46 protein-coding genes, 3 pseudogenes and 1 riboswitch (1 of these 50 running past the window's edge) are annotated in these 57,671 nt (G+C 43.3%); of the genes and pseudogenes, 30 read left to right on the forward strand and 19 right to left on the reverse strand.

The genetic code is table 11. The features are described from left to right. Positions 1 to 176: 176 nt before the first annotated feature. From ACWA2B_RS00005 to ACWA2B_RS00015, 3 genes are all read right to left on the reverse strand, one after another. Positions 177 to 671, reverse strand: coding sequence for a hypothetical protein (locus ACWA2B_RS00005; RefSeq protein WP_029516121.1), 495 nt, complete (start codon positions 669 to 671; stop codon positions 177 to 179). Between the two features lie 92 nt (positions 672 to 763). Beyond that, on the reverse strand, positions 764 to 1,270 hold the full coding sequence (locus tag ACWA2B_RS00010) for a DJ-1/PfpI family protein (protein WP_069010368.1): 507 nt from the start codon (positions 1,268 to 1,270) through the stop codon (positions 764 to 766). Positions 1,271 to 1,440: 170 nt separating this feature from the next. Beyond that, positions 1,441 to 1,890 (reverse strand): AbrB/MazE/SpoVT family DNA-binding domain-containing protein, encoded by a 450-nt coding sequence (locus tag ACWA2B_RS00015; RefSeq protein ID WP_341038934.1) that lies wholly within the window; start codon positions 1,888 to 1,890, stop codon positions 1,441 to 1,443. A 204-nt stretch (positions 1,891 to 2,094) separates the two neighbouring features. Between ACWA2B_RS00015 and ACWA2B_RS00020 the strand changes: the two genes are divergently transcribed. Both ACWA2B_RS00020 and ACWA2B_RS00025 read left to right on the forward strand, forming a co-directional pair. Further along, positions 2,095 to 3,492, forward strand: a complete 1,398-nt coding sequence (locus tag ACWA2B_RS00020) for a helix-turn-helix domain-containing protein (protein ID WP_318627019.1) — start codon at positions 2,095 to 2,097, stop codon at positions 3,490 to 3,492. A gap of 226 nt (positions 3,493 to 3,718) precedes the next feature. Next, the gene (locus tag ACWA2B_RS00025; protein WP_141695431.1) at positions 3,719 to 3,988 is read left to right on the forward strand and encodes an aspartyl-phosphate phosphatase Spo0E family protein; all 270 of its coding nucleotides are present in this window, start codon (positions 3,719 to 3,721) and stop codon (positions 3,986 to 3,988) included. Between the two features lie 180 nt (positions 3,989 to 4,168). Here the strand turns inward: ACWA2B_RS00025 and ACWA2B_RS00030 are convergent, their stop codons facing one another. Continuing rightward, a complete protein-coding gene (locus ACWA2B_RS00030) occupies positions 4,169 to 5,395 on the reverse strand; it encodes an acyltransferase (protein WP_449291537.1) in 1,227 nt (408 codons plus the stop codon). 217 nt (positions 5,396 to 5,612) lie between these two features. Between ACWA2B_RS00030 and ACWA2B_RS00035 the strand changes: the two genes are divergently transcribed. From ACWA2B_RS00035 to hcp, 4 genes and pseudogenes are all read left to right on the forward strand, one after another. Further along, positions 5,613 to 6,620 (forward strand): substrate-binding domain-containing protein, encoded by a 1,008-nt coding sequence (locus ACWA2B_RS00035; protein ID WP_029516126.1) that lies wholly within the window; start codon positions 5,613 to 5,615, stop codon positions 6,618 to 6,620. Between the two features lie 34 nt (positions 6,621 to 6,654). Beyond that, positions 6,655 to 8,650: pseudogene (locus ACWA2B_RS00040) on the forward strand (cache domain-containing sensor histidine kinase). Positions 8,651 to 8,666: 16 nt separating this feature from the next. Beyond that, entirely contained in the window at positions 8,667 to 9,956 is a 1,290-nt protein-coding gene (locus ACWA2B_RS00045) for a response regulator (protein WP_449291716.1), read from the forward strand. A 91-nt stretch (positions 9,957 to 10,047) separates the two neighbouring features. Then, positions 10,048 to 11,340, forward strand: a complete 1,293-nt coding sequence (gene hcp, locus ACWA2B_RS00050) for a hydroxylamine reductase (RefSeq protein ID WP_340931532.1) — start codon at positions 10,048 to 10,050, stop codon at positions 11,338 to 11,340. Between the two features lie 42 nt (positions 11,341 to 11,382). Here the strand turns inward: hcp and ACWA2B_RS00055 are convergent, their stop codons facing one another. Then, positions 11,383 to 11,730 carry a helix-turn-helix domain-containing protein gene (locus ACWA2B_RS00055; protein WP_029516129.1) on the reverse strand — a complete coding sequence of 116 codons (348 nt, stop codon included), beginning with the start codon at positions 11,728 to 11,730 and terminating at the stop codon, positions 11,383 to 11,385. Between the two features lie 353 nt (positions 11,731 to 12,083). Between ACWA2B_RS00055 and ACWA2B_RS00060 the strand changes: the two genes are divergently transcribed. From ACWA2B_RS00060 to mmsB, 13 genes and pseudogenes are all read left to right on the forward strand, one after another. Beyond that, the gene (locus tag ACWA2B_RS00060) at positions 12,084 to 12,623 is read left to right on the forward strand and encodes a hypothetical protein (RefSeq protein ID WP_318627016.1); all 540 of its coding nucleotides are present in this window, start codon (positions 12,084 to 12,086) and stop codon (positions 12,621 to 12,623) included. Positions 12,624 to 12,699: 76 nt separating this feature from the next. Beyond that, positions 12,700 to 12,891, forward strand: a pseudogene (locus ACWA2B_RS00065) (nucleoside triphosphate pyrophosphohydrolase); the annotation flags it as partial. Between the two features lie 406 nt (positions 12,892 to 13,297). Continuing rightward, positions 13,298 to 14,821 carry a TIGR02677 family protein gene (locus ACWA2B_RS00070; protein WP_449291538.1) on the forward strand — a complete coding sequence of 508 codons (1,524 nt, stop codon included), beginning with the start codon at positions 13,298 to 13,300 and terminating at the stop codon, positions 14,819 to 14,821. Beyond that, the gene (locus ACWA2B_RS00075; RefSeq protein WP_449291539.1) at positions 14,814 to 16,007 is read left to right on the forward strand and encodes a TIGR02678 family protein; all 1,194 of its coding nucleotides are present in this window, start codon (positions 14,814 to 14,816) and stop codon (positions 16,005 to 16,007) included. The genes ACWA2B_RS00070 and ACWA2B_RS00075 overlap by 8 nt, the downstream gene beginning before the upstream one ends. Before the next feature lie 2 nt (positions 16,008 to 16,009). Then, positions 16,010 to 20,197, forward strand: a complete 4,188-nt coding sequence (locus ACWA2B_RS00080; protein ID WP_449291540.1) for a TIGR02680 family protein — start codon at positions 16,010 to 16,012, stop codon at positions 20,195 to 20,197. Positions 20,198 to 20,401: 204 nt separating this feature from the next. Then, complete coding sequence (locus ACWA2B_RS00085; RefSeq protein WP_449291541.1) at positions 20,402 to 20,731, forward strand: hypothetical protein; 330 nt, start codon at positions 20,402 to 20,404, stop codon at positions 20,729 to 20,731. 28 nt (positions 20,732 to 20,759) lie between these two features. Further along, positions 20,760 to 20,999, forward strand: a pseudogene (locus ACWA2B_RS00090) (hypothetical protein); the annotation flags it as partial. 24 nt (positions 21,000 to 21,023) lie between these two features. Then, positions 21,024 to 22,529, forward strand: coding sequence for a serine/threonine-protein kinase (locus ACWA2B_RS00095; protein WP_449291717.1), 1,506 nt, complete (start codon positions 21,024 to 21,026; stop codon positions 22,527 to 22,529). Positions 22,530 to 23,137: 608 nt separating this feature from the next. Further along, positions 23,138 to 25,768 carry a tetratricopeptide repeat protein gene (locus tag ACWA2B_RS00100; RefSeq protein ID WP_342425764.1) on the forward strand — a complete coding sequence of 877 codons (2,631 nt, stop codon included), beginning with the start codon at positions 23,138 to 23,140 and terminating at the stop codon, positions 25,766 to 25,768. A 408-nt stretch (positions 25,769 to 26,176) separates the two neighbouring features. Beyond that, complete coding sequence (locus tag ACWA2B_RS00105; RefSeq protein ID WP_342425765.1) at positions 26,177 to 26,380, forward strand: helix-turn-helix domain-containing protein; 204 nt, start codon at positions 26,177 to 26,179, stop codon at positions 26,378 to 26,380. Positions 26,381 to 26,933: 553 nt separating this feature from the next. Beyond that, positions 26,934 to 28,019, forward strand: a complete 1,086-nt coding sequence (gene chvE, locus ACWA2B_RS00110) for a multiple monosaccharide ABC transporter substrate-binding protein (protein WP_449291542.1) — start codon at positions 26,934 to 26,936, stop codon at positions 28,017 to 28,019. A gap of 32 nt (positions 28,020 to 28,051) precedes the next feature. Beyond that, positions 28,052 to 29,602 carry a multiple monosaccharide ABC transporter ATP-binding protein gene (mmsA, locus tag ACWA2B_RS00115; RefSeq protein WP_209949679.1) on the forward strand — a complete coding sequence of 517 codons (1,551 nt, stop codon included), beginning with the start codon at positions 28,052 to 28,054 and terminating at the stop codon, positions 29,600 to 29,602. Further along, entirely contained in the window at positions 29,586 to 30,749 is a 1,164-nt protein-coding gene (gene mmsB, locus ACWA2B_RS00120) for a multiple monosaccharide ABC transporter permease (RefSeq protein WP_039269462.1), read from the forward strand. Before mmsA ends, mmsB begins: the two co-directional genes overlap by 17 nt. Before the next feature lie 105 nt (positions 30,750 to 30,854). Here mmsB and ACWA2B_RS00125 read toward each other — a convergent pair whose 3' ends face one another. Next, on the reverse strand, positions 30,855 to 31,754 hold the full coding sequence (locus tag ACWA2B_RS00125; RefSeq protein WP_069011529.1) for an SDR family oxidoreductase: 900 nt from the start codon (positions 31,752 to 31,754) through the stop codon (positions 30,855 to 30,857). 76 nt (positions 31,755 to 31,830) lie between these two features. Next, entirely contained in the window at positions 31,831 to 32,583 is a 753-nt protein-coding gene (locus tag ACWA2B_RS00130) for an MBL fold metallo-hydrolase (protein ID WP_165144548.1), read from the reverse strand. Positions 32,584 to 32,742: 159 nt separating this feature from the next. Here ACWA2B_RS00130 and ACWA2B_RS00135 point away from each other — a divergent pair, with 159 nt between their 5' ends. Beyond that, complete coding sequence (locus ACWA2B_RS00135) at positions 32,743 to 33,168, forward strand: Lrp/AsnC family transcriptional regulator (protein WP_165144551.1); 426 nt, start codon at positions 32,743 to 32,745, stop codon at positions 33,166 to 33,168. Positions 33,169 to 33,417: 249 nt separating this feature from the next. Here the strand turns inward: ACWA2B_RS00135 and ACWA2B_RS00140 are convergent, their stop codons facing one another. Continuing rightward, a complete protein-coding gene (locus ACWA2B_RS00140) occupies positions 33,418 to 33,894 on the reverse strand; it encodes a GNAT family N-acetyltransferase (protein ID WP_209949678.1) in 477 nt (158 codons plus the stop codon). A gap of 133 nt (positions 33,895 to 34,027) precedes the next feature. Here ACWA2B_RS00140 and ACWA2B_RS00145 point away from each other — a divergent pair, with 133 nt between their 5' ends. Further along, positions 34,028 to 34,942, forward strand: a complete 915-nt coding sequence (locus ACWA2B_RS00145; RefSeq protein WP_209949677.1) for an EcsC family protein — start codon at positions 34,028 to 34,030, stop codon at positions 34,940 to 34,942. Positions 34,943 to 35,043: 101 nt separating this feature from the next. Here ACWA2B_RS00145 and ACWA2B_RS00150 read toward each other — a convergent pair whose 3' ends face one another. Continuing rightward, positions 35,044 to 36,312, reverse strand: a complete 1,269-nt coding sequence (locus ACWA2B_RS00150; RefSeq protein ID WP_029516140.1) for an MFS transporter — start codon at positions 36,310 to 36,312, stop codon at positions 35,044 to 35,046. A 356-nt stretch (positions 36,313 to 36,668) separates the two neighbouring features. On the opposite strand from ACWA2B_RS00150, the gene ACWA2B_RS00155 reads away from it, so the two are divergent. The 6 genes from ACWA2B_RS00155 to ACWA2B_RS00180 all read left to right on the forward strand — a co-directional run bounded on the left by ACWA2B_RS00155 (position 36,669) and on the right by ACWA2B_RS00180 (position 47,032). Beyond that, positions 36,669 to 38,660, forward strand: a complete 1,992-nt coding sequence (locus ACWA2B_RS00155; RefSeq protein WP_342434929.1) for a copper amine oxidase N-terminal domain-containing protein — start codon at positions 36,669 to 36,671, stop codon at positions 38,658 to 38,660. Positions 38,661 to 38,869: 209 nt separating this feature from the next. Next, positions 38,870 to 40,639 carry an acid phosphatase gene (locus tag ACWA2B_RS00160; protein ID WP_342434930.1) on the forward strand — a complete coding sequence of 590 codons (1,770 nt, stop codon included), beginning with the start codon at positions 38,870 to 38,872 and terminating at the stop codon, positions 40,637 to 40,639. Positions 40,640 to 40,929: 290 nt separating this feature from the next. Then, positions 40,930 to 42,336 (forward strand): sucrose-specific PTS transporter subunit IIBC, encoded by a 1,407-nt coding sequence (locus ACWA2B_RS00165; RefSeq protein WP_322251256.1) that lies wholly within the window; start codon positions 40,930 to 40,932, stop codon positions 42,334 to 42,336. Positions 42,337 to 42,354: 18 nt separating this feature from the next. Then, positions 42,355 to 44,610, forward strand: a complete 2,256-nt coding sequence (gene bglX, locus ACWA2B_RS00170) for a beta-glucosidase BglX (protein ID WP_342434931.1) — start codon at positions 42,355 to 42,357, stop codon at positions 44,608 to 44,610. After that, complete coding sequence (locus ACWA2B_RS00175; protein ID WP_029516145.1) at positions 44,603 to 45,982, forward strand: glycoside hydrolase family 32 protein; 1,380 nt, start codon at positions 44,603 to 44,605, stop codon at positions 45,980 to 45,982. Before bglX ends, ACWA2B_RS00175 begins: the two co-directional genes overlap by 8 nt. Before the next feature lie 216 nt (positions 45,983 to 46,198). After that, the gene (locus ACWA2B_RS00180) at positions 46,199 to 47,032 is read left to right on the forward strand and encodes an AraC family transcriptional regulator (protein ID WP_318627005.1); all 834 of its coding nucleotides are present in this window, start codon (positions 46,199 to 46,201) and stop codon (positions 47,030 to 47,032) included. 113 nt (positions 47,033 to 47,145) lie between these two features. On the opposite strand, the gene queF is transcribed toward ACWA2B_RS00180, so the two are convergent. The 6 genes from queF to ACWA2B_RS00210 form a co-directional block, all read right to left on the reverse strand. After that, entirely contained in the window at positions 47,146 to 47,643 is a 498-nt protein-coding gene (gene queF, locus ACWA2B_RS00185) for a preQ(1) synthase (RefSeq protein ID WP_029516147.1), read from the reverse strand. A gap of 329 nt (positions 47,644 to 47,972) precedes the next feature. Continuing rightward, positions 47,973 to 48,836, reverse strand: a complete 864-nt coding sequence (gene queE / locus ACWA2B_RS00190) for a 7-carboxy-7-deazaguanine synthase QueE (protein ID WP_449291543.1) — start codon at positions 48,834 to 48,836, stop codon at positions 47,973 to 47,975. Continuing rightward, positions 48,829 to 49,320: a 6-carboxytetrahydropterin synthase QueD gene (queD, locus tag ACWA2B_RS00195; protein WP_449291544.1), complete on the reverse strand. Its 492-nt coding sequence runs from the start codon at positions 49,318 to 49,320 to the stop codon at positions 48,829 to 48,831. The genes queE and queD overlap by 8 nt, the downstream gene beginning before the upstream one ends. Next, entirely contained in the window at positions 49,313 to 49,996 is a 684-nt protein-coding gene (gene queC, locus ACWA2B_RS00200) for a 7-cyano-7-deazaguanine synthase QueC (protein WP_025720578.1), read from the reverse strand. The genes queD and queC overlap by 8 nt, the downstream gene beginning before the upstream one ends. Positions 49,997 to 50,129: 133 nt before the next feature. Next, positions 50,130 to 50,173, reverse strand: a riboswitch (PreQ1 riboswitch). Between the two features lie 79 nt (positions 50,174 to 50,252). Then, on the reverse strand, positions 50,253 to 50,957 hold the full coding sequence (locus tag ACWA2B_RS00205; protein WP_069011542.1) for an AIM24 family protein: 705 nt from the start codon (positions 50,955 to 50,957) through the stop codon (positions 50,253 to 50,255). A gap of 25 nt (positions 50,958 to 50,982) precedes the next feature. Next, entirely contained in the window at positions 50,983 to 51,423 is a 441-nt protein-coding gene (locus ACWA2B_RS00210) for a hypothetical protein (protein ID WP_342445850.1), read from the reverse strand. A 314-nt stretch (positions 51,424 to 51,737) separates the two neighbouring features. On the opposite strand from ACWA2B_RS00210, the gene ACWA2B_RS00215 reads away from it, so the two are divergent. The 3 genes from ACWA2B_RS00215 to ACWA2B_RS00225 all read left to right on the forward strand — a co-directional run bounded on the left by ACWA2B_RS00215 (position 51,738) and on the right by ACWA2B_RS00225 (position 53,933). Next, complete coding sequence (locus ACWA2B_RS00215; protein WP_165144572.1) at positions 51,738 to 51,893, forward strand: hypothetical protein; 156 nt, start codon at positions 51,738 to 51,740, stop codon at positions 51,891 to 51,893. Positions 51,894 to 52,116: 223 nt separating this feature from the next. Beyond that, positions 52,117 to 52,884, forward strand: a complete 768-nt coding sequence (locus tag ACWA2B_RS00220; RefSeq protein WP_029516151.1) for a hypothetical protein — start codon at positions 52,117 to 52,119, stop codon at positions 52,882 to 52,884. A gap of 71 nt (positions 52,885 to 52,955) precedes the next feature. After that, positions 52,956 to 53,933 (forward strand): helix-turn-helix transcriptional regulator, encoded by a 978-nt coding sequence (locus tag ACWA2B_RS00225; protein WP_029516152.1) that lies wholly within the window; start codon positions 52,956 to 52,958, stop codon positions 53,931 to 53,933. 46 nt (positions 53,934 to 53,979) lie between these two features. On the opposite strand, the gene ACWA2B_RS00230 is transcribed toward ACWA2B_RS00225, so the two are convergent. The 4 genes from ACWA2B_RS00230 to ACWA2B_RS00245 form a co-directional block, all read right to left on the reverse strand. Continuing rightward, a complete protein-coding gene (locus ACWA2B_RS00230; protein ID WP_029516153.1) occupies positions 53,980 to 54,651 on the reverse strand; it encodes a 3'-5' exonuclease in 672 nt (223 codons plus the stop codon). Positions 54,652 to 54,886: 235 nt separating this feature from the next. Beyond that, the gene (locus ACWA2B_RS00235; protein ID WP_342434933.1) at positions 54,887 to 56,788 is read right to left on the reverse strand and encodes a 5'-nucleotidase C-terminal domain-containing protein; all 1,902 of its coding nucleotides are present in this window, start codon (positions 56,786 to 56,788) and stop codon (positions 54,887 to 54,889) included. Positions 56,789 to 56,982: 194 nt separating this feature from the next. Further along, positions 56,983 to 57,408: an ImmA/IrrE family metallo-endopeptidase gene (locus ACWA2B_RS00240; protein WP_029516155.1), complete on the reverse strand. Its 426-nt coding sequence runs from the start codon at positions 57,406 to 57,408 to the stop codon at positions 56,983 to 56,985. A gap of 11 nt (positions 57,409 to 57,419) precedes the next feature. Then, positions 57,420 to 57,671 carry the 3' portion of a helix-turn-helix domain-containing protein gene (locus ACWA2B_RS00245; protein WP_029516156.1) on the reverse strand. It continues 222 nt past the right edge of the window, so the window shows 252 of its 474 coding nt (coding positions 223-474); the start codon falls outside the window, past its right edge; the stop codon is at positions 57,420 to 57,422.

A 57,671-nucleotide genomic window follows, 5' to 3' on the forward strand; every position in this document is an offset into this window, starting at 1 on the left:
GAAACAAATTCGTAGGATTGTTGTTTTTCGCGGTTGGAGCGTAGCATATCAACACCATCCGTTCTACAATAGTTACCTATATTATACAACATTAACGCGGTGTCGTCTTAAACAAAATTAACATAAATAGGCTGTCGAGACTTTCTCGACAGCCTGAGGATGGGGGAAACCCATCCTTAAATTTCCACTTCCTTATCTTGTGCTATGTCATATTTAGTTACTTTACTGGTGTATTTATCTACATAATAGAATCCATAAGTTGCAATGTGATCAGGGAAATCTTCGTAAACTCTTATACAATATTTAGTTCCTTCCAAACCTTCAACCATTAAGTTTAAATTATATTTAACAGCATCCTTTTTTATTTTATCAGAAAGAATATGGAGTGCTTGATTTTCTGTAATCATCTTTTGCTGTTTACCTAAATACAGTTTATTATCAATGAGGCTGATTTGTCTGCTTTCTGCAATCCCAATATCTTTAACAGAGATATACGTGTTTCCGTTGTAAATCAAGCCATCGGCAGTGTTCTTTTTTGTCCCCTCTAAAAATACATCAAACTTTTTCACAACAGCATTTACGCTTGTTCCAGATGCAGCCATTGCGGTTGCACCAGTAATCATCATACCAATGGTTAAGCCCACTAATAGCCCCTTTAATTTGTCATTCATTTTAATTACCCCTCTTATGTATGCTAATTCCCTCACTATAGTATCCTAAATATCACCATACATAAAGTGATTGTTGTGGGAGAGCAGAAGAGTCAATTATCTTTAAAGAGCTTAAAAAAATCAATGGTTTCTTTTAAATCTTCATCATCAGTATAAATGTTCATCACCTTGCCTATTTCAATTGCAAAGTCCACATACTGATTTGGTTTAGCCGTAATGATATTCTTGTGTATCTCCAGACCCGTTGGATGATTCACAGGATTTTTATAGGAGACACCTGCTATCTCCAGTAGTTCAGTGGCAGAACAAATGGTCGCTATCACTTTATGATCATTATTTAGTGTACTGATTAGAGCTAGAAGTTGCTTGTTCGTCTTTAATAGAGTGTTATCTCCACCAGGTATAATTAGGAGTTGAATATCCTCAGCAGACACTTCATCAAGGGCTACCGAAGGCGTAACTTTAAAATCCTCATAGGAAATTACAGGGTCTTTGGTTACTCCAATCGTAACAATGTCCCCTTTGGTTTTCATAAAATAGGTTGCTAGCATAATCTCAAAACTCACATAACCATCATAAATTAAAACGTGTGATTTCATTTATACACCTACTTCAACATTAGTTTTTAGCTTTGAGTCAATATACCACTTTGATAGGTTTAATTCCATAATTTACAGCAAATATAGGCTTAGAAGTTTAAATAACCAGTCGCACGAAATCAACCAGCGACTGGTTATTTAGCTTTGCTAGAATATGAGTTGAGCGATACCTATAATAGCTTTTTAAGCTGGGAAATACGGCCTTGGGATACGCCGAGCCGTTCAGCGTATTCGCCTTGCTTGGCGTTTGGATGCTCGTGCATGAGTCTTCTTAGCTTCTCAACCAAATGTTGTGAAGACAACCGATGTACACTTTTTTCTTTGCACGCAGGTTCCTTAATAACAGGTACAGGTATTTGACTCACACCTATGTTTCCCTTCAGATCGTTTATGCATTTTTTACATAAAAATGAACCCCTGAAATAGCTTAAATCCCGAACCGAATAGCATAAATGACAGCAGACTCCTATATACTTTCGCATGCTCAATAATCCTGTTTCAACATCCAAATAAAATTCTAAAGACTCACCAGCTTGAATCCCCATAGAGGTTCGCATCTCCTTAGGAATAACAATCCGGCCTAACGTATCCAAGGGACGTGTCATACCTGTATTTTTCAAGTGATCTTCTCCTTCCATTGTCCAACATCCAATGATCTCCTAAAAAAAATATAAAAATCAATAAAGTAAAAGTATTTATGTTTGTTCCAAAAGATGGTATTATCGTGAAAGAAAATCAATAATTATACCATTAGTTTCCAAACTACATTGTTTATTGAAATTGAAATTGAAATTCTATGAAAATGCTGAAAGGGTGGTTTATCCATGGAAATCACACCTACGATACAGGCAGAAATTCAAACTTATCTGAAACGAAAAGGCTTAACGATGACCAAGTTTGGTCACACGATTGATTTGAATGTAGGTACAGTTAGTAGCATTGTGACTGGTAACCGATCTATTTCTGTTCATCAACTGGATAGTATTACTGCGGGAATGAATTTACCACCGGATTATTTTTACGAACGTTATATTGAAGAATGCATTGAAGAATCTCCGCTCAACTGGAAAAAAATCAGCCCTTTCCTATACCGATGCATTGAACTAGGACGACTCGACTGCTTGCAGCGAGTTGTAATTATGTTATTGGATAACCCTAATTATCCGCCATCGCTCTTTGAAGTTGCCGAAAATGTATACAAAGACGGTTACAACGAAGCAGCGGCATACCTTTACAAAAAGGTGGCTGAAAGTGAGAAGCAGCAGCATTCAGAGCGATTGGCGGTCTGCCAGTATCGTTTGTTCCAAATCAATATTGGACAAGATAGAGCTGTAAATCTTCAAGCTGCCATTGAATTTGCCCCTTTTGTGGATCGTTTAGACGAGATAGAGCAATTAGATGCTTTAAAAGATTTGGCTAACGTGTACAGATCATTAAGTATGTGGGACAAGGTGTATGAATTTGCCCATCAGATGGGTCAATTAGGACAGATCCAATATAATTTGGTTCATAACTCCAAGCGTAAAGGAACAGAGCCGCGAAAAAGGCTAAGCAGGCCGCTGTTTGTATACATAGTTTACTCCGAGTTGCTGTGTGCTAATGCTTGTGATGCAAAAGGCGATCATGAACAGGCATTAGAACATATTCGAGGTTATGCCGATCTAAGTTGGGTGAAGGAACAAGATTCCGAGTCTCTCTATTGGAAGAAGCAGTATCTGCAATGGGCGAAAATTAATACGTACGTCAATAGACTTATGTCCGGGGACATCAGTGTTCTGCCGGATTACGTAGAACATATGGCTGCCGAAAAAGAGATTTTTTCCGAATTAATAAACGTCATTGAAGTGGCTAATCGGTACAATGTAGATGTAGACCATATCCTTAAGCGTTTTGAATCCCAAATTGCAGCGTATCAGGAGCCGTTATCTTCTGACATGTATACACAACAAGTTTTACCTGAAGAATACGTGCGATTTTGGTACAAGATGGCTAAGTACAGCCTAAATAAAGGCAGATATCCATATGGTTTCAATTGTTTAATAAACGCTTTTGAAAAAGCTGTTACAATTAACCACGTACTACTTATTGCCAATTGTTTTGGACTATTTTCTCATTTCAAAACACATGCGGCTCCTGAAACACATGCTCAGTTCCAATCTATTTATGAGGAGGTGTGGGAGAGAAATGATCAAAAGGATGGCTTTCTGCTTGACGGTAACTAGCTTTTTACTGGTATTCACAGTACCAGCCCAGGCTGGAAATCTAAGCCATGACACAATCCAAACACAAGGACACGTTGGTGGATCTTGACCAAGCACTAATTTATTACCCTGGACCAGCTTATTGCTGGTCTTTTTTTGTATTATTTTGTAATTTTTTGATTCAAAAAAGGTTCTTAAGTAGTTGGACATCCCTCCTTAAAATAAGATTCAATAGGAGGTATGCAGGATGAACAGGGATAAAACGGAAACGTTAATTCAACAAATGGAACACGCCAGACAACACTTGCATGATCTTTACGCAGAGTATGGCTTCGGACATGCTTGTGTACTTGAACAGTCTATGCTTTTGGATGAACTGATTAATCAGTACAACCGTATGTATCAGACCAGAAAGCAGCCTCACCATGTTTTGGATCAGATCATTAACAACGACGATGTTATGTTCAGTCCATCCTCCCCTTTCTCTTTATGCAAAACTGTGACTTCTCCCACGTAATGTTTATTATTATTCTATATAATGACTTATTTTAAAATAAAATACATATTCATGTCATAAAATGTTAATCATTTTTTTGGGGACAGCATACTAAGGCAACAAAAAAGCAGAGCTCCATAAGAGAGCCCTGCCAAGGTCCATTGGATTTATAACCCCATGCTGAAACACAGACGCACAAGTTTAGCCAAGCTCCTGCGTGCTTTTGGAAGCGCGCTTAGAGGAAAGGAACTGGAAACGAAACGCATGCCAGTTCAACCGCTGTCTGCCTTTGGAGCCAACAATCCAGTTGCCGCCGGGCAGATGGGCAAAGAGCCAGCTGATGCCCAGAGAAACACTTGCCACGACGACAAACGTAATGAGCGTAGCTGTAAAATGATGATCACCCAGTGCAAGCGGGCGGGTGTAGTAGGATATGAAGGACAGCACGAGCGCATGGGCCAGATATCCTCCGAAGGAATAGCGTCCAATCCAGTTCAGCATACGGCGAAACGGCTCGGATCGCTGGTCTTTTTGCAAATGAAGCAGCAGTCCGTACAACAAAAGCAACTGCGAGACAATCAGCACGAAGGTGCTTGGCTTCAGATAGGTGGAAATATTAAGATTAATCGTATCACCCGACTGGATCAGCATTGTGTGACCCATAAGCATGAACAAACCAATAAAGACAAATACATTCCACGGCAACGTCTGTTGGGCCAATCCCCGCCAGGTGTCCGTCATATAGGCGCACACTGCGCCCAGCATAAAATAGAAAAAATACATAACAAAGTTATAAGTGCGGTAATCTAACAGAGTCTGCCAAAAGGGAGGCAACCCAGTGCTCCATGCAGACATGTCATAGTAGGACCATTGTAACAACAAAGCGTAAGCCGCAGCGGCAATCAGCATAACAGCCAAAACAAGCTGTTTGCGTCTTTTCGTGCTGTAACGACGTAGAAACACTTGAACCTGCCCGGCTGCTTTTGAAAATAAAGGAAACAAAATATAAAACTGAAAGATCATCACTACAAACCATAGATGATATCCGCTGACGGGGATGATCATTTCCTCGAACATACCTTTGTAAAAATAAATATTTCCCCACTGCGCCGTTGACCAGTTTTGAGTACATACCCAATAAATAACCGTCCAGCAGAGGAAAGGAACATAAATATCTCGAAACCGCCTGCCAATATAGCGAGGGTAGCCAATCGGTTTGTTACCATTATAAAAAAGCAGCGCCGCAGACAGGAAAACGAACGTCGGTGTGCCAAAACGTGTCAAATGATACAGCATCGCGAGCATAACGGAATCTGGCTGTTGGATGTCGCTGCGATAAATATATTCGCCAATGCAATGCTGAAGCACGACAGCGAGGTAGGCAAGACCCCGTAGTTCTGTCCACTCCGCGATACGCGGCTTGCTCATCCATATCACTCCTTTTCCTCAAGATACGCATATGTTTTTCCTAGCACAATTGTAGGTATTGTAACGTAGAAACATTAGTGCAGGATTAACGCCACCTGAAAGTAAGAAGAGTGAAGTAGTTCCAATTTAATATGATTGCGTTTACAATCTAAGTGAAACCAGAATAAATTAAAGTGAATTTATAACTTAAGGATACACACAGGAAGAGGGAGGAAGGATGAAAAAAACGCTGCTGGTATATATGCTGTTGATTGCGGCCTTTGCTCTCTATGTGTTCAGGTATGAACAAACTGGCCCGTTGAATGGTACTTGGGAAGATAAGGGGCTACGAGGCAGCATCGGAGAAACCTATATGATGATTACCTTCCAGTCTGGCTTGGAGTATTGGAAAAGCGGGCTCAAGGGTTTCGAGGATGCAGGAGATGCTTTGGGAGTGACTGTGGAGTATCGGGGAGCTACCCGTTATGATGCGCAGGAGCAGACGACCGTTATTGAGCAGGCGATTGCTCGTAAGCCCGCAGGGATTGCCATATCAGCGATTGATCCTCACTCTCTGATTCCGGTAATTAATAAGGCGCTGGATGCGGGCATTCCTGTGGTACTGTTTGATGCCGAAGCGCCGGGGAGTCGGGCGTATTCTTTTTTGGGCACGGATAATTATAAGGCGGGCGTGACCGCTGCGGATAAAATGGCAGAGCTGTTGGGACGAGAAGGTCAAGTCGCTGTTTTGACGCTACCCGGTCAGCAAAATCATGAGGAACGCTTGCGTGGCTTTCGCGATACCATACAGCGGCAGTATCCTGCCATGAAGGTGGTGGAAGTAGCGGATGGCCGCGCAGACGCGATGGTCTCCCGGGATGAGTCGCAAAGGCTGATGAAAGCTTATCCGAAACTGGCGGGCATTTTTGTGACCGAAGCAACGGGAGGAATAGGTGTAGGTGAAGCGGTACTGAGTCAAAAAAACAGCCACCCGCTGAAAATCATTTCTTTTGATACGAATAAAGCGACATTGGATATGATTCGTGGTGGCACAATCTCGGCAACAATTGCTCAGGGAACATGGAATATGGGCTATTGGTCGCTTCAATATCTGTTCCATCTGCATCATCATTTGACGACTCCTGCGCCTTCTTCCACCGGAGACAACACTCCGCTGCCCGTGCGGGTAGACACTGGAATCTCTGTTGTCACCCAGGCGAATGTAGATGATTATTATGCGAAATAAATTTTGGAAGCGTATCCAGCTAGGAGTGCACCACATGATGCCGCGGTTACGCTTGCGCAATATGCCCTTACGCTATCAGCTGATGCTGCTGTTCCTGTTGTTTGGCATTGTACCTTCGCTGGGATTAGGTCTGCTGGTCAATTGGACGGTGGAACGGATTATTGAGCGGCAGGTGGAAGACCATACGATGCAGTTGATTGGCAAGGTAAATGAAGCACTGGACACCAAAATGGAAAATTTGCAGAACATGACGTATCTGATTGCTTTTAACCCCGATATCGGGGAGTTCTGGAAAGGGAAGACGCTGGCTGACGGCCACGCAGGTCATGCGAGTGTAATAACACCGGAAAACCAGGGGGAGCAGACTCAGAACTCGGCGCAAAATCAGGCTCTCAGCTCCAAGCAGGCATTAAGTTCTGTACAGGAGCAGGATACGCTGTATAAAATGAAGCAATTTTTGCAGGGCTATACTACGTTATATCCTGAAATTGCAGGGATTCTGATCGTGAACGAAAAAGGCGACTATATCAGCAACGAAATGTATGCTCGAAGCACGCGTAGCCTGACGGAAGAAGATTGGTACCAACAGGCGGCGCAGCATGCAGGCATATTCACTGTGCTAGGACAGCCGAGCCACCGTAATGTGACCACTCATGTCCGGTACAAGGACAGTGAAATCCGTCGTTCGTTCGGTTACGGATTCGGAAACCGGACGCGTGCTAGGCGCGATAATGATTGACCTCAAGCTACGGGCTGTGTCGCAGGCCGCCAGAGATGTAACCTTGGGCAAAAGTGGGTATTTAATGGTGACAGATGCTGAGGGACGCAGCGTGTACAGGCCGGATATGCCTTTGATTGAGCGCATTCCACCGCAATGGTTCGGGGCAGGTGACAGCGGGATGTTTACCCGTGAAGCTGGGGGCAGGGAATTGCTGTTCATGTTCAGGGCTTCCGAATTCACGGGCTGGAGAACAGTGGGGGTATTCCCGGCACGCGAATCTACACTGGAAGTGCGACAAATTCAGTTCTATGTCGTCTGTTTTGTTTTCATTGTATGTCTATTTGGCTTAACGGCATCCTTGCGATTGTCGAGTTCCATTGCGCAGCCAATTTTCCGGCTGATGTCCTATATGCGGACGGCAGAGACAGGGGATCTTACAGTTCGCCAATGGAGTGACCGTGGGGATGAAGTCGGAATGCTGGGGCGGAGCTTTAACCGGATGCTGGAGCAAATTCGCCGTCTCATGTCACTTAGCGAACTGAGAGAACGGCAAAAACGGGATGCCGAGCTACGCAGCCTTCAGGAGCATATTAAGCCCCATTTTCTATACAATACGCTAGATACGATTCACTGGATGGCCCGAAGAAATGGAGCGGACGACGTGTCCGACATGGTGGGGGCGCTATCGAGATTGTTCCGTCTCGGCCTGAGCAAGGGAGATGACTTTATTCCGCTGCGCTCTGAGATTGAACATATATCGAGCTATATGCAAATCCAGCAAACCCGCTATCGTGACCGACTTCGCTGGGAATTGAATGTACCCGACGAGCTAAAGGATCTGTTCGTGTTGAAGTTAATGCTTCAGCCTGTAGTGGAAAATGCGATTTATCACGGCATCAAGGCCAGACGTGGCCCAGGCACGATTTGGATAGAAGCTAAAGCTGAAGGCGACAAGCTGCTGCTGACGGTGCGTGATGATGGCGCAGGGATGGCGGCAGAAAGGCTGCGTGAGCTGCGTGAATTGCTGGAAATACCGCTGGAGGCGATGGAAGGACAGCAGAAGCAAAGTGGGGCTAGTACAAATGGTAGAAGCTACGGCATGCTGAATGTACAAGCGCGTATCCGGCTGTCTTTTGGTGAGGAATATGGAATTGTACTGGATAGTAAAGAAGGAGCAGGCACCTGCGTGACGATCATTCATCCGCTGCTGCTGGATATGGCGCAACTGAAGAAGCCGCATGAAAAAGGAGAGGGTCAGGATGACGAAATCAAAGGGCAGAGACAACTCAACGACGGTGAGTCTGATTGACCAGGGCATAACGGAAGTGATAACAGGGACAGCACAACGTTACCAAGTATTGATTGCAGATGATGAGCCGATCATCCGAGAGGGGATACGGGATTGCATAGACTGGGCGGCACTCGGCATGGAGGTTGCAGCTGAGGCGGAGGATGGTGAAGAAGCGCTGGAGCTGGTGGGTCAGCTTAGCATAGACATCATGCTGGTCGATATGAATATGCCGTTCATGGACGGGATTGAACTGATTCGTCGGCTGCGGGAGGTACGTTCGGAGTGCCGCTGTCTAATCATTTCCGGGCATGATGAATTTGCTTATGCGCAGGAGGCTATCCGACTTGGCGTAGAGGATTATATTTTGAAGCCGGTAGATGCTGAGCAGCTTCACGCTGCGCTGTCACGGCTCGGTCAGCGGCTCGAGGAAGAGCGTAAGCGTGCCGCCTATGTAGAACAAGCTGCCGGGCAGATTGAGCGGAATATTCCGTTGTTGCGCCAGCGGTTTTGCCTGGAATGGCTGGAAGGGCAACACACGGGCATAGACGTCAGGGAGCAGTTGGCGTTTTTAAGGCTTCCATCGCGCCCGCCTGCTCAGATCGGTGTCGTACGGTGGCCTGCGGCAGAGGCCCGGCAGACGATTATGCGCGAGAATGACCGCCAGTTGTTTCTTTTTGCCGCTGAAAATATTATTGGCGAACTGCTGGAGGACCTGCCACATGTATTGTTCCGCGATGCGAACGGACTGATCGGCATATGCCTGTGGCAGGAGGCACCCGAGACGATCGGCGCTTCCATGGAGCAGGCGATTGGACGCTACCTGAATATAGCGGTTCATACGCATGTGGAGTCCAACGCGGGTGGACTAGAAGGTGCAATGGACGCGTACCGGGTGAGTCGGGATCGAGTGTATGGCGAATCGCAGCTGTCTCCCATCGTACGTCGGGCCCGGCAGCTCATTCAGGAAGGTTACGCCGATCGGGAGTTGACGCTGGAAGCCCTTGCTTCGCGGCTACAAGTATCCGCCGTATATCTCAGCCGTGTGCTCAAAAAAGAGCTTAACGACAGTTTCGTGACCCTCGTCACGCGTGCCCGTATCCGTAAAGCGGTGCAGCTGCTGGATTCCACGACGTTGTCTATCTATGATATAGCAGAACGTACGGGTTACGACAGTCAGCACTATTTTAGCACCGCTTTTAAAAAGACCATGGGCGTGTCTCCTGTACAGTACCGTAAAGGGGGGGGGAATTCAGGAAAATTCGTTGGAATAGGAATAATTGGAATGTGGAATTGTCTTACACTGTCTTATTATGATAAATGCTAAAAAATGTGTGTGTAATCACACCTACGCATTCAGGGGTTTGTTACGCTGGGGATAACGAACAAATATCTATCAATATTTGGAGGAAAACGATATGTTTTGTTATCAGTGTGAACAGACGCCGAGTGGCGGGTGTAAAGTAGTTGGGGTGTGCGGGAAAGATGAGACGATAGCAAGCTTGCAGGATACGATGATTTTTGCATTAAAAGGGATTGCTGCCTATGCGACACATGCTCGCCAGTTGGGCTATACCGATCCTGAGGTAGATCGCATCACGCATGAAGCGTTATATATGACCTTAACCAATTCTAACTTTAATGTACAAGAGCATTTGGAAATGGCGATGAAGGTCGGAAATGCGGCTGTACGGATCATGGATGTGCTGGATCGTGCGCATACGGATCGTTTTGGCATTCCGCAGCCGATTACGGTCAGCCAGAATAAAATCGAAGGCCAATGTATCGTCGTGACCGGACATAATCTGTATGCGCTGGAGGAATTGCTGCGGCAGACAGAGGGTAAAGGCATCAATATCTATACCCACTCAGAAATGCTGCCTGCCCACGGTTATCCGGCATTGAAGAAATATGCACATCTCAAAGGGAATATCGGTAAAGCCTGGTACGATCAGCGTAGACTGTTCGAAGAGTTCCCGGGCGCAATTCTGGCTACGACGAACTGTGTTATGCCGATTAAAGGCACGTATGCAGACCGCTTCTTCTCTTATGAAGTAGCCGGGCTGGAGGGAGTAGCCAAGATCATGGACGACGACTTTTCACCATTGATCGAGCGTGCGTTAGCCCTGCCAGCCGCAGACGTAGAGTCGGAGCAGGTGCTTACGACAGGATACCATCACGAGACGGTCATCGGGCTGGCTCCTGAGATTATTCAGGCCGTTAAAGACGGACATATCCGCCGTTTCTTCGTGATCGCAGGCTGCGACGCACCAGGCAAAGGCGGCAACTATTATCGCGAGCTGGCTACATCCTTGCCGAACGATACGGTCATTCTGACCACATCCTGTGGTAAATTCCGCTTCAATGACGTGGATTATGGAACCGTTGGAGATACAGGAATTCCGCGTTATATTGATTTGGGGCAATGCAACAATTCGGGTTCTACTGTGAAAATCGCTCTGGCATTAGCGGATGCATTCGGTTGTACGGTGAACGAGCTGCCTGTCAGCATTGTGTTGTCCTGGTTTGAGCAAAAAGCCGTTGCCATCCTGCTGGGCTTGTTCAGCCTTGGCATCCAGGATATTCGCATTGGGCCGAAGCCGCCTGAGTTTATTTCTTCTGGCGTGCTGGATGTACTAGTGGAGATGTTTGGCTTGAAGCTAATTACGACCGCAGAGGAAGATATGAAAGCGATGTTGGCATTGTCGTAAGAGATTGGTGGGGAACTGCAAAGCGCAGTTCCTTTTTTTGTTTCATCGTTCATCGATTCTTATAAAGATGTCCGTAAGAATCTTTAATGCCAGTTCAGTATCTTTGGATTCACGAGTTCTAAGGAGAGTTAAAATGGTTTTTATACTTGAATGTTCTTCGGTAAGCTCATCATTGTCCTTCACATATGTAAGCAACTGATAGACGCCCACGTTCAATGCCTTCGCTATTTTCTCCAGATTTTTCAAAGATATATTTCTCTCCGCTCGCTCAATAAATCCAATATAACTCGAATTGAATCCTGCTTTTTCGGCTAAAGCTTCTTGGGAAAGCCCTTTAGACTTTCGAATATCTCGAATACGTGTACCGACTAATTCCAAAAGTTCTGACATGAATACACCTCTCTATAGTAAGGGTTCTACAAAATCGATTCCAATCGCTCCAAAGTGCAATATATAGACGAACTAGATCATCACGACCTATATATTATTATTGGAAGTCGCTTGTTGGATTTTGCAAAATCCTCTAGTTAGAAGTGTAGAGAAAGAGTTACATCTAATTAATAAGTGTTAGTAAGTAAATTGAATTAAAAACTACTATATAGTAATATTTATTAGGAAGCTTGTCCGGTAGCTAGAAAATTATACATCTTGATGGTTACATATTTGTGCTACGTTGCTCACATTTGTTTCAGGATTTTGCAAAACCCTTATTTATGAAATTTTAATTCAGGAGTTGATTCCCCATGAAACATTACTCCTTAAGTCCCCAACTACATAATGGTTCTGATTTCAAATTGCCTAAGTACAGCGACACCTACATATTCAATTGCATGATGGATTTTCAAAAGCTTGCCGAATACCAGATCAAGCTTGCACAGATGATGCGCGACCATCATCAGTTTCAAAACTGCCTCATTCTTTGTGATCGAGCGATGTTTTCTATGGCTAAGGCCATGTATGTTCATCGAAACCAAATCATTCCATCGTACATTCGATCCATGACTGACCTATTCCCTTTAATTCACACAGATGCTGAGCCCAATTTAGATATGGTGCTGTTTATCGGTACGGTACATTATCTGGTTTCGGGAGAGGATGAAGCATCCGAGGAGACGATGAGACAGGAGGAAGTAGACAAGTTGCTTTATAAAACGGACTCTATTCTAGAGTCTCTGTCACAGCGGATCGTAGCTGATCCGTCTAAGCGGTATCCATCGATTTATAAAGAAAGTCCGTTCAATGAATCGGTAGATCTTTTATCAATAATACCCGGTTCTTTCTGAGCTAATGATATAATGACGAAAAGGAAGATGTTGGATGATGGCTAACACCTCCACATCAGAAAGGGTGTTATTTCATATGCCTACATACAACAAACTGGTGCGGGATCGGATTCCGCACCTCATTATGTCTCAGGGCAAGGAATGTCGGACACGCATTTTGGACCCTGAGGAATATAAGCAGGAACTGCGAACGAAGCTTCGTGAAGAAGCCGGGGAATATTTTGAAGCGGACAAAGATCAGGAAGCGCTGGAAGAACTGGCAGAAGTAAAGCCGTTTATTACATACTTCGACATGTAGTAACGAAATTCTTACCATAGTTTTCTAATATTAAGTTCAACTTATATAGTGGCTTATCGATTACCATTCCTCAATAAATGCTCCGAAATTCATTTTTTTCCGGCGTGATATATTCATCTACTTCAACCTCCAGCCGAAATTTTGTATATTCGCTTTCCGCTTCCCGTTTTGTCCGGAAATGAATGTTGTATTTTTATTAGCATCTTTGCCGGCGTTAACTGGCAAGACCATGAATTATCACCGCATTTTAAATATTTTTCATTTAGAATCCGACCACGATGTTATATATTTATAATATCGGTATTTCCAAATATTAAGAAACGGGACTACGTTTATCAAATTATGTAAAACAGGACTTCGAAAAGGAGTGTTTCGTTTGGATTTGTCATTGACGCGTGTAATAAAAGAAGCAAGTTATTTGTCAACACAAAAAACGCACCGATATCGTCCAATATTAAGATACATGTATGAGCAACATCGTATATTTAATAATGAAGTTTTACCAATAGAAATTTTCACGCATCTTAAACAATTTCCGAAATTTGGGGATTATACACTCGAAGAGCAAGATGCTGATTTATCGGTCTTAGTTGAAAACAATAACTTAGTGTTGAACCAAGATAATACAGATGCTGTTACATTGGAAGAACTTATTAGGAATCGAAAAACATATTCACTAACGGAATATACGATTGAATTTGAAAAAATGCTTATTTTTATGGAGAAAAAACTTCATCGTATACGTGGTGGTTCTTTGGATAAAAAACTCACTGAGCACCTATATAATGCGCTTGTAAAATTAAACGGATTTTCCATGCAAACCGAGTTGGATTCGTCTTCGCTTGTTCAACTATATGAAGCGTGGGAGGAGCTGTTCGAACGTTTTACAAAGCTTGATAATGATGCTTCGGATTATTTGAATCATATCAGCGGTGATAAATTGGATAGCAAAATGGAAACCGATGCCTTCATCGTATTTAAAAATCAGTTCTGTTCTTATTTAACGGATTTCATGGTTGAACTTAACCGCAATTCGCCTGCGATAATTAATATTATTACACACATTTCGGAGAAGAAAATTCAGAACATCGTAATGCAACTCGTCCGTCATAAAAAAAAAATGCCGACCACTACGGTTGTGTCGGATAAAGAGTATTCCGATACCTTTTTTGATGTATGGACAGGTATCCGTAACTGGTTTTTGGCAAGTGATACTAAATCGAGCAAAGCGTTTCAACTTGAAGTTCGTACTCGGGATGCCATCAGTAAAATGTCTAAGCTTGCGCATTTTTATGCAGAGCGACAATTTGTGAAAAAAAGTCGAGTAACAGAATTTTTACGACTTGCAGACATGATACATGAGTCCGGCAACTTGGAAGAAGCCCATCAAGTTTTTTCTTACCTATTCGGATTCGAAGGTATCCAGCATTTCAAAGTCGCACGGAAACCGTCAGAAAAGAATGATGGTACGGTATGGGATTTTGACCCGGATGAGCTAGATGTGACGTATCGTATTCGACCACCATCCGAGAGAACCATAAAACAGAATTTGAAGGTATCGAAAGTGAGCCAGGAGGCACTCGAACAGCAACGGTTGCTCGCGGAGCGGCTGACATACGAAGAAACTGTATTAAAAGCGATCGTGGAGCAGCCTTGCTTAATCTTGAAGGATTTGGAAACGAGAGTTGAGCCGTTTGTTCGGAAGGCATTATTGGATTGGATAAGTGCGGCGCTGTTGAATCCAGTTGGCTACGGCATTTATGAGGGTACCACAGAACTGGGCGTGAAATTTAAACTTCATAAGGTTAGTAACGATATTATTGAATTGCATTGTTTAGATGGAATCCTCTTCTTGCCCGATTTCCAAATGACATTTACCGAGGTGAAAACGCGTGAATAAGTTGTCTCAGGAGTCTCTTAATTGCATTCATCAACTACTCGATAATTTTTGGGTTGTGCGCAAGGAGAATCCAGAGCTTTTTTATGAAATTAAACAAAACGAAAGGTTTCTGCGAGATTACTTTAAGGACTACTTCCGTTTTAAGTTGGTAGTTGGGACAAATTTTGCAAAAGTTGAGAAGTTTCAAGTAACGCCTCAACCGTCAACAGGCATATCAGATTTCAAAGAGGTGAAAGATTACATCATTTTTTACTGTGTACTTGCGTTTTTGGATGGAAAGGCATCAAAGCAATTTACGCTGTCAGATGTTTGCCAAGCGGTCGTTTCGTACTACCCAAGAAGTTCCGAGAGATCGGTCAATGAAAACCCCCTACCATTAACATGGAAAGGTAACGAAGGCTATAGAAACCGACTATCACTTGTTCGTGTATTGAAAGAAGCTGTTCGACGGTGTCTGATAGAAGTGATTGATAAAAACATAGAAGACTTCCAAGACAGAGAAACGAATGATGCACTGCTGCGTTCAACCGGGCTTGTGAAATATTTTATGCGTAATATTGGTTTTAATATTGAAGGAGAATTGACGCTAAATGATATTATGTTGATTCAAGAAACTCAGGAACGGGAATTAGGTCTAGAAAGAAAGCATTTACTGTACCGAAAACTGTTTTTAGAGCCAGCCTTGTATCGGCATGAAGTATCGGCGTCAGATTTTGATTACTTAAGACAGTACAGTCGCCACTTAAATGAACATGCCGAAAAATACTACGATATGAATCTGGATGTCTACGGAAGCAGTGCTTTTTTAGTAAAAGAAAACGTAAGCACATTTCGTCGGTTCTTTCCAGCAAGTAATGCTGAATCGAACCTACTTGTTCAGTTTGCAACGTTGTTAAGACTTAAAATCATCGACGATGATGACAGTCTCGGTGAACAAAAAGATGGGACAGTCGTTTTAACAAATGTTGATTTGGATATTATGTGTCGACAGCTCATAGATGAGAATAGTCACGGATGGACGACGGGCCTAAAAAGTATGAGTATCACTGAAATTAAGAATACAGTTAAAAATATGCTATTTGAATGGAAATTAGTGGAGACAACGCAAGAAGGTGATTTAAAACTATATGATGTAATCGGAAGATTTTTTGAAAAACCTAAAGAAGAAAATAATAAAGGAGTATGATGATGACTAATCATACACGGCGTTGGAAGCCTCATCGCTTCATCCTATTTAACTATTGGTATTTTAATTATGAAGAATATTACTTCAAAAACGGAAGACTGTTACTGCGTGGTCATAATGGTGCGGGAAAGTCGATTGCCATGAATACGCTTTTTACATTCATGCTAGATGGAAACAAGGACCCTAAGCGGTTGGATCCATTTGAGTCAAGTGACCGCAAGTTTTATGACATCTTGCTTGGAGAAGAGTCGTTAAACAAGGACATTATCGAGCGCATTGGTTATGTTGTGATTGAATATAAGTTGACGAACACGGAGCAGTATATCACGACGGGATTTGGACTGCATTCCAAACGGAAAAACAGAAGGTTGGAAGATGCCTGGGGGTTTGTGATTCATGACCGTCATCGGCGTATTGGGCGTGGACCAAATCCGATCTCACTCTATAAGGTAGAAGTACTAGATGATTCACCAGAGCAAATTCCCTTAGATAGAAAACAAATAACAACAGCAATCGGCGAGAGTGGTACGGTCGTTGATAGTAAAGATTACGCGGAACTGATTAATAAGCAACTGTTCAAGTTTCCGGATGTAATAGGACTTAAGCTTTTTACCGATGTACTCGTACGGCTTAAGAGCCCTAAATTAACCAAAGGAGGAGGGCCGGACGATTTAAAAGAAACCTTGAACGAATCATTACCGCCATTATCCGATTATGAATTGTCCGCTTTAACCACTACCGTGGAAGCACAAGACCAAACACAGCGGGAAATTCTAAAAACGCAAAACGACCTTGGTTTTGCAACGAAACTGGATAAAGGTTATGACGATTATGTTTCATACGTATTTGCGGAGAAGGCTAAGTATTATTTGGAAAGCAAAAATACGTGGGATACCATTGCTTTGGAACATCAGAGAGTAAAAAGAGATATTGAAACCAAGAGTGTCGACTATGATGAGACCGAGCAAAAACTCCGAAACATTGAACGTGAAATTGAAGGGTTGAAGCAAGCAAGGCAGGAATTGGGGCATGATAAAATAGTGGATTTGGATGATGCTTTTCAATCTGCCAGACAAGAGCTAGCGCGAATATTGAATGAGAAATCAGTCAAAAAGAATCGCTATGAGTTAAATGAAAAATCATTAATGGATGCTAATAACGAATGGCGTAATATTGAAAATGAATTGTGGGCAATTGATAAAGAACTTAAAGTCGCGATGGAGAGTCTGGAGGAACTGGGGATAGATTCGGCATTTGAAGACATCTATCTGGCATTCTCTGACCATTTCAAACGGAATGAAAAAAATGGGGATTATCTTTTTTTGAATTGGGAGTCTGAAATAAGAATCAGGCTTCAAAGACTTGGAGGACTTCTCAAACAAATTAAAGAGCTGGACCAAAAGAAGCGCGATCTAGATGGTATGAGACAACAAATTGAAGTGAAACAAGACGTTCTTGAAAACGAAAGAGAAAGGCGTACTTCTCTTGCGAATATCTATGATATGGAACGAAACAACGCTTATATAGAGCTTGAAAACTGGATGAATGAATTAACAGCTCTTGTGCTTAGCGTTAATAGTAGTACGAGTGTGAAACGGATGTTTAATGGATATCTGGAAAATGTGACTGAGGAGCAATTGATGTTGCCAATCTTGGGTGAGCGCGAAGAACAAGTGTCCCAATGCATTAAAGAGCAGGCATGGATAGAAGCACAAATTCGATTAAAGGTTGAAGAAAGAGATCTTACTAAAGAAGAAGTCGTTGTTCTTGAGGGAACTGATGAAATTGAACCTGAACTTCCGATAGCCAAGGAGAACCAGATACGGGAGTTCAAAGAAAAAGGGATACCGTATGTACCTTTTTACGCCGTGGTTGATTTCAAAAAGAATCTTACTGAGGAGCAGAAGTCACGTTTGGAATCGGTACTTACTGAAACTGGTATATTAACTTCGCTGATTGTACCCGCTAACCGTTATAACGAAGCGTTGTCTGGAACGGTTCTTAGTACTCATCAGGCTCAGGTACCAAACAATCTAACAAAGTATCTAGATGTTTCGGTTTCGGCTACTGGCGATGTGAGTCATGAAGATGTGCTAGCAGTTCTGAAGGGGATTTCAGTTTCTAATGAGGACGTCCATTTTGTAACGGCTGATGGATCATTTAAAGGTTCTTTTATAGCCGGAACTGCTTCGCAGTATGGTGTAGCCAAATATATTGGAAAGCATGCGCGGGAACAAGAGCGGCTTCGCATAATTGCAATGTTAAAAGAAAAGGTTGCTGCTCTTAAGCTTGAAATTGATAAGCTTGAAGTACTTTCTAATGAAAGTAAAACGCGACAAAGAAAAATTGAAGTTGAGTACCGGTCACGCCCGAAATTTCCGGCTCTAAAGGATGCCAAAGAAAAATTTGAAGTCGTTGCAAAACGCATTGCAGAATTGTTGGAGCCTGAGATCTCGTCGTTAAATGAAAAATTCAAGGAACTGAACACGAGCGTGGAGACACAAATCAGGAACCTAAATGTAGAGTTCGAAGATATCACTATTGAGAAAAATGAGCAAGCCGTAAATGATGCGTGTGATGGCTTACGAAATTTTGAGCGAGCGTTATCAAATCTGAAGAGTTCTTATCGTTCCCGAGGGGATAAACAAAGTCTTCTAAAGAATCAAGATGACAAGATAATTACTTTTAAAGATGTTGTGGATGTGGCAAGGGCCGACGTTCTGTCACTTGATGGGCGAATCAAAAGCATAGATACACGAATAGAAAGCTATGAAAAGCAGTTACAAGATATTGGCGCGGATAATATTCGAAAGCTTGCCCAAAGTATTAACGATAAGCTGGAACAATTTCCAATAGACCAAAGGGCACTGGACAGGGAACTTAGTGAACTGAAAAACGATTTGAAAAATCTTCGTGACCGTCTTTCGACTGGTGCTCAGAAAGAACTTTTTATGCAAGAGCTTGTTTTGGCATGGGAAATTGCTTTGTTTCAAGATGTAAAAGAATTCAGTGGAAAATTTGGGCTTGAAATCGAGTCAGATACGGAATCGCTTGCTGAGAGTATCATGTCCAAGTTCGGGCAGCTCCTCTCGAAAAAGGATAGAGTAAAAAATAAAAGCGAGTTAGGCAATGTTTTCTCGGATGCGGACAAGGGTTTACCAGAATACAATTTAACGATGGAACCGTTAGAATTTGAAGTCGATTTTTCTCATATGGCTATTGAAGATGAAAGTCGTGTGGAGATGCTTAAAATGATAGCCAAACGTGAAAAAATTACACTAGAGTATCAGTCGCGTCGTGTTTCGCCCTCGTTTGCCAAAATCAAACTGACCGAGCAAGATAAAACGCTTGCAGAGGTAATGGCTGAAAAGGACCGTGAGATTTACGAAGACATCCTGATTAATCATGTGGGAGAAACCATAAAAAACAAAATTCAAAATTCAAAAGAATGGGTAGCACGTATCAATACAATAATGGAAAAGACGCAGAACTCCAGTGGACTGAAGTTTGATGTCGAATGGTCACCGAAAAAGACTGACAGTGAACAAGAACTCGATACACTAGAATTGGTTCGATTTCTAGAGAAGGATCCTATGTGGCTTGCGGATCCCGATAGGAAAAGGATAGCCCAGCATTTTCGTTCCAAGGTATATGAGGCGAAACGCAAAGCTGAGTTGAGCGGTACATCGACCTTCATGGAAGATATTAAGTTAGTCTTGGATTATCGAGAATGGTATGAATTCATTATTTACTACGAAAAAACAGGTGAAAAGCGCAAAGAAATGAAGAAAAGCAATTACAACACATTCTCTGGTGGTGAGCGAGCAATGGCGATGTACACGCCACTTCTAGCAGCTGTTGATGCACGTTTGCAAAGTGCTCACTGTGAAGCTCCTCGTATATTTGCATTAGACGAAGCGTTTGCAGGCGTAGATGATAACAATATCAAAGAAGCATTCAAAGTTATTGAGATGTACGACTTTGATTACACATTAAACTCTCAATCCTTATGGGGATGTTTCGATGTAGTGCCTGATCTGTCGATTTATGTTCTGAATCGAATGGGGAATTCAAATCTTGTTAATTCAATTTCTTACTCATGGAATGGCATTAAGAAGACACGTGTAGAAGAGCCTTATGAAGCAAGCGAGGACATTCAATCTTCGGTTGCTCAGGTTACATTGTTTTGAGTTATTTGGTGTTCACCACGTGCAGCGGGGGGGGGGGGGAATGGAATTCTTCATGAAGGTGGCAAATAGGACAAATTATGAGGAATAATGTGACAAGATGATGGGTTTTCTATTACCCTTACGTTCTCTTAAAAAGACGAAAGAACTTAGCATAATATGCTTGCTAAAAGCTTACAGAAAAACATGCCGGAGGAAATTGGATAGATGGAATCATCATTACAGCAATTAGTCGAGATTTTCCGGAACATCGATGGCTTTAACAGAGTGTTCTTGCTTTTTCGTCAAAAATACAGAAGTTATGGAATAATTACCAGAAGTACGATAGTTAATCTTGAAGATCCAACATCTGATGAATTGCGGGTATTAAACGGTTTTTTTGGTTCGGTTTATGGAAATGAGAAGGTAATCCCAATTGCCGCTGACAAAATTGAAAAGGAAATTCGGAATAGTAAATATCGAGAATTATTCGATGGATATGATCTAAATGATTTATTAAAAGTGTACTACGGGGGGGGAATTAACTTCAAAAAGTGAAGACAAGCAGCGTTATGATACGGAAAAGAAGAAATTTTTTCAAATATTTTTGAGTGATTATCCGATGGAAAGTTCATTCTACCAATTCATTTTATTTATCAAGACTTATAAAAATGCACCATTTATTCATATTATGCACAAAAAGAGGCCGGACTCCTTAAAACATTTGCTCGAATTAATTAATAAAATATTTAATTACCTCCCTTTAAAGAGTAACATCTATTTACCAATGCTTGCTTATGAGTTTACTGGTGACTATGATTACTTCAGTCCTAAATCTGATGGCGGTAAAATGTTGTTGTTTGCATTACAAGTATTAAATCATTTGACATTAGGAACTGAACTCATTCCAAACCCAAATGAAGAACAGATAGAAGATATTTTAAAAGGGAATAATATTTTGTTCTGTCCAGGTTCTACTAAAAAAACAAATCGTTTATGGATTTTAGATAATGAAGAGGAAAGAGATTATCAATTAATTCCCTTAAAAAAGATTGGTGAAGGATCCTTTGCAGAAGTATATAGAGTGTTTGATCCTATATTAAAAAAAGAATTAGCATGTAAAGTTCTTTTCGAAAGATCCCGCATGTTTAAAAATAATGAAGTAGAAGGAGACGATCATTATCTCCGATTCAAAAGAGAAGTGAAGTTTCTCAAAGAGAAAGCTTCTCATAGAAATATAATTGAAATTAGCAAAATACAACTAGTGAATGAGCCATTCCTTTTCACAATGCCTTTGGCAGATGCTTCATTAGATGAATGGTTGGGACTGAATTCCAATATATCGGAAGATATAAGAATAAGTATTTTTAAAGATATTTTAAGTGGTATAGCTTATCTTCATGACCGCAAAATTAGTCATCGAGATTTAGCTCCTCATAATATTTTGATATTTAAAGAGAGTGACGGGACTATAGTAGTAAAAGTTGCTGATTTTGGACTAGCAAAAGATAAGCGATCACAATCGAAATCAACAGGACTCTTTGTTTATGGTTATGGAAGAGCAGGTTATACCGCGCCAGAACAATTAAACAGTTTGAAGAGTGCCGATCATTTATCTGATATTTATTCATTAGGTGCAATGCTCTATTATTTATTAAGTGGGAGATCACCAGAAGAACGATACAGGAAGACAGTAAAATATCAGCTAATTGTTATGAAGGCTATGGAGGAGGAGCGTACTAAACGGTATCAGACAACTAAAGAACTTATTGACGACATTAATCTTATGGATAGAAAAAGTATGAGAAAAGAAAATTTTCCGTTTTATAGTTTGGAAAATTATGAATTTAAAGATTTCTCGGCCGATGTTAATTATGTTTTAAAGTGTATTGCATCAGTTCAAGTTGAGGATTCTGATAGGGTTATTGAAAAGTTTATAGTACCATTCAAATCAATTCCGATAAATGTATTTGTGGAGTGTGCCAAATATGACGCACTAATGATTCCTTTTGTACAGATGACTGAAGAAAATATATCCAATATATCAAATAATAATGAAGCGGACTGGGATCAAGTATCTTTACTTATAGATTGTATTTACTATGAGACACAAAATATAGCATTACAAATAAATGTTACAAGGATATTAATGAATATTGCATTGAAATTTAATAATCTTATGGCGCAATCATTACTTGTTGGTGTCCTAGTGTCAATGAATAGTTTTACTTTAATATCTCAACAAGTAGCATTTATAATTGAAACAAATTATTCGGATTATCGTGATTTGCTGAAATGTTTGTTACAGGAAATTGAATACCCTCATGAGATACAAGGAGTATTGAATGATTACTAGTTGAAAACTTCCAACTCAAGTCCTACCTCACGGTATTGAAGGATTTCAGGGAAGCAAGAAGCAACCGAACATCCCAGCATTCGCTGGGGTCGTGAATGCAGTAAACGTTAAATGAAATCTCCAAAAAGTTATTTCTTTAGGTGTTTAATGATTGTTTTACATCCATAAAAAACAGAGATTAATTCAATCAAAAAAATAATCAGAAATGGTTTTATCATTTCAATATCGTATAACAATGTGATAATCCATAATGACAACCAACACCATTCTGCCCACCAAAAGGAATATCCAATATAATTAATTCTCGGTGAATCAGTTATCTTATATAATATTGCACCTACTAATAAGAACCCAATAGAAAAATATAATTGTTCCAGGAGTAACCCACTTTCAATGGGAAATATGTGAAACGAATAATATAAGACTCTTCAAAATATTATTTAAATAATTGTATTAAATGTTTTAAAAGTATATATTTGTTGTTTTTATAGTGAGATATAAATCAATTGGATTGCATTAAATGAATTATATAGTAAAATTTACACATACGCGTAGTACTATGTAGGTAATTGGGCTATTTTTACTATTTATGGACAGGGGATAAAATTTTGCAAACCAAAATAAACAAACTCGAAATTTTAAATCAAATAATTTACGAAAATTTATCGCGAATTTTAAAGAAGCTAAACAAACGGATTCACAATAAACTGTATGCGCTTGTTTACGACAAAAATCAGACGCATGTTGAAACGATTCGAGTGAAGAGAACCGTTGCGAAAGGCGAAAAATCGACATCAATATCCCAGAATACGTTGCAAACGATGGCGAACATATATACTGAACTCAGGGTTGATCCCGCAAATACAGGGAATACCTATGACAGTATAAAAAAATATGTGAATGAGATATGGTACAAGGAGCAACATTACAAGGTTATTGGAAACAACGGGATTTCGGATAGTGAGGTTGAGAATGACGAAGGCAATATTAACGACACACGTATACTTTACGTCAACGAAATACCTTATAAAGAAGGTGAATCTACATATTCTGTTGTATACATAGTTGAAATAAGAAACGTTGAAAATGAAACCCGGCAGCTTTTTTATACAAAACCAGAAATTTCTTTTTTTAGAATGTTATTGGACTATTTTTTTAATGACTTTTTCGCTCATACTAACAACGCAGTTGAAGTGAACAACGATGACTCCATCACACGCAAATATAACGAAGATGGCATTCAGTTTAATAGAAGATTAACAAGGTTATTTTTTGGAAAAATGCAACACTATATTCAGAAAAACATTGAGTTTGATAAGTTTGGAATTGCATTTGAAAACGAACTAAGCAACGTATATTACGTCAATAGCTTGCTGGAGAAAATAGACGACATCTCTTCCTTAACCTATGAGAACTCTAGTCCCTTCGGTTCCATCTTATTCTTGAATAGTGACGTGATAGCAAATAGATCGATTATTCGATTCACAGTCAAATTTACGAAAGAGGATCGAGTTAGATTAGAGGATGCTAAGAGGATTAGAAAGTTACTGGAACTTACAAACGTGGAAAGGGACTTGTATCTGATTGGCGACGAATGGGAGATATACGGATTAGGCGAAGTGAATTGGAATTTGCAAAAAGGCACTCTAGCTCTAAGGCTCGATTTCACTGGACTATCCAAATACAATTTTGTTCTTGTGCGAACGGAAACTGAGCCTGTAAGTGAAGGCAACCTATTCGTTGAAGATGAGAAAAAGTATTACCGATCAGACCTTAGCTTAATTGAGACGAAACTCATTTCCATCTCTTTTAAAAATCCAAGATTGGGAGAGGAGGGTTACAGCACCGAAAAATTCAAAAAACTATTGAAAAATATATTTTGGGAAAATTACATTGATTACAATCAAATTAATCACAAAATGGAGAAACTCGATCAAATTGTGCGTAAAGCACGGGAACAAAAGCATGGTACTATGGTGGTGATCACTGAGAATACTACAGCAAAAGAAGAACTGAGCCATCTCAGTAAACAGTCAACACTCATTGAGCCTGGAATCATCAATCCGGAATACATAAAATTTTTAACTGCAATAGACGGGGCGATCTATTTCGATTCAGATGGCAATTGTCATGCCATCGGGGTTATTTTAGATGGAATAGCTAAAGAGGATATCGGGGACGCCAGTCGCGGAGCACGCTATAACTCAGCGCATCGTTATTTGCACAAGTTAAAAACCGATGAGCAGAAGAAATGCGTCATTGTCATTATTTCTGAGGACGGCATGGTGGATTTAATTCCGGAATTGGAGAACGAGGACATGCTCTTAGAATTAGCGGAAGATATCATAGACATAATTAATATTGAATCATTCGATGCCGATAAACTCAAAGAGAAGGAAGAAATACTACTACAATCGAAAATTGTCGACTGCGATTGGTTGTTTAATATTGCTGAGGTGTACCAAGACATTGGTAATAAAGAAAGAGCTATTGATTTTTTTGAATATGGTATCAAGCAGGCGGAGAAAAGCTTCATTCTTCCTAAAAATTATAATCTATTAGGGAATTGCTATTTTGAAACAAAGAGATTTGAGGAAGCTATAAAAATGTATGAGTTGGCACTTGAATGTATATCTATTGAACAATCTAGAAGTGTTTATCTTGGAAATATAGGTCAGGGCTACTTCGCGTTGGCGTTACAACGGGACAAATCTATAAAAGAATTTAATGAATCAATAAATAGGTTTTCCCAAAGCATTGAATTGGCGAAAACAAACTCTATAAAACCATTAAAAAGAGACTATAGCTATAGAGCTAGGTGCTATTTGGAATTAAGCGATCTAGAGAAGAATCGAGAAAAGAAAAAATTATTATTAAAGTCTGCCGTTGAAGACTATAGTCAAGCCATTATAATAGAGCCAAATGATAATATATTATATTGGAGCAGATTCTGTTGCTATGATCGATTAGGTCAAGTGAAAGATTCATGTGAGGACCTCATCCGAGCCGAGTGTATCAAACATGAGGATAAATACATTGATAATTTGACCCAATTGTTTGATAGTCAGTCTGATTTAGTTCCTGTATCGATCGAATTGTACGGAAAACTGGTCGGACAGAATGAAAGCTCACCTCAACTAGAGGAATTACTTTCAAAGTATGCTGTGAAAATTGATACAAGTAAACTTGACGAGGTTGCGGCGGCTAAAGATTCTAATATCGATGAGAATAAGGAATAAAGCTAATTGGACAATATCATTAACTTGCTGGTACAGACTGCTCAGTGAAACGACATAAACAAATAGTTCAGACTTTTGTATATCCTCTGTTAGTAGTTCATGTAACTGCTTGAAGTAAAGATTCCGTTCGGATGAGAATTGGTTGTATCTGGAGTTGTTTTTGATAAGCTCGCCATATAAAGATTCAATTCGATTACGAATCAGTGGATCGAGTAAGACTTCTAAAGAAGTATGCATAATTGAACACCATCCAATGGATTTAATTCTATGAATAAAATTTTAACTTGTTGAATATAACTTCATCGTAACGAACATATAAGTTAATACATGTTGAAGATGTTTTTGATAAAGAAAATGTACTTTCATATAATTAAAGAAAATTAACTTCATGTGTGAAAGGAATATCAGATGATTAGTTACAAACCTTTTCGAAAATTATTGATCGACAGGGAAATTAAGAAGCAGGATTTACTTAAAATGACGGGGATTTCGTCTGCTACAATGGCGAAGCTCAATACGAATGAATATGTGTCATTAGAAGTAATTGATAAATTATGTACGGCTTTAGGTTGTCAACCAGGAGATTTATTGGAACACATAGCAGAGCAATGACAGATCAAGATCAAGGAAGAATTCTGATTGATCGAAGAAGTGATTCCGTCGTATAACATAAATATTCAAGCTGTGGCTCTATTGGAGCCTGGGTCTGCTATATAGTCTTTTTATCTAAAATAGGATTAGCTAGTGTTTATTTGAACCACATGTACCTGTCATTGGTGAATTGTCAATAAAAATCTAAACTCATTAGCTATCTGATATAATGATTCAACAAATTGAGACTTTGCCAATCGTGAGCAGGCTAAAGTCTTTTTTTTTTCGTTTTTCAAAATATATGAGCGATCTCCCGACAATCTCCATTCTCCTCAAATCCAATCCCTCCTCCTCACCACAAAGGTTAAAATTTTATAAAAAAAGTTCAAAACCAGCAAAGACCTTTCCCGGCCTGGAATGATACCATGTGTTTGCACATAAAAAAAGAGAGGTGCTCATCGCCTCACTTATGTAAGCGCTATCTCATCTCAACTCTAATCAGTACTGACCTGAGGATTTTGCAAAATCCTTACCTTCAAATGACCTGCATCACATGAGGAAAGGGGAACTTCATATGAAAAAAGGAGCTGTTGTCGCTTGGCTTCTGGTTTTGGCCCTGATGCTTTCGGCCTGTAATTTGGCGGAGAGTGGAACGGGCAGCAAGGAAAAAGGCTATGTGGGCATTTCCATGCCGACCAAATCGTCCGAGCGTTGGGTAGGGGACGGAGAAAATATGGTCCGGTTGTTTCAGGAGCAAGGCTATAAAACGGATTTACAGTACGCCGAGGACGTAGTGGAAAATCAAATCTCCCAAATCGAAAATATGATCACCAAGGGCGTCAATGTTATGGTGATCGCTTCGGTCGACGGAAACACGTTGACGGATGTGATTCAGAAGGCACACGACCGAGGCATTCAGGTCATTTCTTACGACCGTCTGATTCGCAACACACCGTATCTGACGTATTATGCGACCTTCGATAACTTCAAGGTGGGCGTACTACAGGCGGCATATATTGAGAAAAAGTTGGGACTCAAGGAAGGCAAAGGCCCGTTCAATATCGAGCTGTTCGGTGGTTCACCGGATGACAATAACGCTTATTTCTTCTTTAATGGTGCGATGTCCGTTCTTAAACCGTACATTGATTCCGGTAAGCTAGTCGTACGCAGCAAGCAGATGACGATGGCGCAGATCGCTACACTGCGATGGGATGGAGCTTTAGCGCAGTCGCGGATGGATAATCTGCTGAGTGCCTACTATTCAGGGGCCAATCTGGACGCGGTACTATCCCCGTATGACGGAATTAGTATCGGTATCATTTCATCCTTGAAAGGGGTCGGATATGGATCAGCGAACAAGCCGCTGCCGATCATTACGGGGCAGGATGCGGAGCTGGCTTCCATCAAGTCCATTGTGGCTGGGGAGCAGACGCAAACTATATTTAAGGATACCCGCAAGTTGGCTGAGCAAACGGTCGTGATGGCCAACAGCATTTTACAGGGCAAACAAGCGGAAGTAAATGACACGGAATCCTATAACAACGGTAAAAAAGTCATTCCTGCTTACTTGCTTGATCCGATCTCGGTAGATCGAACGAATGTGGAGAAGGATATTGTCGGCAGTCACTATTACACCAAAGAGCAAATTGGACTGAAATAAGAGTAGGAATCCAACCGAAAGGAGCGTATCCCATGACTGGAATCATTTTGGAAATGAAGGGAATTACCAAAACCTTTCCCGGCGTGAAGGCATTGGAAAATGTAAATCTCAAGGTCAAGGAAGGCGAAATCCATTCCCTGTGCGGTGAGAACGGTGCGGGCAAATCGACGCTGATGAAGGTACTAAGCGGTGTATATCCGCATGGAACCTATGAAGGGGATATTGTTTTCCAGGGCAAAACGTGTGAGTTCAAGGATATCAAGCAGAGCGAGGAACTAGGCATTGTCATTATCCATCAGGAGCTGGCGCTGATCCCGTACCTCTCGATTGCGGAAAATATTTATCTGGGCAACGAACGCGCCAGTGGCGGCGTGATTGATTGGAAAGAGACTTTTGTAGGGACACGCGATCTGCTGTCCAAGGTCGGTTTGAGTGAAAATCCCAATACATTGGTTACGAACATTGGGGTCGGGAAGCAACAACTGGTTGAAATTGCGAAAGCGCTCTCTAAAAAGGTAAAGCTGCTTATTCTGGATGAACCAACAGCGGCATTGAATGAGGATGATAGTGAAAATCTGCTTAATTTGATGCTGGAATTTAAAAGACAGGGCATTTCCTGCATCCTGATCTCCCACAAGCTGAATGAGGTCGCGAAGGTGTCAGATTCGATTACGATTTTGCGGGACGGAAAGACGATTGAGACACTGGATATGAAGAAGGATGAGGTTACGGAGGATCGGATCATTAGCGGGATGGTTGGACGTGATCTGACCAGCCGTTATCCAGAGCGTCATGCCGAGATTGGCAAAGTCGTTCTGGAAGTGAAGGATTGGACGGTGTATCACGAGCATCATGCAGACCGTAAGGTGCTGGATCAGGTGAATTTGAACATCCGTCGCGGTGAAATTGTCGGTATTGCCGGACTGATGGGAGCGGGACGGACAGAGCTGGCGATGAGCATTTTTGGCAAGTCGTATGGACGTAACATCTCTGGTCAGCTGATTAAAGACGGCAAGCCGATCCAGAACAACACGGTTACGGACGCGATCAACAACGGCTTTGCCTATGTGACAGAGGATCGCAAGGAGTATGGCCTCATTCTGATGGATGATATCAAGCGTAATATTTCGCTGACTGGCCTGAACAAGCTGACGAAGGGCGCTGTCGTCAATGAGCAGGAGGAAGTCGTCATTGCAGAGGAAATGAAAAAAAGCATGAACATCAAAGCGCCGAGCATTTTACAGAAAACGGGTAACCTGAGTGGTGGCAATCAGCAGAAGGTGGTGCTGAGCAAATGGATTTTCGCCGGGCCGGATATTCTGATTCTGGATGAGCCGACACGCGGCATTGATGTGGGTGCCAAATATGAAATTTATACCATTATTCATCGACTTGCCGCTGAAGGCAAGGGAGTGCTGGTCATTTCGTCCGAGCTGCCAGAGGTACTAGGTTTGTGTGACCGGATTTATGTCATGAATGCTGGGCGGATCACTGGAGAGGTTAGCCGTGAGGGCGCGTCGCAGGAAACGTTGATGAGATATATGACCAAGTCAGGAGGCGTGAAGCATGGAAACCATAACTAAACTATTTAAAAATAACATCCGCCAATATGGCATGATGATTGCGCTGGTCGTCATTATGATTTTGTTCGAGGTGCTGACGGGCGGCCTGCTGTTGAAGCCGATTAATATTACCAATCTGATTCTGCAAAACAGCTATATTCTCGTGCTGGCGATCGGGATGGTGCTGGTCATCATCACTGGGCATATTGATTTGTCCGTCGGCTCCATAGCCGCTTTTGTCGGTGCGGTTGCCGCCATAATGATGGTCGATTGGCAGCTTCCAGCATGGATCGCTGTGATTGCATCTTTGCTGGTCGGAGCGTTAATCGGCGCATGGCAAGGGTTCTGGGTCGCTTATGTACGGATTCCGGCATTTATCGTTACATTGGCGGGAATGCTGCTCTTCCGTGGATTGACCATGATTGTGCTGGAAGGTCAATCGATCTCTCCATTTCCGGGGGGCTTCCAGAAAATCAGTTCAGGCTTCCTGCCGGATTTTTCATCTACCGGTTATAACCTGGTATCCATCATTGTCGGCATTGCACTCACGGTATGGTTTATCGTGAACGAACTTCGCGAACGTCGTTCTCAGCTTAAATATGGATTCGAGGTTCCGTCACAAGCTTTATTTGTACTCAAGTTGATTGTGGTAGCTGCGGTCATCAATCTGTTCACCTTCATGCTCGCGAGCTACGCGGGGATACCTAACATTCTCGTGCTGCTGTTCATACTGATCGTTGTGTACTCCTTCGTCATGAACCGCACGATTATGGGACGTCATGTGTATGCGTTGGGTGGAAATGAAAAGGCAGCGGGTCTGTCCGGTGTCAAAACGAAAAAAGTAACGTTCTGGGTATTCGTCAACATGGGGGTGCTGGCCGCCATTTCCGGTCTGATCTTTGCTGCACGTCTGAACGCGGCTACGCCGAGAGCGGGTACGAACTTCGAGCTAGATGCCATCGCAGCCTGCTTTATCGGTGGAGCTTCCGCATCCGGCGGGATCGGAACCGTTTTTGGAGCCATTATCGGTGGTTTGGTCATGGGCGTACTGAATAACGGTATGTCTCTGATCGGTCTGGGTATTGACTGGCAGCAAGGAATCAAGGGCTTGGTGCTGCTGCTGGCGGTTGCCTTCGATATTTACAACAAAAACAAAAGATCTGCTTAAGCTCAGATTCGGTATCGTAAAACAAGAAAACCTCCAGTTCCACTAGAAATGTGGATGCTGGAGGTTTTCTTGCTTGTTGGGTCTTGTGGCTATCAGCCAACGAAACTAAGTGGTGACCATTTGGCCGCCGTTTATATGCAGCGTTTGGCCTGTAATGTAGGAACCGTCATCCGAAGCCAGCAGCACATAGGCAGGAGCCAATTCATAAGGCTGCCCGGCACGCTTCATTGGTGTATTGCTGCCGAAGGTGCGAATGACTTCAGGCGACTGTGTGGCCGGATTCAGCGGAGTCCAGATCGGACCGGGCGCAATGGCATTCACGCGAATACCCTGATCGACCAGATTATTAGCCAAAGCGCGGGTGAAGCTGACGATAGCTCCTTTGGTAGCTGAATAGTCGATCATATTCTTTTGACCCACATAGGCTGTCACCGATGCCGTATTGACGATGCTAGCCCCAGCCCGCATATACGGCAATGCTTCTGTAGTCATATGGAAGAAGGAAATAATATTCGTATCAAACGTATCACGAAGCTGCTGCTCACTGATATCCAGATACGATTCGCGCACAAACTGAATACCTAGGTTGTTAATCAGGATGTCAATACGACCAAAGGTTTCCATCGTTTGTTGAACAACCAGACAGCAGTTGCTTTTTAGCCTTAGATCCCCCGGAATTAACAAACAACGTCGGCCAAGCCTGTGAATGACATCACGGGTTTCCATAGCATCTCGATGCTCATCGAGATAGGCAATGACCACATCGGCCCCTTCCTTGGCAAATGCCACTGCAACCGCGCGACCAATACCACTGTCCCCACCGCTAATAATCGCCACCCGATCCTGAAGCTTTCCAGTGCCGATATACTTTGGATTATCATAAATAGGGCGTGGAACCATTAGGTATTCCAACCCCGGCTGTCTATATTGATGCTGGGGAGGAAAAGTAATCGGAACTTCTTTACATTGGGTTTCTGTACCGTAATTAGGATATTGCCAATTCATCGATAATCCCTTCTTTATACGTTTTGAAATCCAATATATTCAAAATAGGCGCAAACGGTGACTCAGGACGATTGCCTTACTCCGAAACCGTCGCTCCATCTGCCGGAATATGGACGCGCCCCTTTAAACCTTCACGGTTGATATGTTCCGTAAGCTCTGAGCGAGTTAGTAGACAATGATTGATTGCTTCCATGTGGACAGCCACGATTTGTGTATAAGGGGCATGTTGTGCTACCGCCGTTACATCTTGGGCAGTCATAATAATGGGATCACCTACCGTAAACCGTGCTCCTCCAGCGTTCACAATTGTCCAGTCAGGACGGTATTTATCCAGTGTTTCCGCGACTTCACTGCACCAGATCGTATCCCCGGCCAAATAGACGACAGGTTCACCTGGTGCCTGAAAAACAAAGCCGGATACGGGTCCCATCTGCTCCCCGATTTCTCCGGTGCCGTGATGCCCGGTTGTACGGATAATCTCAATTTCTCCCACAGAACCAGCCAACGGAATCGGGGTAACCTGTGTAAAACCATCAGCAGTGATTTGTTCTTCATTTCCGGGCTGGCAGAAGACAGGAATTTGTTTGTCCAACCAGCGTACTGCTGCCGGGTCCCAATGATCGGGATGTAAATGTGTGACGATGACAACGTCAGGCTGTCCGAGTGCCTGCCATTGTGGCGGCAAGGGAACCAGCGGATTACGGCGGGCATTTTCCGTATTGGGGACCGGCGGATTTGCGCCAGCATCGCTCAACATCGGATCGATCAGAAATTTTATTCCAGCGTATTCCAGCCATAAGGTTGCGTTACGGATTAGTGTGATTTTCATATATGAAAGCTCCTTTGTGATGAATGTTATTTTTGACCAAGTGTATTTTCGGTAGTTCATTGTTTCTGTTACAATCATATCTGACGCAAGGAGCTACAGGCTACGGTTTGCTGAAAGGAAAATCAGCATTATCGTTTCATCATGAAAGGAAAAATAACTATGGAACTATTCGCACCTGATGACACCGATCTGCGCATTCTTCATCATTTAATTGAAGACAGCTCTTTATCGCACAAGGAGATCGGCCAGCTTGTTCATTTGACAGGCCAAGCCGTAGGGGCGCGTGTTCGAAGAATGCAGGATGCGGGCATTATCGAAGGCTATACGCTGCGCTGGAACCCTGAAAAAATTGGACAGACGATTCATGCCTTTATTACGGTTTTTTTGAATTCAGGAACGACTCACAGTGCTTTCCAGGCTTTTGCACGGGAGCATCCCTATATTGTTGAAATCCACCGGGTGAGTGGGGAGGGCTGTTATTGGATGCGGGTGCGCATGTCCTCACAGACAGAGTTAAATACCATGCTGGATGAGCTTACGAAGTTTGGTAATTACAAATTGAGTTTTTCAATTGGTGAGATTTAACGATAAAAGCTTTCGGCGTTGGTGCCGAAAGCTTTTCTATTTGGGCGAGGGCTATCGAGGTCAACTTATAGTGTGTGTTCAAAAAAACGGCTTTTCAGGACCGAGAAGGTTGGATGAAGCTAGGGACAGAGTAGCGGAGCGTAGACAGATCTACGTGAGCAACGGAAGGCCCGGCTGAATTCAAGATTCGACGTCGAATCCGCTTCTTGAATAGCTTCGTTATGGAAAGACGACTTTTTGAACAACCTCTTATAGGCTCATTTTAAAAATATGCTGCAAGCCGTGTTGACCCATTTTAGTGTCACCTTCATCTATAAAGCCGCATTTGCGATACAGACTTTGGGCAGACAGATTATGGGCATTGACGCCCAGTACAATCTCGCGAATATGTGGGAAGTGTCTGGCGATGAACTGTGGTAGTAGAAGCAGCCCTTTTTTGGCGAATCCTTGTCCCTGATCTGCGTAATGAATAGAGAACGCGCGTAGCAGCAGTGCCTCAGAAGTATTCGTATAGTCCGCTAATTCATCCCCATTGTATAAAATGAAAAATCCAACGGGTCTTCTAGTAGCCGTAATCACGACAGGATGGCGGTGCGGATCTTCCTTGGCCAGTATGAGCATTTCATCCGGCATTCCAGTAAACTGCTTCTGCTCCTCAGGTAAGTAGAAGGTATGTAAAATGGCATCATGCCCACAATGGTAAGGGACAAGCTCTACATTATTCATCATTACACTCCGATCTGTATGGATTTTTAACTTTCTTTATCATCTAGTTTGCTAAAAAAAGAAACCTGAACTCGCCTTGCTTACGTATTACCCATACATAAACTAGCATAGTCAAAAGGAGACGTCTACGCTTATGAAGCAGCTTACAGAATATCGGGAAAGCCAGGACGTATTGCGTCATGAGTTGAAGAATATTGAAAAATGGGAGAAGGAACAGAAGGACATTTTTTTCTGGGAAAAAATCGGCAGATGGCCTTTTATGTTGCTGGATCGGCTGACGCCCAAAATCATTAAAGACAAGCTGGAGCAACTCCTTAACGAGTTGGGTAGCTTCATTCAGAACGGCGGCAAATATTTGGTGAAGGAAGAAACGGTTCTGAACAGGCTGAAAAAGACGGCCCATGAACATGTCATTCAGCAAAATGGTGCAGATTCCGCTTCGGATACGCAGGACCTGCCTCGTGCCGGGGAAAACGTTGATTCAGAACATAGTGTCGAACCTATGTGGGAGTTGAAGCAGGCGGCTGAGCTCCCGCTAACCATCATGGATCGGACTGCCGACGATATGACATCGGCTCGCATTACCTTTGCCACCGCTCAGGGAGCAACAACGGGGATTGGTGGTGTGTTTACGATTGCGGCGGATATTCCTCTTTTGCTCGGCTTGTCGCTCAAAGTGCTTCAGGAAATAGCCTTGTGCTATGGCTTTAATCCCCATGATAAGCAGGAACGCATTTTTATTATTAAATGTATGCAATTTGCTTCATCCGATATTGTGGGGAAGAAGGCCGTATTAGAGGAGCTGGCTTTGTTCGATGATCCTTCACGTCAGGCACAGGTTTTTTCCCAGATGCAGGGATGGAGAGAGGTCATTAACACCTATCGTGATCAGTTTGGATGGAAAAAGCTGCTTCAAATGGTCCCGATTGCGGGCATTTTGTTCGGGTCTATCGCGAATCGAAGTGCTATTAGTGATGTAGCTGAAGCAGGGAAAATGCTGTATCGGAAGCGTCGGATTGTGATGCGTTTGGCAGAAGTAGAGAACTGATTGCAACTTAGGTATAAACGGGGGAATTTTTTTCGTGAGGAAACACGTGAGTTGGCTATAAAGGTGTGCAGCGGCCAGGATGGCCGCCACACGTTTGTCTGTTACACTTCGGCTCCATTTTCTTCCGCCCAGCGGTTCAGAGTTTTATCTGTAGGAAGCAGGAAGGTTAAGATGCCGAGCAGTGGCAAAAAGCCGCACAGGAACATGATGTGGGTGATGCCTACTTTGTCGATCCAGTTGCCGAGTACGAGTGCGCCTACACCGCCAAGGCCAAAAGCCAGACCTGTAATGAGACCGGACACGGTCCCGATTTTACCAGGCACGAGCATCTGCGCATATACGACTGTGACCGAAAAGCTAGATAGCATAATAAATCCGATAATCGCCAGCAGGATTGCCGTCCAGAATTGGTTAGCATAAGGTAGTGCCAGCGCGAGTGGTGCAGCTAATACCATGGACAGAAAAATCATATTGCGTTTACCAAAACGGTCCGCGAGCGGACCGCCAAAGAAGGTGCCCAGCGCTCCAGCTCCGAGGAACAGGAAAATGTAAAGCTGTGCATCAGCCAATGGCATTTTAAATACTTCCATCAGGTAAAACGAATAGTAGCTTCCGACCGAGGTCGAGTACCACGAACGGACGAATACCAGTAGAATGAGGACAATCATGGCAAACATAACGCGGTTACGCACTTCGGGCTTCATGCGGCGTGCCACCGCTTTTTTGCGTGCAATGCCTTCTGTACGTAGGACGTTACCGTACCAGCGTGCGATGAACGATTGCACCACAATTCCCGCTGCCGCAATACCTGTGAACCAGATCGCACCAAATTGTCCCAACGGGATAAAAATCCAGCTCGTGAGCATCGGCGCCAGCGATTGGCCCGCATTACCGCCAACTTGAAAAATGGATTGTGCCAATCCCCGACGCGGCCCGGCCGCCATATGGGAAACGCGCGAGCCTTCAGGGTGAAAGGCAGCCGAGCCCAGACCCACAAAGATGACTGCGATCAGCACCGCTTTATAATCGGCAGCATAGGCGAGCAACAGCATGCCAGTCAGCGTAAAGCCCATGCCGATGGGAAGGATAGCGGGCGTAGGCCGTTTGTCTGAAAACAAGCCAATCACAGGCTGCATGATCGAAGCTGTAAAATTGATCGCGAATGAAATCCAGCCGATCTGCGTGTAGTTCAGGCTCATAGATTCCTTTAAGATCGGAAAGATCGCTGGAATGACCGATTGAATCGAGTCATTGAACAGATGGACGAAACTGATCGCAATCAGAATCGCAAAAACGGTGCCTTTCACTTGCGGCCCTGGGAGGGGGAGCGATTGGCCCGTTTCATTTTTTGTAGCAGATTTACTAGTCATGGCAACCTCCGAATATGTATGTATATTTTAAGATATAGGAAGCGATCCGTTTGCAGCAAATGGCTGAAAGTGGGATGAAGGCCACCTTTACTCATTACTGCTTGCCCATCCTGCTGGATACTCTTCATTGCTCCATTTAGTTAGAATTTCTAAAATGGCATATCGAAATTCAAACATTTACCATCCCCAAAACCGATATATATGTGAGTATTTTGTATCAATCCCAAAAAGGCTTTCAAATCAGTAATATAGAGATCGAAGCGATCTAGTTCGTTTATATATTGTATTTTTGAGCGTTGGGAATGGAATTATGCAAGTTACTGATATGGAAATAGAGATAGAAAAGGGGAATCACGATGAGAAAAGCAGGGATGATTTTGCTGGCAGTATCCGTGGTATGTGGAGCGGTGGTGGGAACTACGTTAAACACTGGAGAAACAGCAGTAGCGGCAAATGTAACGACGAACAACACTTGGAAAAATGCTAAAATTATAGACGTGATCGACCGGAATAACTACATACTGGATGATGGTTCTTTATGGAGAAAGAGTATAGATGGCCCGGCTATTGAGAAATTGAATTTGAAGGGCATTACAGGCAGCAAAGACAAGAGTCAAGGTTATTATGGCTGGACTGAGGACGGGAAGGTAGCCATCTGGGATGATAACTCCGACCCAAAAGTGACGGCCCAATCTTCAGGAGTAAAGGAGATTACCGGAGAGGGTCTGGCTATTAAAACCGATGGGACGATCTCCTGGGGAAGAGAACAGGTCGAGGGAATATCGGATGCTATAGACGGTGATAAGGTAAGTACCTACTTTACGGTTCTTACTCGATCCGGTGATGTATGGTATTCCACAGGGTACGCAGAATCTAAGCCCCGCAAGATAGGTCATGTAGATGGTGCGCTTGATATCAAAATGAGTACGGCGTATGCTGCAATACTTAAGGAAGATGGTCATGTCACGATGCTGGATATGCTGACCAATGAACCGCCACGTGAAGTGGGAAGTGATATTACTTCGATATTGTGGAAAAAAGGTACACATGTCTTGATTACTGTACATCGCGACGGGACGGTATGGAGCTATGATCGGCTGAAAAAATATCCTGCGGTGCAACTTAGCGGGTTATCTAATGTTGCAAGGTTGGTTGATTCGCCTGACGAACTTTTTGCACAATTAAAGGATGGCTCTTGGGTCGGCTATAAGGACGGAACCACGACTGCGCTAAGTTTGCCTACATTAACGGGTATGTCCTTGTTGACGACCTCCAAAGAGGCTGCCATCGGCGATACGATTCAATTAAATGTACAAGAGACGTATTCGAACGGTTATCGACTAACACGTCATCCCGAAGCTAGTGAGATTGAAGTGGAGAAACCACAGGTTGCCGAGCTACAGCAGAATGGTTCCGGTACACTCAAAGTAAGGGGCATTGGCAGCACAGCCGTATCTCTGCGGAACGAAGGTATACCCTCTTCTTTTACACTAAAGGTATCGTCTGGCCAAACCTTGACCGGGGCGGCTATACTAAACGGCAGTGTGTATTTGCCTGTGCAGTCTGTGTTCAAGACGCTGGGTGGATCTGTTACCGTGGCAAACCAGGCATTTACGATCAAGCTGGGTAAAAACAATATCGTACTCCAAAAAGGGAGTTCCACCGCGATAGTGAATGGTAAACCTGTTGCACTGAAGGGCAAGGTTCAAACGGTTAACGGACAGGTTGTATTCCCGGGAACATTACTGACCGATCTGAAGTTGGGCGGATTCAAATGGAATCGTGACCGTCAGCAAGGCGAATTATCTGTGGGCGCTACCAAGCTGGTCATTGAGACGCCGGAAACGGCTAAAATTATCAAAGCCATTGATCTGGGTAGTCTGTCCAAATTAATTGGCAAAACCTATTGGGTCAATAACTTCTATAACGCTGGAGAGCGATTTGGCAAGGTAACAGTTAAAGACATCGAAGTCAGCACAGACCCGAACGGTGTTAAATCTTACGAAGTTATTTTCCAGGGGGCTAATGGCGAAACTTATGACACGTTTTCCATTATCGGAGCTTCACGCATTCCACAAATGCTGTCTGATTCCGATCAATTTCTAACTTACGATCCGTACAACAAATACCAATGGTCGCAAGCCATCTGGAACAAGATTAAAAATAACGAGGTAAGCTTGGGCATGAATACGACGCAGGTGCAGTTCGCATGGGGAAGCCCAACAGTCAGAGAAAAGGGGGCTGCTTCAAACGGAACTCAAATCGAAGCCTGGGTATACGGCAATCGTAGTCTTTATTTCAAGGCAGTAGCTTTCGTAAATGGCAAAGTCATAGAAGTATGGCTGTAGGGTAGCTGATTTTCTATAACGGTTTGAAAGAGGTATCTCCAGATTCGTATATACGAATCTTGGGATACCTTTTTTTCATTTAACAAAACTAAGCTCTTAATTTAACAAACTTAAGATATGATTCTTTATGTCATACATCTTGTTATATAGATAATAGCTCCGTAGAGAAAGTATGAAGAGCACAAGAGAAGAGAGGATCTGATTTGAGAATGAAATCGCTAAGGAAACCATTATCAGTTGCATTACTATCTTTACCCTTACTTCTAGGTTCCCTGGGTGGAAGTTATGCGAGTGCAGCAACCCTACCAACAGCGGTAACTCCAACAGAACCGTCGTGGGGATATTTCGTAGATCATTATAAAAATAATAGTTCTGCAAATAAGACGGAAAGCTCTAATCCGACCCTCGGGTTGCTCTCCGAATTTAATAAGCTTTGGACTCCCGGCGCTACCTGGGATACAGGTGCCAAGCTAAACAGCAGCGTGCTGGACGCCAATATTCAAAAAGTGATTGATATCGCTGCCCGTCGCACTTCCAGTGAGGCCGATGCGGCTTATTTGGATGATCGCAGAAACCAGAGCTACAGTGTGATCGACGGGCTGGGTTCGCTCACTGATGTATATCGAAAGAATGCAGGTGCCACGACAACGATCAACGACATTCCGGCAGATGCCCTGACTAAGAAATACGAAGATGAGGGAACGAATGCTGGGAGTACAAGCTCCAATCTCGGCAACATCGTAAATCTGGTAAATACCTTGCGCGGAGAATATTCTACGACGAACCCGGCTAAGTCTTATTTTAGCTATCCTCGCCCGTTTCGCTGGAGCGATAACTCAGTAGTTGTTCCGAGCCTTATTCCCGCTCTCAAAGCTGATGCTACTAGCGATGGCGGCTTTCCTAGCGGTCATACCAATGCTGCGTATCTCAGTTCTATTGCTATGGCCTACGCCGTGCCGGAGCGTTATCAGGAACTGCTGACGCGAGCTTCGGAGCTGGGCAATAACCGTGCTGTTGCTGGTATGCATTCCCCGCTTGATGTTATGGGAGGGCGTGTCATGGCAACAGCGATGGCTGCTGCTATCCTGTCTGATCCAGCCAATAGCAGTTTGAAGAAAGCGGCTTATCAGGATGCTCGTAAACAACTGCTGTCTCAAAAAGGTACAGCTCCAGATCGGTTCAGCAATTATGCCACAAACAAAAAAAATTATAATCAACGATTAACATACGGATTCAGTCAGGTTAATCCAACCGCGACGCCTATGATAGTGCCTAAGGGAGCTGAGGTACTATTGGAGACACGCTTGCCTTACCTGGATAGCACACAACGTCGTTGGGTTTTGGCTACCACGGGAATTCCTTCCGGATATCCTGTACTTGATGATGCTGAGGGATGGGGACGATTGAACTTGTTTTCCGCTGCGGATGGCTACGGTGCTTTCGCCAATAATGTGACGGTGAATATGGACGCTTCCAAAGGTGGTTTCAATGCATTGGATCGCTGGCGCAATAATATATCTGGTGTTGGAAAGCTGACTAAAAAGGGAACAGGTACGTTGAAACTAATGGGCAACAATACGTATTCCGGCGGTACACAGATCGACCAAGGTACTTTGGAGGGAACTTCGGACACGGCTTTCGGAAGTGGCGGAATTACGAATTACGGGGGAACTCTTCTTAAAAATGCTTCTGGGAAGCTGATTATTGGCGGAAATTACAGACAATCTGCCAAGGGAACACTTGAGCTTAACCTACGCACTAAAAATGATGTGCTCAAAATAAAGGGAACAGCCATACTCAACGGAAAATTACGCCTGAACTTTTCTAACAAATATGTGCCGGCTAATGGTGCTACGATCTTAACTTATGCTAAACGAAATGGAGCATTTTCTTCCATTGAAACGGTAGGTTTACCAAGCAATTATAAAGTGAAGGTTATCTATACAGCTGACAGTGCTCAGTTGAAAGTCACTAAGTAAAACGTAAGTAACTCTCTATACAACAATTGAAGTGCACCTTTAAAATACATGGGAATAAACCAGAAGGTTATTCCATTGTGTATTCTAGGGGTGCACTTTATTGTTTCATCAGGCACCAGTTGCTAGTATGCATTTATAATCAAGGATATAAAAAGGTCAAAATTTGACCTTAATGTAGTAAAATAATCCCGCTGTTTGAAAGCGCAGTCATGATATTCTTAAGAAGCATATTTGATCAACGTTTTAATGATTCAGACTAACTAAGAGGAACAGAGGAAAGGAAGAGACTGATGAGTCTTGAAAAAGAATACGTTAAAATAGCCCAAGATGTCATTAAAGGGCTTGGCGGAGAAGACAATATTATTTCCATGGCACATTGTGCCACACGGCTGAGGCTGATTGTAAAAGATAGAGAAATTATTGATGATGAATTTATTGAGAATATTGATAAGGCCAAGGGCGTTTTCTTTACCTCTGGGCAATATCAAATTATTTTTGGAACCGGTACTGTAAATAAAGTATACGATGCCATGGTTGGCCAAAGCATATCTGCTACATCAAAGGCTGATTTGAAAGAGATGGCCTCCACTCAAGGTGATAATCGGTTCAAAAGAATGATCCGTGTTTTTGGGGATGTATTTGTTCCGATTATGCCTGCATTGGTAGCTACAGGATTATTCATGGGAGTTAGAGGCTTAGTAACTCAGCCTGCACTGCTCCAGTTATTTGGACTTACACCTGATCATATTTCTGCGAATTTCATATTGTTTACGCAAATATTGACCGATACGGCTTTTGCATTTTTACCCGTGTTGGTATGTTGGTCGGCCTTCCGGGTGTTTGGTGGATCACCACTATTGGGGATATTGATTGGATTAATGTTAGTAAGTCCTTCGTTGCCTACATCTTGGGATGTCGCTCAAAAAGTTCAGGAACCACTAGTGTTTTTCGGATTCATTAAAATTGCAGGCTATCAGGGCTCGGTTTTGCCTGCCTTCATAATAGGTGTCGTGGGGGCGATGCTAGAGAAAAAAATCAGGAAATCAGTCCCGGATGCATTGGACTTAATTCTAACACCATTTTTGACATTATTAATCACACTGGTACTGGGATTGTTCGTGATCGGTCCCATTTTTCACGAGGTGGAAACTTTAATATTAATGGGTGTTACCGCCATTTTAAAATTACCATACGGCATCGGCGGATTTATTTACGGTGGCATCAATCAGATTATTGTAGTTACCGGACTGCACCATGCCTTAAACCTGATTGAAATACAGATGTTAGTAGGCAATGGTTGGAATATGGTGAACCCGATCAGTTCAGCGTCGATTTGCGCACAAGCGGGTGCTGCATTGGCTGTTGGTCTAAAATCTAAAAATGTAAAAACCAAATCCATTGCGTATCCTTCTACCTTGTCTGCGTTATTGGGTATTACAGAACCCGCTATCTTTGGGGTGAACATTCGATATGGCAAACCGTTCTTGATGGGCTTGATTGGCGGAGCGGTTGGCGGTTTCTTCGCACGTATATTTAATGTTCAAGCAACGGGCATGTCAATCACAGCCCTACCGGGAATGTTATTGTACCTGAACAATCAGATATTCATATATATCTTAGTTTGTGTAATCGGCTTTGCTGTGGCATTTGCACTAACGTGGATCTTTGGGTTTAAAGAAAAAACAGATCACAAATAAAATGATGTGGGGAGAATCATGGACAACAACACACTGCTTAAGAAATTGGACAGCCTTTCAATAGAAGAGAAAATAGGCCAGCTCATCCAACTGACCGGTGATTTTTTTGAAGGGGATATAGACACTGTTGTGACGGGTCCTTTAAAAAAATTAGGGTTAAACGCCGGCTACAATATATATAACACGGGCTCCATATTGAACATCACTAATCCAGAAAAAATTATCCAACTGCAAACGGATTATTTGGAAAAATCGATTCATAAAATTCCGCTGCTGTTCATGGCAGATATTATCTATGGGTATCGAACCATCTTCCCGATTCCGATTGCACAAGCATGTAGTTGGAATTATGAGAGTATAGAACATGCAGGTTCGATTGCTGCCCAGGAATGTTATGACGAAGGTGTGCACGTGACCTTTTCCCCCATGGTAGATATCGTTAGAGATCCTCGTTGGGGGCGGGTGATGGAATCGCCTGGAGAGGATACTTTGCTAGCGAAAAAATATGCTGAAAGCATGGTTCAGGGGATCCAGGGGAGAAACTTGGAAGGAATCATACAAACGAATAAAATTGCCGCTTGCGTCAAACATTTTGCCGCTTATGGGGCACCTGTCGCTGGACGTGAGTATAACGCCGTGGATATGTCGGAGCACACGCTGCGAGAATATTATTTGCCAGGATATCAAGCTGCAATCGAGGCGGGGGCAAAGCTTGTTATGACGGCCTTTAATACCCTGAATGGCGTTCCTGCAACAGGAAACGAGTGGCTTAACCGCGACGTGCTAAGACGAGAGATGAATTTTAATGGTGTGTTGATCTCGGATTACGCCGCTATAGAAGAACTGATCATGCACGGTTATGCCGAAGATGAGGCTTCCGCCGCAAGGCTGGCATTGTTGGCTGGTGTTGATGTGGATATGAAGACAGCAGTATACGCCAATCAATTGGAGAAAGTAGTATCTGATAACGAGCATATGCTGGGGCTGTTGAATGAAGCGGTATACCGTATTTTAAAGCTGAAAAATGATTTGGGGCTGTTTGAGGACCCGTTCCGCGGATTACAGGAAACCGTTCAGCGGTCGAGAAACAGCATTCTGTCAGATGAACATAAAAAAGCCGCGCTGTCCTTGGCTGAAGAATCCGTCGTCTTGCTGAAAAATGAGAATCAACTGCTGCCATTGTCTAAACATACCAAAGTAGCTTTAATCGGTCCTTACGCAGATGAAAACTCCACCCTGGGCATGTGGGCCATTAAGGGGGATGAGGCGGATACCGTCAATTTGAAAATGGGATTATTAAAGCATGTTGATCCCGACAATCTCTCGGTTTGCAAAGGGGCGCACATGCTTCCTGCTAATGCAAGAGAAGCCCTTGGCAAATATGCGGACAAGCTGGCTGCTGAAACAGTCGATGAGGAGGCCCTGCTGCGCGAAGCAATCCGAAATGCTAACGAAGCGGATGTCATTGTCCTCGCCTTGGGAGAAAGTATTTATCAGAGCGGAGAAGGGGGATCGCGAACGAACCCGACGCTTCCTAAGCCGCAAATGAAACTACTCCATGAATTAAGTTTACTGGGCAAAAAGACGGTTCTGATCGTTTATAGTGGAAGACCTTTGATTCTTACCGAAGTAGCCGGAAAAGTGGACGCTATTGTTCAAGCCTGGTATCCAGGAACGATGGGCGGAGAAGCACTGGCCAATATACTGTATGGGGAAGTCAATCCATCGGGGAAATTAGCCATGACCTTTCCACGGAGCGTGGGACAAATTCCGATGTCCTACAATGAGTTGAATACAGGCAGACCGAATTTAAAGGAAAATGGCTCTTATCGGTTTGCATCCCGATATATAGATGAAGTGAATGAACCCTTGTATCCATTTGGCTATGGCAAATCCTATACCTCATTTGAATACAGCCTATTAACAATTAGCCAAAAAGAAATGAAGAAAAATGAGTCAGTTGATATCTGTATTTCTGTCACCAACACTGGAATTTATGATGGAAAGGAAACGATCCAATTATATATTCGCGATAAATTTGCAAGTGTTGCAAGACCAGTGAAAGAATTAAAAGACTTTAAAAAAATGTTTTTGCAAAGTGGCGAGACCCAAAATGTTGAATTTTCAATTCATGAAGAGATGCTTAAATTTTATGATCGTGAAATGCAATACAAAAGTGAACCCGGTGAATTTGATGTTTATATCGGGTCAAGCTCGCAGGAAATTTTGCTGAGTTTTAGTTTTGTTTTTTTACCGGAGGATGAGCATGAATAAAAGCGACGCGTATAACCTGAAATATCATATCACCCCTCCTTACGGTTTGCTCAATGATCCTAATGGACTTGCTTATTTCAATCATCAATATCATGTGTTTTATCAGTGGAATCCAAAAGGAACTGAGCATAAAAATAAATGTTGGGGCCATGTTGTTTCCAGCGATCTGGTGCACTGGCAAAGGAAAAGTGTCGCGCTGGAGCCTTCGGAATGGTATGACAAGGATGGCATTTATTCGGGCGGGGGCATTGTTCATAATGAAAAGCTGTATCTGTTTTATACAGGAAATGTAATCCGAGATGATGGAGTAAAAGAAAGCTATCAATGCGCCGCGATTTCGGAGGATGGAGAGTATTTTCAAAAAATCGGCCCTTTGTTTGAGCATCCCCAAGGTTACACTAGGCATGTTCGAGATCCGAAAGTATGGAGAGACCAACACGGGAACTGGTGGTTGATTGTTGGTGCTCAGAGAGAAGATTTGACTGGAGATACGCTTATCTACAAATCTGAAAATTTGTCCGATTGGGAATGCCAAGGATCATTTGTTGATCATGATCATCAATTTGGATATATGTGGGAATGTCCGGATGTACTTCAATTTGCCGAAAACGATGTTTTTGTTTTCTCTCCTCAGGGTTTACCGGAGAGAGGCGAATATTATAAAAATCCTAATCAATCGGGATATATGGTTGGCAAATTATCGAATACAGGCAAATTCAACGGGGACCTTTCCGATTTTAAAGAGCTTGATCGAGGATTTGATTTTTACGCTCCACAATCATTCAAAGTTAATGACAGAACCATTATGTTCGGATGGATGAGCGCCATGAATGAGGAAGCGGAGAGGGCTGTCCCGACCATTCAAGAGGGCTGGATTCATGCATTAACACTTCCTAGAGAAGTTGTGCTGATGAACGGTGTGTTGTACCAGAAACCATTGCCGGAATTACAATTGTTAAGACTGGATGGCATGCATTACAAAGGGGAAATTCAAAGTAGTAGTGAGTGGGTGCTGCCTTCTACACAAGCGGAGCTAATTGTTGATTTTTCCTTACTGACAGAAAATTTTAAAATGATCATAAGGGATGCTGTGCAAATTGACTATGATCAGGAACAAAACAGTCTGACCGTTTGGAGAACAAACTGGTTGACTGGCGAGAGAGAGTACAGAAGAGCAACATTAAATAATAAGCTTGCAGAAATGCAAATATTCATTGAAAGCTCAAGCCTGGAGATCTTTGTGAATGAGGGTGAAGAAGTGTTTTCCCTGCGTTATTTCATAGAAGGTGCAGACCAAAGCAATGTATTACTTGAGGCAGGACACAATGTAGGAGAAGTTAGAATGTATCAGTTGCAGGAATGTGTAGGGTAACATTTTTTTGCTTGCCGGGTTGCAAGCAGGTTAAGGAAGGCTGTTCATTATCCCGTTTGCGGGAAGAACTGCCTTCTTTTTTATTTTTGGTCCGTTGAATAGATTCTGCTTGTCCGGGCATTTTACTATCGGTATAGTATGAGTATTAGTATAAGAGTTTATGCCTTAATATAGAATACAGATGAATTACTCATGGCTGGCTGATGAGGTGTGGTGATGAAAAAGATATATGAACATATCGAAATAGACAGAAAAAAAATGATTAACCTTTTTATGTTCCAATCCAGAGATACAGAAAGAGTCATTCCTATGCATTTTCACAGCAATATGGAGTTGATCTACTGTACAAGTGGAAGTCTAAAGGTGTGGCATGAAGGAAAAATAACTATTTTGATGGAAAAGGATGCGCTATTCATTAACAGCAATGTTCCGCATTCCACGCAGAGCATTACGGAGAACCAGGTCATTGTGCTGCAATTTCCAGACACTTTCTTTGCCAATGAACAAGTAATCATCCAATTAAATACGCAAGAGAAACAAGTTGAAGAACCCATAATCTCTAAATTAAGAGGATTGTTTATGGATATATATGATCTACATATTTCCAAAGGCAAATACGACTACATTTTAGAGCAAAGCCGAATTATTGAACTGAAATATTTGCTTGTCAATCATTTTAGTCAGGCAACAGACATTCCACCGGAAGTATTTAGTGAAAAGCAACGAAAGATAAAGACAATCATGGACTTTATTAAAGAGCATTATACTGAAAATATTAGCTTGGCCAAAACAGCCCGTATCTGCGGTTATTCGGAGGCTTATTTGTCGCGAATGTTTCATAAATATACAGGCCAGACGTTTACCGAATACAAGCAAATTCTTTGTTTGGAGAAGGCGATTGATTTACTGGATTCAACCAATAAGTCACTTACAGAAATTTCTTATGAGGTCGGGTTTCCAAACGAGAAATCTTTCAGAAAAGCTTTTAGAGAAGTTATGGGTAAAACACCTTATGAATATAAAAAATCAAGATTTGATCTGGATGTGTAATGCCACAAGCGTGCACAGTCTCCTTTCAATAAAACGAAGGGGTTGTCCCTGAGTCATTTGATGACTTTAGGACAACCCCTTGATATTCACGCTATGTCAGAAGAGTTATTAGCTTAACGGTTATCAACCTTTTCTGGGTACATATCATGATTCATCATGCGGTGCTCCGCTATCTGTTCATACTTTGTTCCTGGCTTGCCGTAGTTGGTATACGGGTCGATAGAGATGCCGCCGCGTGGCGTGAATTTGCCCCATACTTCAATGTAGCGAGGGTCCATCAGCTTAATTAAGTCATTCATGATGATGTTGACGCAGTCTTCATGGAAATCGCCGTGGTTACGGAAGCTGAACAGGTACAGCTTAAGGGATTTGCTTTCTACCATTTTAATATCGGGAATGTAGCTGATGTAGATGGTTGCAAAATCAGGTTGTCCTGTAATCGGACACAGGCTGGTGAACTCCGGGCAATTGAACTTTACAAAATAATCCCGATAGGGATGTTTATTATCAAAGCTTTCGAGAATGGCGGGATCATAGGCAAAAGTGTATTGTGTGCCTTGATTGCCAAGCAGGGTAACATCGGTCATTTCTTCGGGTGTTCTTCCGGTCATATGGATAAGGCTCCTTAAAGTAAGTTTGGTTTAATGGTAAAAGGAATAGGGAGTTATGGTGTGGGGGTTAGGTGGCGCTCTGCGAATGATTTGAGCTTCTGATCGCTGTTGAAATGGGATTCTTTCTGATAAGACGAAAGATATAGGTTAGAATCCCATTTCAAAGGCGAACGCTAACGCTTCTCCAGCTTCAAATCCTCCGCTCCGCTGCCGACCGCCGTCACCATCCTAAAATCCCTACCCGTTTACATATTGGTTGGGGCAGAAGTGAGTAATGCTCTCCTTTGTGTATCACATACAGCGCATACGGAATATATTACATATAAGTGTTATACGCCGCGTTTGTTGCCCCATACGAGGGTGTGAAGCTGCGGGAGTACTCTTACATCGTTTAGTAGGGAATCGTCCATGACACGGTCGATAAGCCATTCATAACGATGTAGTAGAGACTCCGCTATCTGTCCGGTATTCTCCGTGTTTACATCTGGATTACCCGTCTGAAGGAACAGCGGTACGTGTGGATAGCGCTCGTGAACAGTGCGGGCATAGGCAAGATCGGTGTCATCGAAGATGACGACCTTCAAGCTGCAAGCTCCGGTATAGAGCCGCGCAGATTCATTAGCGGGTTCCTTCAAGTCTGTTGCGATTGCGACGTGGGACGTCGCTCGGGACTCATAAGCCATTTTCCGGTTCGACAGACGGTCGATAATATCATCCAGCACGTCCCAGTTGGTCGTCATACCAGAGCTGGGCGGTTTCGGGGATAGGGTTACCTCATCGATATCGTACAGCCATTCCTGCCAACGGGAGCCTTGTGTTTCGACAGCGGTGGCAATGCCTTGACTGCGCAGCAGGGTGATTAGCTCCCCAAGCTGCGGTAGCAGGGCAGGATTGCCTCCAGAAAGGGTCACATGCGAAAAGCGTTCGCCGCCGATGGCCTTCAGCTCCTGCCAAATGTCCGTGGCACTCAGACGACGGATCTGATCCTTGGCGCTGCCGTCCCAGGTAAAGGCGGAGTCGCACCACGAGCAATGGTAATCGCAGCCTGCGGTACGAACAAACATCGTTTTACGACCAATGACCATACCTTCGCCCTGAACGGTGGGACCAAACACCTCCAGTACGGGAATAGGGGCTATTTGGGTGCCGTGGGAGGCTGTCATGGGTTGGTGAGAAGTCACAGTATTACTCATCGAGCATCCACTCCCGTCGGAACTCGGCGTAGCTGGTAGGTGTCTCGAACAACCGTACAAACTCGGTACGTCCACCTTCGACACGGTTGCAGTATGCATCCGAGGTCAAGGCTGTCTCCATTTGTTCAAAGATCCAGACGACCATATTTTCCGCCGTTGTATTCATTGGAGGAAGCGTCTCATTCAAGTAACGGTGGTCCAGAAAAGGCTCAATCCGCTCTTTCCAGATCGTTTTGATGTCACCAAAATCTAGCGTTAGACCCGTTTCGCCCGGTATGCCGCTTATGCCAAATACGACGATATAGGTATGTCCGTGCAGATTTTTGCATTTGCCTTCGTAGCAGTGCAAATGATGTGCTGCATCGAATGTAAATTGTTTGCTGACGAGTACACGTTTGCGGTGATAACGCAGCTGAGAGCGCTCAATGTCTGTCCCGAACTCTTGGAGCTTATCGACAATGCGAAAGGTACCTGGCTCACGCATGACCTTCAACTCCTTGGGATGAAGCTCCGCGCACCGCGAGATATTGCTCCAGTCCAGCACGGCGAAGTTTGCAAGCAGGGCATTCGCCACAGCCATCGCCAATGACGCCGTTATAGCACGTTAGTGTACGTGTTCTTACAAATTCAAAAGCTTTCAGCTCATCGGCCATGTGCCAAGTTTCGGCCTTGTTCAACCACATAAGCGGGGTATGAATCACAAAGGGATAGTCCATCGAAAGATTCAGTGTGACGTTCAGCGATTTGATAAAGGAGTCCCGGCAATCGGGATAGCCGCTGAAATCCGTCTCACATACGCCTGTAATGATGTGGCGCGCTCCTTTTTGCTTGGCGAGAACTCCCGCGAAGCTCAGGAACAGTAGGTTGCGACCGTCTACAAAGGTGCTAGGCAGTTCGCCTTCCTGTTGAGTAATGTCAATGTCTGTGCGTGTGAGGGCATTAGGGGCTAGTTGATTAAGCAGGCTCATATCCAGTACCGTTTGTGGAACACCCAGTTCGCGGGCGATTCCAGCGGCTACTTCGATTTCCTGCTTGTGGCGTTGACCGTAATCGAACGTCACAGTTTCTACTTCAGCAAAATGTTTTTTTGCCCAAAATAAACAGGTTGTGCTGTCTTGGCCGCCGCTGAATACGACGACTGCTTTTTCGTTTGCAAACATAAAAAAACCTCTCGATCTTCTTGGAATGGTGCAAGACACAAGTCTTGTCACTTGGAAGAAGGAGAGTTCTTGAACCGACTTCAACAAAAAACAGGCCTTGCCCCGAGAAATCATTTTTCTTGCGGAGGACAAAGCATCGTTAGTTTTTTATAGAGGGAGTTCGCGAACCTCTCCCATGCATGACGCATGGATTTTCTTCATTAGCATCTGCCACGAGGACAGACGGCTTTAGCATTGTCATTATAGCATGGCAGGGCTATTTGATAAACACTCCACCAAATGGAATGACTTCCCTTAAAAATCGCTTGATCACGCCATCGTCGTTCATATCCTGTTGGAGCCGCCGATGATGCTCCCCGGCATGGAATAGTACGGTACCCTGTCCGGTCATTTTAAAATGATAGTTCATATGCTGGCTGGCCAGATGGTTGCCGTACACGGTCAACTCCAGATGGGCGTTTTCGGGGTAGGCAATGACGCTGCTCGCATCCACATATATCGGTTCTGTCGGATGAAGCTGTTCCTGACACACCAATCCCTGCGTCAAAAGACCGATTTGACCCACACCATCAAATTTCATTTTTATAACATCACGGCTAAACAACATGTTTTTCATGCTTAGCAGCTTAGTACGCATTTGGATACCGGAGCTGTACCAGAACAGGTTGCGAAAATCGTATAACAGATCATCGCTTCCTTCAAGCTTAATCATTTTTAGACTAAAGCCAGGTGGAAGTGCAGCAATTAGGCGACAAGCTCCTGTGAAATCGGCCTGAATCAGTTTGTGTTTGCGATACATGCCCTTAATATTCATCAGTTTATCACTGCGGCCTGAGCTGGGTCCGCGGTATGCGATGATTTGCTGCGGATGCAGAACGTGCAGCTTTTCTCCTTCTGCCAGATCGAGCGTTACGACCGAACCGACGCTTTCATCATGGTGTTGTCCTGCTTGTATGTCCATTCAGACCTTTCATCCTTTCAGACAGTTAGTATCTTCCCGAACGTCGACGCATCCCGTAACGCAACAGTCGGATACCCATAAAATAACCGGCCAGCAGAATTATAGCTGTGATAATGAGCATTTTATTTCGATGTGAAGCCTGATCGCGCTGGGTTTGAAGATTTTTTAATTCTGTGACTGTGTCAGTCAGCTTGCGGTTTTGCTCCAGCAATTGGGCGTTTTGCTCTTGATAGGCTTCTAAGCTGTTACGGGCCTTTTCCAGATCCTCCTGTGTTTGTCGATAGCTTTCCTTGAGCTGATATACATCACCAGGTAACCGCGAAAATTGCTCGAAGCCCTGATATACATCATCCCAATAAGCAGCATGTACTTCGGGTACACGAGTTATCCCAAAAATAAACAAAAGTGCTATAGCAGCGCAGACAATGCGGCGATACAAAGCAAAGCGACAAGTTGGTCGTGCCAAGAGATGTTCCCCCTTTTGATAAACCAAGATGTTAGATGATATAGATCATTACCCATATGACATGGTTACGTATAATATAACGATACGGATGCAGATTTTTGAAGAAACGGACGATAAATACGGAGAAAATGATCTCAAAAAAAGTCGATATATGAGTTTAAGTGTACCAAAAAACGGGTATATCAAGGAAGCGGCAACATTCCGGCATTTTTTCTAGCATACGAGTAAAGAACGATCCGCACCTGATCAGGTCTTAAATATGAATATATAAACTGAAATATATTAAAAATTAATATAGAAGGAGATTTTGCAAGATGAATGAGAAAGAACAAAACTATAAAACTTTAAAAATCACTGTAAATGGAAAGCCGTTATCAAAGGATCTCGTCGTAGATAGTACTACTTTTGCCCCTATATCTGATATTTGCACAAAAACGAATGTTTCTTTAACAGAAACTACAATCTCATAAGTTTAAGTATAGAAGTAGACTATAAAATAGCCCGGCATACGCCGGGCTATTTTTGCGCGTTCATGTAATTCAAATGGTTTAAAATGTTATTTACCAAACTAGGTCCCCCTTCATAAAGATTCCCATGTATAATTTTCACAATCAAACATACGTTCCCTGACAATATAGTGTCAGATAACACTGTTAATTTAGAGTTACATGTTCTTTTAGGGGGAATTTACCAGTGGTGAAGTCAATGCTCAATGTAACGTACACATGGGACAAAGAGTCTATATCTGCGAATGGGTCCAAACAAGTAAATCTACTGATAGAATGGGGCTATGGAGCTAAACGTAAAAGAAAAGGAAATCTAATACCGAAAGCAGCGGGATGTGACCTTCAACTCCAGTTCATTCCAGAAAACGGGGTAAGTCTATTAAAAGCTGAAGGGGTAAGGCTCGGTTTTAAACGCTCGGAAAACGGAGATAGCATGTTTGTTCACTGTGGTGATGTACGGCGGGGAAAATATAGACAGGCTATTTTGACGTTTTCTATACCGGCTCACTCGTCCGGAAGACATACGATTGGAATGATGGAGTGGAGCTGGCGCAAGCCATCGCAGGAAAAGCGAACGATGATCCGGACAGACCAGCTCTACATCCATTTTACGCATCATCTTGGTCTGCTGAGCATTCCATCCAACCCGAAGGTGGAAAAATACATAAAGCTGAATGAGACGTCCCCTATTGTAAAAAAGGCATTGCGTATGTACGAGAAAGGGGAATATGAGCAAGGGGCGTTCATCCTTACCAGACAAGCAGATGAATTACTTATACGTGCAGCAAGAAGCGATGATATGGACTACCTGCAGGAAGCCGAGTTGCTTCTGGCTATACGTAATAAATGGAGTGGTACTTTTGTATCATTTACAGCGTATAGTTCTAAAGTCTTTTTCAATAAGGCAATATCGCTAGAAGATGTTCATTTTACTGAAAATGATACTTTGAGATAGGCAATTATGCTAGTTTATTTGTGTAATATAGTGAGTCTAATTTACTATCTTTTTGTAAAGGAGAGACTTCCTTGACTGATCGGTTGATACGTTTAATGCGGATTATTACTATTGTTCAGGCAAATCCAGGGATATTGGCAAGAGAGCTTGCCGAACGTTGTGAAACATCAGAACGTACCATATACCGAGATATGGAGGCGCTAAGCGCTATGCATATACCGATTGCGAATATGGGGCATGGCAAGGGGTACATTTTTATTAGCAATTTCGCTTTGTATCCTCTGAATTGGACGGAAGAAGAGGCAGAGGCTTTTACTAAGCTGGGAGAGATTATGGAAACGGTAAAGCCTCTTTTACCGCCAGCTTTTGAAAGTGCTTATGAGAAAGTGATGGCCTCTAGTCAGAAAAAAAAGATGGAACAGACGAGCTTCGCGCAGGAAATGAAAAATATTGTCCGGCTCGGCTCGACACTTGATCGGGAAAACCAGCCCTATCTGCTCAGGCTGATTGTTTTAGCGAGTCTTACGCAGCAGACCATTGAAGCGGAATACAGTTCGCCTCAAAATGAAGATGTTTCACTCGTTCAGGTGGATCCTTATTGTTTGGTTCCGCAGGATCGGCGATTCTATATGCTTGGTTTTTGTCACAAGCAATCCGCGATGAGAACCTTTCGGATCAGCCGATTTCGGAACATGAGAATTTTGCCGTATACGTTTCAAAAAAATACAACTGAAATGGAAATGTTTTTTAAAGGGACCTGGTCGGTGACCAAAGGAAATCAGAATATCCGGTTTGTGGTACGTTTTTCTGCCGAGTCTGTATATCGGGTCAAAGAAGAGGAACTGTTCATCAAGCCTTTTCTTAAGGATTTGCCGGATGGAAGTTTGTTGTTTGAGGTGACGGTCAATCATGACCGTGAATTTTTGGATTGGCTCACTTCCTATGGAGCTGAGGCCGAGATCCTGGAGCCTTTACGGTACCGCAAACGAATGCAAGAAATGCTGCGGACCTGGGGGGCATTCTATTTCGATAAAAAGGCAGGAAATTAAGAATAACAGGGGGAGATCCCCCGGAACGGGCCGGGGAGCTATCCGCTTAACGGTCCTTAAACAGGTTGGCGAGATTGCCAAAAGGACTGTACTGTTCCTGCTCTTCTTCAGGTGAGGAGTAGACGAGCTTCGATCCACGGCTTTCCTCATCGTCAGCAGCATTATGAACTAATGTAATACGATCAAAATGGTACATGAAAACCTGAGCGGTGTTCACGGCATCATCCAGTGCCCGGTGTTGTTGACCGTCAAAGTCAATGTTGCACAATTCCAGCGCCTGAGACAGGCTCAACTGACGGTACTTTCCATTGGAACCAAGCAGACGGGAAATCTGCTTCTGTATATCATTTGTATTATGAATCCATCCGAGATCTACATGATGGGTACGACAATGGGATACCAGCTTCTGACGGTCATCCGGGCCCCATGCGCATAAATAATAAGGGGAATCCGTACCGAGCCAGGCTATGAACTCCTTCACAGCTTCAGGAAATAGTGGAGCGGCATCAATGTCTCGTTGAGTAATACCCGTGAACTGAACGGTATCAGTAGAGAGTACAGGTCGATTCGAGGGTCTTACAAAACTGTGAAACGTATCCGCAACGTATAGGCCATCGTCTCCCTGAACAACTTTGACGGCACCGATATCAATGATTTCGGAGGAATATCTGGCGTTACGACTAACGGTAAATTCAAGATCGTAAATAATGTATTGCATTTCTGGACTCCTTCCACACATATAACTGATCCCGATGGGGATCGGGACGAATGTTCTTGCCCGAGTGACTCTTCTCCATCATACCTCTCGGTTCACAACTTGTCAGCGGTTAAAAGGTTTGCTTTTTAAAAAAATATGCGATGTCCAAATGAGCTTGGACTATCGCATATCTATAAACGCCTGACCTACGGCAGCATCCGGAACCACTAGGATGCTGCCTTTGCTAGCTATCGAATTAGGCCGGGAGATCTAACTTTTGTCCGGGATAAATACGGTGAGGATTCTTCAACTTATTCAACTGTTGAAGCTGTTGCCAGGTGGTACCATGTTTGCGGGAAATGTCATACAGCGTATCCCCGGATTTCACAACATATACATGGCTATTTGTAACTTGTGCAGAATCGGATGTCTGCTGTGGCTTGGCTGTTTGAGACTTTGCCGGTGCAGGTTTTGCGGGCGCTGGTTTCGCAGCCGGTGTAGAGACGGATTGCGGCTTTTCCTGCACAGGTGCGGGTGTTGCGGTTGAAGCAGATGGCGCAGCTTGTGTGGCAGGGACAGACATTTTACCGTCAGCCTTGGCTTCTTGAATGCGACCGTCTGCTTGTACTTGCAGGCTAGCGGAGCCCACCTTTTGCATGTAGCGGATTAACGCCTCATCAAGCGAGCCGAACATACCTGCCTGTGGATATTTAGCGAACATCGTATATTGGTCACCACCTACGGCAGTAAAATCATTGGTGGCCAGTGTATATGTTGCCTCAGGATCAAGTGTCTTTCCGCCGATCAGAATGGAATGAACACGGCTGCCTTTGGCTGCTGATGTGTCTATTTTGAACGAGATACCTGATACCTGCGGGAAACCTCCGCTTGGCTCTGGATAGGAGGCTGTACCATTTTCCAGTGCGGCCTGAATGTCAGAGCCTTTCACCTTCAAGGTAACGATCTGGTTGCCGAAAGGTAGCACAGTGATGACGTCTCCCTTGGTTACTGTCCCTGTCTTGATGGAAGCCCGGATGCCGCCACCGTTCGTTAAAGCCACATCTGCTCCCGAAACGTCACGCATAGCATCGGTGAGTAGGTCACCGAGATTGGTTTCACTTGCACGTACCTTTTCGCGTGCTCCTTCCAGATCCACACTTGTTTGCGTTACAACCTCTTTTAGAATAGGTTCCTGGTCCTTTTGAATGGAGGCGATCAATGCAGCAATTTCAGCGTTGGGCTGAACGTCCACTGCTTGAGTCGAATCAATCAGCTTGGCTTGCTTTTGCGTAACCTTACCGCCGTCGACCCATAAGTCCACAACACCCAGATACTTGGTGTATTCACCTGCGCTAGCGATCAATGTACCATTGTCACTAACCAAGCCTTTTTCCAGTACAGTATGGCTGTGTCCATCGATGAAAATATCAATGCCAGGCACTTCCTTAACAACTTTGAGGCTGGTGTCCTTACTAGACACATCCTGCCCCAGGTGACCAAGAACAACAACGACATCTACTTTGCTGCGGATTTCATCAACAGCCGCTTTGGCCTCAGCCGCAGGATCGGTGAATTGAATACCCTCAACATTTTTAGGATTCGTCTTATATGCTGTTTCTGGCGTAGTCAGACCGATAATACCGATTTTAACGCCGTCCACTTCTTTAATAACATAGGGTTTGAACAAACGTGTTCCGTCTGTTTGTTTAATATTGGCGCTGAGCACAGGGAACTGAATTTCCTTACTTAGCTCGACAAGATGCTTCCAACCATAATTAAACTCGTGGTTACCCGGAACCATAGCATCATAGCGCAGCTTGTTAATCACTTTCACAATGCTCTCACCTTTAACCAAAGTAGCGAAGGTCGTTCCATGAACGGTATCCCCGTCATCTAGCAGCAGTGTATTGGGATTAGAAGCCCGGTACTGATCAATGATACCCGCCAGCTTGGCGAATCCCATTTCCTTGTCATTCGCGACCACGTGGGCATGGGTATCGTTCGTATGTAGGATGGTGATGTGTTTACCGCTGACTGGAGTCGTTGCCGTTCCCGCTGTTCCCACATGGGTTGCTGGGTCTGCTGCTGCTGTACCGAGACACCCAAGTAAAAGCGCGGCAGTCGTCAGGATCGACGAGAGTTTTTTCCATGAGTTCATGTTGTTCCTTCAACCTCCCATAAAATGAATGAATTAGAGAAACCGCTTACGACCACATTTTATCAGATGATTGTAAAAATAACTTCTATTTTATATCAAAGCACTAAAATTTTTTGATATATCGGTTGTTAAACCCATCGTCTAGTTACCTATATTATAGAGGAAGTAATAAACAGTAACCTACGGGTGGGGAACTAGCGTTCTGTTTTGTGATCAAAAAAAAGGGCAGTCTCTTTGGGCAGCCCGATCCGGGGTAAATAGTGATCCAACGTTTCGTCAGCTAGTGGCGGTTTTCCTTCACTCAACAAAAGCACGGCAAACCGATTGGCCTGCTGTTCAAATTTTCCTGGGGAAAAGTAGGAGTGCTCCTCCATAAAAAAGCGGCTAATGCCTTTATGCAGTCGGTCATGTCCCAATTCATGCGCACAGACGAACCGTTCCCATTCGGGTGTGAGGCCATTGTGGATAACGATAAATCTTCTACGCAACTTGTGGTAATACAGCCCTTTGGTTGTGGGGCCTAGATCGCAGTATCGGATATGGATACCCAGAGCTTTCGCAATATCAAAGGGACAGTTGGTACGGTATTTTCGGACAAGTTTGTGAATAAGCTCGTTCATACGATCACCTGCTATCCCTGATCTTTGCCCGTTCGGGGCTCTTTGGGCTTTTTATGTTTGTTCATCTGCTTGGCTTCCCAGAACAGACCTGTCAGCACGTCCTTGATCCGTTGACGATCTTTTTCATCCAGCGGAATACCATCGAACATTAATTCGTCGTCTTCCTCCAGCATTTTTTTAAAATCCCGGCGGTCTTTGGAGGTTGCCCATTCTGGCACAGTAGAACGATAAAGTTCATGTTGATTTTGCTCCATTGAATCATC

It is taken from the genome of Paenibacillus sp. CMM36 (genome assembly GCF_053570945.1).

Bases quoted from the DNA above. Each gene is read 5' to 3' on its own strand.
- ACWA2B_RS00155 (WP_342434929.1), top strand. From the start codon at position 36,669: ATGAGAAAAGCAGGGATGATTTTGCTGGCAGTATCCGTGGTATGTGGA.
- ACWA2B_RS00030 (WP_449291537.1), bottom strand. From the start codon at position 5,395: ATGAGCAAGCCGCGTATCGCGGAGTGGACAGAACTACGGGGTCTTGCC.
- ACWA2B_RS00205 (WP_069011542.1), bottom strand. From the start codon at position 50,957: ATGGACATACAAGCAGGACAACACCATGATGAAAGCGTCGGTTCGGTC.
- ACWA2B_RS00025 (WP_141695431.1), top strand. From the start codon at position 3,719: ATGAACAGGGATAAAACGGAAACGTTAATTCAACAAATGGAACACGCC.
- ACWA2B_RS00150 (WP_029516140.1), bottom strand. From the start codon at position 36,312: ATGACTAGTAAATCTGCTACAAAAAATGAAACGGGCCAATCGCTCCCC.
- ACWA2B_RS00060 (WP_318627016.1), top strand. From the start codon at position 12,084: ATGAAACATTACTCCTTAAGTCCCCAACTACATAATGGTTCTGATTTC.
- mmsA (WP_209949679.1), top strand. From the start codon at position 28,052: ATGACTGGAATCATTTTGGAAATGAAGGGAATTACCAAAACCTTTCCC.
- ACWA2B_RS00215 (WP_165144572.1), top strand. From the start codon at position 51,738: ATGAATGAGAAAGAACAAAACTATAAAACTTTAAAAATCACTGTAAAT.
- queE (WP_449291543.1), bottom strand. From the start codon at position 48,836: ATGAGTAATACTGTGACTTCTCACCAACCCATGACAGCCTCCCACGGC.
- mmsB (WP_039269462.1), top strand. From the start codon at position 29,586: ATGGAAACCATAACTAAACTATTTAAAAATAACATCCGCCAATATGGC.
- bglX (WP_342434931.1), top strand. From the start codon at position 42,355: ATGGACAACAACACACTGCTTAAGAAATTGGACAGCCTTTCAATAGAA.
- ACWA2B_RS00035 (WP_029516126.1), top strand. From the start codon at position 5,613: ATGAAAAAAACGCTGCTGGTATATATGCTGTTGATTGCGGCCTTTGCT.
- ACWA2B_RS00240 (WP_029516155.1), bottom strand. From the start codon at position 57,408: ATGAACGAGCTTATTCACAAACTTGTCCGAAAATACCGTACCAACTGT.
- ACWA2B_RS00135 (WP_165144551.1), top strand. From the start codon at position 32,743: ATGGAACTATTCGCACCTGATGACACCGATCTGCGCATTCTTCATCAT.
- ACWA2B_RS00235 (WP_342434933.1), bottom strand. From the start codon at position 56,788: ATGAACTCATGGAAAAAACTCTCGTCGATCCTGACGACTGCCGCGCTT.
- ACWA2B_RS00175 (WP_029516145.1), top strand. From the start codon at position 44,603: ATGAATAAAAGCGACGCGTATAACCTGAAATATCATATCACCCCTCCT.
- chvE (WP_449291542.1), top strand. From the start codon at position 26,934: ATGAAAAAAGGAGCTGTTGTCGCTTGGCTTCTGGTTTTGGCCCTGATG.
- ACWA2B_RS00105 (WP_342425765.1), top strand. From the start codon at position 26,177: ATGATTAGTTACAAACCTTTTCGAAAATTATTGATCGACAGGGAAATT.
- ACWA2B_RS00080 (WP_449291540.1), top strand. From the start codon at position 16,010: ATGACTAATCATACACGGCGTTGGAAGCCTCATCGCTTCATCCTATTT.
- ACWA2B_RS00010 (WP_069010368.1), bottom strand. From the start codon at position 1,270: ATGAAATCACACGTTTTAATTTATGATGGTTATGTGAGTTTTGAGATT.
- ACWA2B_RS00125 (WP_069011529.1), bottom strand. From the start codon at position 31,754: ATGAATTGGCAATATCCTAATTACGGTACAGAAACCCAATGTAAAGAA.
- hcp (WP_340931532.1), top strand. From the start codon at position 10,048: ATGTTTTGTTATCAGTGTGAACAGACGCCGAGTGGCGGGTGTAAAGTA.
- queC (WP_025720578.1), bottom strand. From the start codon at position 49,996: ATGTTTGCAAACGAAAAAGCAGTCGTCGTATTCAGCGGCGGCCAAGAC.
- queF (WP_029516147.1), bottom strand. From the start codon at position 47,643: ATGACCGGAAGAACACCCGAAGAAATGACCGATGTTACCCTGCTTGGC.
- ACWA2B_RS00160 (WP_342434930.1), top strand. From the start codon at position 38,870: ATGAAATCGCTAAGGAAACCATTATCAGTTGCATTACTATCTTTACCC.
- ACWA2B_RS00055 (WP_029516129.1), bottom strand. From the start codon at position 11,730: ATGTCAGAACTTTTGGAATTAGTCGGTACACGTATTCGAGATATTCGA.
- ACWA2B_RS00230 (WP_029516153.1), bottom strand. From the start codon at position 54,651: ATGCAATACATTATTTACGATCTTGAATTTACCGTTAGTCGTAACGCC.
- ACWA2B_RS00130 (WP_165144548.1), bottom strand. From the start codon at position 32,583: ATGAAAATCACACTAATCCGTAACGCAACCTTATGGCTGGAATACGCT.
- ACWA2B_RS00020 (WP_318627019.1), top strand. From the start codon at position 2,095: ATGGAAATCACACCTACGATACAGGCAGAAATTCAAACTTATCTGAAA.
- ACWA2B_RS00140 (WP_209949678.1), bottom strand. From the start codon at position 33,894: ATGAATAATGTAGAGCTTGTCCCTTACCATTGTGGGCATGATGCCATT.
- ACWA2B_RS00085 (WP_449291541.1), top strand. From the start codon at position 20,402: ATGGAATCATCATTACAGCAATTAGTCGAGATTTTCCGGAACATCGAT.
- ACWA2B_RS00005 (WP_029516121.1), bottom strand. From the start codon at position 671: ATGAATGACAAATTAAAGGGGCTATTAGTGGGCTTAACCATTGGTATG.
- ACWA2B_RS00145 (WP_209949677.1), top strand. From the start codon at position 34,028: ATGAAGCAGCTTACAGAATATCGGGAAAGCCAGGACGTATTGCGTCAT.
- ACWA2B_RS00180 (WP_318627005.1), top strand. From the start codon at position 46,199: ATGAAAAAGATATATGAACATATCGAAATAGACAGAAAAAAAATGATT.
- ACWA2B_RS00095 (WP_449291717.1), top strand. From the start codon at position 21,024: ATGTTGTTGTTTGCATTACAAGTATTAAATCATTTGACATTAGGAACT.
- ACWA2B_RS00165 (WP_322251256.1), top strand. From the start codon at position 40,930: ATGAGTCTTGAAAAAGAATACGTTAAAATAGCCCAAGATGTCATTAAA.
- queD (WP_449291544.1), bottom strand. From the start codon at position 49,320: ATGCGTGAGCCAGGTACCTTTCGCATTGTCGATAAGCTCCAAGAGTTC.